This window comes from Methanofastidiosum sp., assembly GCA_020854815.1.
Classification (GTDB): Archaea; Methanobacteriota_B; Thermococci; order Methanofastidiosales; family Methanofastidiosaceae; genus Methanofastidiosum.
Map to the genome: position 1 here is coordinate 1 of JAHKLW010000035.1, position 56,162 is coordinate 56,162.

General features: G+C 36.0%; 68 protein-coding genes and 4 tRNA genes (1 of these 72 running past the window's edge). 28 read left to right on the forward strand and 44 right to left on the reverse strand.

What is annotated here, in order from left to right; genetic code table 11:
• The 3 genes from KO464_04555 to KO464_04565 all read left to right on the forward strand — a co-directional run.
• Positions 1 to 1,752 (forward strand): bifunctional DNA primase/polymerase (locus KO464_04555; GenBank protein ID MCC7572644.1); only part of this gene is annotated, 1,752 nt, incomplete at its 5' end.
• The gene (locus tag KO464_04560) at positions 1,749 to 2,114 is read left to right on the forward strand and encodes a hypothetical protein (GenBank protein ID MCC7572645.1); all 366 of its coding nucleotides are present in this window, start codon (positions 1,749 to 1,751) and stop codon (positions 2,112 to 2,114) included. The genes KO464_04555 and KO464_04560, both read left to right, overlap by 4 nt.
• Before the next feature lie 213 nt (positions 2,115 to 2,327).
• Positions 2,328 to 2,612 (forward strand): hypothetical protein, encoded by a 285-nt coding sequence (locus tag KO464_04565; GenBank protein MCC7572646.1) that lies wholly within the window; start codon positions 2,328 to 2,330, stop codon positions 2,610 to 2,612.
• A 27-nt stretch (positions 2,613 to 2,639) separates the two neighbouring features.
• On the opposite strand, the gene KO464_04570 is transcribed toward KO464_04565, so the two are convergent.
• The 6 genes from KO464_04570 to KO464_04595 form a co-directional block, all read right to left on the reverse strand.
• A complete protein-coding gene (locus KO464_04570; protein ID MCC7572647.1) occupies positions 2,640 to 3,107 on the reverse strand; it encodes a hypothetical protein in 468 nt (155 codons plus the stop codon).
• A gap of 323 nt (positions 3,108 to 3,430) precedes the next feature.
• Positions 3,431 to 3,515: transfer RNA gene (locus tag KO464_04575), tRNA-Leu, on the reverse strand.
• 33 nt (positions 3,516 to 3,548) lie between these two features.
• Positions 3,549 to 4,142: a hypothetical protein gene (locus KO464_04580; protein ID MCC7572648.1), complete on the reverse strand. Its 594-nt coding sequence runs from the start codon at positions 4,140 to 4,142 to the stop codon at positions 3,549 to 3,551.
• A 33-nt stretch (positions 4,143 to 4,175) separates the two neighbouring features.
• Entirely contained in the window at positions 4,176 to 4,601 is a 426-nt protein-coding gene (locus tag KO464_04585; GenBank protein ID MCC7572649.1) for an NUDIX domain-containing protein, read from the reverse strand.
• Between the two features lie 180 nt (positions 4,602 to 4,781).
• Entirely contained in the window at positions 4,782 to 5,027 is a 246-nt protein-coding gene (gene albA, locus KO464_04590) for a DNA-binding protein Alba (protein ID MCC7572650.1), read from the reverse strand.
• Positions 5,028 to 5,182: 155 nt separating this feature from the next.
• Positions 5,183 to 6,016 carry a hypothetical protein gene (locus KO464_04595; GenBank protein ID MCC7572651.1) on the reverse strand — a complete coding sequence of 278 codons (834 nt, stop codon included), beginning with the start codon at positions 6,014 to 6,016 and terminating at the stop codon, positions 5,183 to 5,185.
• A 152-nt stretch (positions 6,017 to 6,168) separates the two neighbouring features.
• Here KO464_04595 and KO464_04600 point away from each other — a divergent pair, with 152 nt between their 5' ends.
• The 4 genes from KO464_04600 to KO464_04615 all read left to right on the forward strand — a co-directional run bounded on the left by KO464_04600 (position 6,169) and on the right by KO464_04615 (position 9,854).
• Positions 6,169 to 7,875, forward strand: coding sequence for a DUF3127 domain-containing protein (locus KO464_04600; GenBank protein MCC7572652.1), 1,707 nt, complete (start codon positions 6,169 to 6,171; stop codon positions 7,873 to 7,875).
• Complete coding sequence (radA, locus tag KO464_04605; GenBank protein ID MCC7572653.1) at positions 7,875 to 8,822, forward strand: DNA repair and recombination protein RadA; 948 nt, start codon at positions 7,875 to 7,877, stop codon at positions 8,820 to 8,822. Before KO464_04600 ends, radA begins: the two co-directional genes overlap by 1 nt.
• 8 nt (positions 8,823 to 8,830) lie before the next feature.
• Positions 8,831 to 9,496 (forward strand): peptidylprolyl isomerase, encoded by a 666-nt coding sequence (locus KO464_04610; GenBank protein MCC7572654.1) that lies wholly within the window; start codon positions 8,831 to 8,833, stop codon positions 9,494 to 9,496.
• Positions 9,497 to 9,563: 67 nt separating this feature from the next.
• Positions 9,564 to 9,854 (forward strand): hypothetical protein, encoded by a 291-nt coding sequence (locus KO464_04615; protein ID MCC7572655.1) that lies wholly within the window; start codon positions 9,564 to 9,566, stop codon positions 9,852 to 9,854.
• 1 nt (position 9,855) lies between these two features.
• Here the strand turns inward: KO464_04615 and KO464_04620 are convergent, their stop codons facing one another.
• Both KO464_04620 and KO464_04625 read right to left on the reverse strand, forming a co-directional pair.
• Positions 9,856 to 10,659, reverse strand: coding sequence for a hypothetical protein (locus KO464_04620; GenBank protein MCC7572656.1), 804 nt, complete (start codon positions 10,657 to 10,659; stop codon positions 9,856 to 9,858).
• Positions 10,659 to 11,531, reverse strand: coding sequence for a hypothetical protein (locus KO464_04625; GenBank protein MCC7572657.1), 873 nt, complete (start codon positions 11,529 to 11,531; stop codon positions 10,659 to 10,661). Before KO464_04625 ends, KO464_04620 begins: the two co-directional genes overlap by 1 nt.
• A 118-nt stretch (positions 11,532 to 11,649) precedes the next feature.
• On the opposite strand from KO464_04625, the gene KO464_04630 reads away from it, so the two are divergent.
• Positions 11,650 to 13,356, forward strand: a complete 1,707-nt coding sequence (locus tag KO464_04630; GenBank protein ID MCC7572658.1) for a tRNA uridine(34) 5-carboxymethylaminomethyl modification radical SAM/GNAT enzyme Elp3 — start codon at positions 11,650 to 11,652, stop codon at positions 13,354 to 13,356.
• Here the strand turns inward: KO464_04630 and proS are convergent.
• Both proS and KO464_04640 read right to left on the reverse strand, forming a co-directional pair.
• Positions 13,353 to 14,792, reverse strand: a complete 1,440-nt coding sequence (proS, locus tag KO464_04635; protein ID MCC7572659.1) for a proline--tRNA ligase — start codon at positions 14,790 to 14,792, stop codon at positions 13,353 to 13,355. The two genes, KO464_04630 and proS, sit on opposite strands and share 4 nt — an antisense overlap.
• A 46-nt stretch (positions 14,793 to 14,838) precedes the next feature.
• On the reverse strand, positions 14,839 to 15,492 hold the full coding sequence (locus KO464_04640; GenBank protein MCC7572660.1) for an ArsR family transcriptional regulator: 654 nt from the start codon (positions 15,490 to 15,492) through the stop codon (positions 14,839 to 14,841).
• A 116-nt stretch (positions 15,493 to 15,608) separates the two neighbouring features.
• On the opposite strand from KO464_04640, the gene KO464_04645 reads away from it, so the two are divergent.
• On the forward strand, positions 15,609 to 16,361 hold the full coding sequence (locus tag KO464_04645; GenBank protein ID MCC7572661.1) for an SAM-dependent chlorinase/fluorinase: 753 nt from the start codon (positions 15,609 to 15,611) through the stop codon (positions 16,359 to 16,361).
• Here KO464_04645 and KO464_04650 read toward each other — a convergent pair.
• From KO464_04650 to KO464_04675, 6 genes are read right to left on the reverse strand one after another with little or no spacing between them, the layout of a single operon-like run.
• Positions 16,351 to 17,118, reverse strand: coding sequence for an undecaprenyl-diphosphate phosphatase (locus KO464_04650; GenBank protein ID MCC7572662.1), 768 nt, complete (start codon positions 17,116 to 17,118; stop codon positions 16,351 to 16,353). The two genes, KO464_04645 and KO464_04650, sit on opposite strands and share 11 nt — an antisense overlap.
• A complete protein-coding gene (locus KO464_04655) occupies positions 17,115 to 19,193 on the reverse strand; it encodes a 4Fe-4S binding protein (protein MCC7572663.1) in 2,079 nt (692 codons plus the stop codon). The genes KO464_04650 and KO464_04655 overlap by 4 nt, the downstream gene beginning before the upstream one ends.
• Positions 19,193 to 19,708 carry a thioredoxin family protein gene (locus tag KO464_04660; GenBank protein MCC7572664.1) on the reverse strand — a complete coding sequence of 172 codons (516 nt, stop codon included), beginning with the start codon at positions 19,706 to 19,708 and terminating at the stop codon, positions 19,193 to 19,195. Before KO464_04660 ends, KO464_04655 begins: the two co-directional genes overlap by 1 nt.
• Positions 19,709 to 19,761: 53 nt before the next feature.
• Positions 19,762 to 20,409 (reverse strand): thioredoxin family protein, encoded by a 648-nt coding sequence (locus KO464_04665; GenBank protein ID MCC7572665.1) that lies wholly within the window; start codon positions 20,407 to 20,409, stop codon positions 19,762 to 19,764.
• 12 nt (positions 20,410 to 20,421) lie between these two features.
• The gene (locus KO464_04670) at positions 20,422 to 21,144 is read right to left on the reverse strand and encodes a thioredoxin family protein (protein MCC7572666.1); all 723 of its coding nucleotides are present in this window, start codon (positions 21,142 to 21,144) and stop codon (positions 20,422 to 20,424) included.
• Positions 21,129 to 22,058 carry an FAD-dependent oxidoreductase gene (locus KO464_04675; protein ID MCC7572667.1) on the reverse strand — a complete coding sequence of 310 codons (930 nt, stop codon included), beginning with the start codon at positions 22,056 to 22,058 and terminating at the stop codon, positions 21,129 to 21,131. The genes KO464_04670 and KO464_04675 overlap by 16 nt, the downstream gene beginning before the upstream one ends.
• Before the next feature lie 91 nt (positions 22,059 to 22,149).
• Here KO464_04675 and KO464_04680 point away from each other — a divergent pair, with 91 nt between their 5' ends.
• Positions 22,150 to 23,346 (forward strand): TIGR00375 family protein, encoded by a 1,197-nt coding sequence (locus tag KO464_04680; GenBank protein MCC7572668.1) that lies wholly within the window; start codon positions 22,150 to 22,152, stop codon positions 23,344 to 23,346.
• Here the strand turns inward: KO464_04680 and KO464_04685 are convergent, their stop codons facing one another.
• Complete coding sequence (locus KO464_04685; protein ID MCC7572669.1) at positions 23,347 to 23,571, reverse strand: hypothetical protein; 225 nt, start codon at positions 23,569 to 23,571, stop codon at positions 23,347 to 23,349.
• Positions 23,572 to 23,696: 125 nt separating this feature from the next.
• Between KO464_04685 and KO464_04690 the strand changes: the two genes are divergently transcribed.
• From KO464_04690 to citG, 12 genes are all read left to right on the forward strand, one after another.
• A complete protein-coding gene (locus tag KO464_04690; GenBank protein MCC7572670.1) occupies positions 23,697 to 23,843 on the forward strand; it encodes a hypothetical protein in 147 nt (48 codons plus the stop codon).
• Between the two features lies 1 nt (position 23,844).
• Entirely contained in the window at positions 23,845 to 24,336 is a 492-nt protein-coding gene (locus KO464_04695; GenBank protein MCC7572671.1) for an NAD(P)H-dependent oxidoreductase, read from the forward strand.
• Positions 24,337 to 24,338: 2 nt separating this feature from the next.
• The gene (speB, locus tag KO464_04700; GenBank protein ID MCC7572672.1) at positions 24,339 to 25,205 is read left to right on the forward strand and encodes an agmatinase; all 867 of its coding nucleotides are present in this window, start codon (positions 24,339 to 24,341) and stop codon (positions 25,203 to 25,205) included.
• Between the two features lie 203 nt (positions 25,206 to 25,408).
• Positions 25,409 to 25,891, forward strand: coding sequence for a hypothetical protein (locus tag KO464_04705; protein MCC7572673.1), 483 nt, complete (start codon positions 25,409 to 25,411; stop codon positions 25,889 to 25,891).
• Positions 25,892 to 25,920: 29 nt separating this feature from the next.
• Positions 25,921 to 27,666 (forward strand): malonate decarboxylase subunit alpha, encoded by a 1,746-nt coding sequence (gene mdcA / locus KO464_04710; GenBank protein MCC7572674.1) that lies wholly within the window; start codon positions 25,921 to 25,923, stop codon positions 27,664 to 27,666.
• Between the two features lie 11 nt (positions 27,667 to 27,677).
• Positions 27,678 to 29,039 (forward strand): acetyl-CoA carboxylase biotin carboxylase subunit, encoded by a 1,362-nt coding sequence (accC, locus tag KO464_04715; GenBank protein MCC7572675.1) that lies wholly within the window; start codon positions 27,678 to 27,680, stop codon positions 29,037 to 29,039.
• Positions 29,040 to 29,363 carry a malonate decarboxylase acyl carrier protein gene (gene mdcC, locus KO464_04720; protein ID MCC7572676.1) on the forward strand — a complete coding sequence of 108 codons (324 nt, stop codon included), beginning with the start codon at positions 29,040 to 29,042 and terminating at the stop codon, positions 29,361 to 29,363.
• Between the two features lie 9 nt (positions 29,364 to 29,372).
• Positions 29,373 to 30,338, forward strand: a complete 966-nt coding sequence (locus tag KO464_04725) for a biotin-independent malonate decarboxylase subunit beta (GenBank protein MCC7572677.1) — start codon at positions 29,373 to 29,375, stop codon at positions 30,336 to 30,338.
• Positions 30,339 to 31,214, forward strand: a complete 876-nt coding sequence (gene mdcE, locus KO464_04730; GenBank protein ID MCC7572678.1) for a biotin-independent malonate decarboxylase subunit gamma — start codon at positions 30,339 to 30,341, stop codon at positions 31,212 to 31,214.
• A 39-nt stretch (positions 31,215 to 31,253) separates the two neighbouring features.
• Positions 31,254 to 32,372: an acyl carrier protein gene (locus tag KO464_04735; GenBank protein ID MCC7572679.1), complete on the forward strand. Its 1,119-nt coding sequence runs from the start codon at positions 31,254 to 31,256 to the stop codon at positions 32,370 to 32,372.
• An 8-nt stretch (positions 32,373 to 32,380) separates the two neighbouring features.
• Positions 32,381 to 33,028, forward strand: a complete 648-nt coding sequence (locus tag KO464_04740; GenBank protein MCC7572680.1) for a malonate decarboxylase holo-[acyl-carrier-protein] synthase — start codon at positions 32,381 to 32,383, stop codon at positions 33,026 to 33,028.
• Positions 33,025 to 33,876 (forward strand): triphosphoribosyl-dephospho-CoA synthase CitG, encoded by an 852-nt coding sequence (citG, locus tag KO464_04745; protein ID MCC7572681.1) that lies wholly within the window; start codon positions 33,025 to 33,027, stop codon positions 33,874 to 33,876. Before KO464_04740 ends, citG begins: the two co-directional genes overlap by 4 nt.
• A gap of 129 nt (positions 33,877 to 34,005) precedes the next feature.
• Here the strand turns inward: citG and KO464_04750 are convergent, their stop codons facing one another.
• Positions 34,006 to 34,314 (reverse strand): hypothetical protein, encoded by a 309-nt coding sequence (locus KO464_04750; GenBank protein ID MCC7572682.1) that lies wholly within the window; start codon positions 34,312 to 34,314, stop codon positions 34,006 to 34,008.
• 99 nt (positions 34,315 to 34,413) lie between these two features.
• Between KO464_04750 and KO464_04755 the strand changes: the two genes are divergently transcribed.
• Positions 34,414 to 35,109, forward strand: coding sequence for a DUF2927 domain-containing protein (locus tag KO464_04755; protein ID MCC7572683.1), 696 nt, complete (start codon positions 34,414 to 34,416; stop codon positions 35,107 to 35,109).
• A 63-nt stretch (positions 35,110 to 35,172) separates the two neighbouring features.
• A complete protein-coding gene (locus KO464_04760; GenBank protein ID MCC7572684.1) occupies positions 35,173 to 35,355 on the forward strand; it encodes a hypothetical protein in 183 nt (60 codons plus the stop codon).
• A 49-nt stretch (positions 35,356 to 35,404) separates the two neighbouring features.
• Here KO464_04760 and KO464_04765 read toward each other — a convergent pair whose 3' ends face one another.
• The 17 genes from KO464_04765 to KO464_04845 form a co-directional block, all read right to left on the reverse strand.
• A complete protein-coding gene (locus KO464_04765) occupies positions 35,405 to 35,647 on the reverse strand; it encodes a hypothetical protein (GenBank protein MCC7572685.1) in 243 nt (80 codons plus the stop codon).
• Positions 35,648 to 35,801: 154 nt separating this feature from the next.
• A tRNA-Leu gene (locus tag KO464_04770) sits at positions 35,802 to 35,886 on the reverse strand.
• Between the two features lie 10 nt (positions 35,887 to 35,896).
• Positions 35,897 to 36,349, reverse strand: a complete 453-nt coding sequence (locus KO464_04775) for an acyl-CoA thioesterase (GenBank protein MCC7572686.1) — start codon at positions 36,347 to 36,349, stop codon at positions 35,897 to 35,899.
• A 16-nt stretch (positions 36,350 to 36,365) separates the two neighbouring features.
• A tRNA-Trp gene (locus KO464_04780) sits at positions 36,366 to 36,509 on the reverse strand.
• Between the two features lie 7 nt (positions 36,510 to 36,516).
• Positions 36,517 to 36,587 (reverse strand) — tRNA-Cys (locus KO464_04785).
• A 25-nt stretch (positions 36,588 to 36,612) separates the two neighbouring features.
• Entirely contained in the window at positions 36,613 to 37,917 is a 1,305-nt protein-coding gene (gene hisS / locus KO464_04790) for a histidine--tRNA ligase (GenBank protein MCC7572687.1), read from the reverse strand.
• A gap of 21 nt (positions 37,918 to 37,938) precedes the next feature.
• Complete coding sequence (locus KO464_04795; GenBank protein ID MCC7572688.1) at positions 37,939 to 38,514, reverse strand: RraA family protein; 576 nt, start codon at positions 38,512 to 38,514, stop codon at positions 37,939 to 37,941.
• 33 nt (positions 38,515 to 38,547) lie between these two features.
• Complete coding sequence (locus KO464_04800; protein MCC7572689.1) at positions 38,548 to 39,744, reverse strand: CoA transferase; 1,197 nt, start codon at positions 39,742 to 39,744, stop codon at positions 38,548 to 38,550.
• The gene (locus tag KO464_04805; GenBank protein ID MCC7572690.1) at positions 39,741 to 39,878 is read right to left on the reverse strand and encodes a hypothetical protein; all 138 of its coding nucleotides are present in this window, start codon (positions 39,876 to 39,878) and stop codon (positions 39,741 to 39,743) included. The genes KO464_04800 and KO464_04805 overlap by 4 nt, the downstream gene beginning before the upstream one ends.
• A gap of 19 nt (positions 39,879 to 39,897) precedes the next feature.
• Positions 39,898 to 40,236: an acetyl-CoA carboxylase biotin carboxyl carrier protein subunit gene (locus tag KO464_04810; protein ID MCC7572691.1), complete on the reverse strand. Its 339-nt coding sequence runs from the start codon at positions 40,234 to 40,236 to the stop codon at positions 39,898 to 39,900.
• A 53-nt stretch (positions 40,237 to 40,289) separates the two neighbouring features.
• Positions 40,290 to 41,345, reverse strand: coding sequence for a sodium ion-translocating decarboxylase subunit beta (locus tag KO464_04815; GenBank protein MCC7572692.1), 1,056 nt, complete (start codon positions 41,343 to 41,345; stop codon positions 40,290 to 40,292).
• A gap of 92 nt (positions 41,346 to 41,437) precedes the next feature.
• The gene (locus KO464_04820; GenBank protein ID MCC7572693.1) at positions 41,438 to 41,875 is read right to left on the reverse strand and encodes a hypothetical protein; all 438 of its coding nucleotides are present in this window, start codon (positions 41,873 to 41,875) and stop codon (positions 41,438 to 41,440) included.
• Positions 41,875 to 42,204 (reverse strand): OadG family protein, encoded by a 330-nt coding sequence (locus tag KO464_04825; GenBank protein ID MCC7572694.1) that lies wholly within the window; start codon positions 42,202 to 42,204, stop codon positions 41,875 to 41,877. Before KO464_04825 ends, KO464_04820 begins: the two co-directional genes overlap by 1 nt.
• A 9-nt stretch (positions 42,205 to 42,213) precedes the next feature.
• Entirely contained in the window at positions 42,214 to 43,764 is a 1,551-nt protein-coding gene (locus tag KO464_04830) for a methylmalonyl-CoA carboxyltransferase (protein ID MCC7572695.1), read from the reverse strand.
• Positions 43,765 to 43,882: 118 nt separating this feature from the next.
• Positions 43,883 to 44,875 carry an AmmeMemoRadiSam system radical SAM enzyme gene (amrS, locus tag KO464_04835; GenBank protein MCC7572696.1) on the reverse strand — a complete coding sequence of 331 codons (993 nt, stop codon included), beginning with the start codon at positions 44,873 to 44,875 and terminating at the stop codon, positions 43,883 to 43,885.
• 48 nt (positions 44,876 to 44,923) lie between these two features.
• Positions 44,924 to 47,008 carry a CDC48 family AAA ATPase gene (locus KO464_04840; GenBank protein ID MCC7572697.1) on the reverse strand — a complete coding sequence of 695 codons (2,085 nt, stop codon included), beginning with the start codon at positions 47,006 to 47,008 and terminating at the stop codon, positions 44,924 to 44,926.
• Between the two features lie 128 nt (positions 47,009 to 47,136).
• Positions 47,137 to 47,451 carry a hypothetical protein gene (locus tag KO464_04845; protein ID MCC7572698.1) on the reverse strand — a complete coding sequence of 105 codons (315 nt, stop codon included), beginning with the start codon at positions 47,449 to 47,451 and terminating at the stop codon, positions 47,137 to 47,139.
• Between the two features lie 195 nt (positions 47,452 to 47,646).
• On the opposite strand from KO464_04845, the gene KO464_04850 reads away from it, so the two are divergent.
• A complete protein-coding gene (locus KO464_04850) occupies positions 47,647 to 47,820 on the forward strand; it encodes a hypothetical protein (GenBank protein MCC7572699.1) in 174 nt (57 codons plus the stop codon).
• Positions 47,821 to 47,840: 20 nt separating this feature from the next.
• On the opposite strand, the gene corA is transcribed toward KO464_04850, so the two are convergent.
• Entirely contained in the window at positions 47,841 to 48,797 is a 957-nt protein-coding gene (corA, locus tag KO464_04855; protein ID MCC7572700.1) for a magnesium/cobalt transporter CorA, read from the reverse strand.
• 40 nt (positions 48,798 to 48,837) lie between these two features.
• Positions 48,838 to 49,530, reverse strand: a complete 693-nt coding sequence (locus KO464_04860) for an RNA methyltransferase (GenBank protein MCC7572701.1) — start codon at positions 49,528 to 49,530, stop codon at positions 48,838 to 48,840.
• 45 nt (positions 49,531 to 49,575) lie between these two features.
• Here KO464_04860 and KO464_04865 point away from each other — a divergent pair, with 45 nt between their 5' ends.
• Genes KO464_04865 through KO464_04875 form a run of 3 tightly spaced genes read left to right on the forward strand, consistent with a single transcriptional unit; the run spans position 49,576 to position 53,476 of the window.
• Positions 49,576 to 51,552 carry a DUF460 domain-containing protein gene (locus KO464_04865; protein ID MCC7572702.1) on the forward strand — a complete coding sequence of 659 codons (1,977 nt, stop codon included), beginning with the start codon at positions 49,576 to 49,578 and terminating at the stop codon, positions 51,550 to 51,552.
• Between the two features lie 56 nt (positions 51,553 to 51,608).
• Positions 51,609 to 52,535 carry a transcription initiation factor IIB gene (locus tag KO464_04870; protein MCC7572703.1) on the forward strand — a complete coding sequence of 309 codons (927 nt, stop codon included), beginning with the start codon at positions 51,609 to 51,611 and terminating at the stop codon, positions 52,533 to 52,535.
• A 56-nt stretch (positions 52,536 to 52,591) separates the two neighbouring features.
• Positions 52,592 to 53,476 carry a hypothetical protein gene (locus KO464_04875; GenBank protein ID MCC7572704.1) on the forward strand — a complete coding sequence of 295 codons (885 nt, stop codon included), beginning with the start codon at positions 52,592 to 52,594 and terminating at the stop codon, positions 53,474 to 53,476.
• Here KO464_04875 and KO464_04880 read toward each other — a convergent pair.
• The 7 genes from KO464_04880 to KO464_04910 form a co-directional block, all read right to left on the reverse strand.
• Entirely contained in the window at positions 53,473 to 54,057 is a 585-nt protein-coding gene (locus KO464_04880) for a ZPR1 zinc finger domain-containing protein (protein MCC7572705.1), read from the reverse strand. The genes KO464_04875 and KO464_04880 overlap by 4 nt on opposite strands.
• A complete protein-coding gene (gene sepF / locus KO464_04885) occupies positions 54,050 to 54,523 on the reverse strand; it encodes a cell division protein SepF (GenBank protein MCC7572706.1) in 474 nt (157 codons plus the stop codon). The genes KO464_04880 and sepF overlap by 8 nt, the downstream gene beginning before the upstream one ends.
• A gap of 136 nt (positions 54,524 to 54,659) precedes the next feature.
• A complete protein-coding gene (locus KO464_04890) occupies positions 54,660 to 54,815 on the reverse strand; it encodes a 30S ribosomal protein S27ae (protein ID MCC7572707.1) in 156 nt (51 codons plus the stop codon).
• Complete coding sequence (gene rps24e / locus KO464_04895; protein MCC7572708.1) at positions 54,815 to 55,111, reverse strand: 30S ribosomal protein S24e; 297 nt, start codon at positions 55,109 to 55,111, stop codon at positions 54,815 to 54,817. The genes KO464_04890 and rps24e overlap by 1 nt, the downstream gene beginning before the upstream one ends.
• Complete coding sequence (locus tag KO464_04900; GenBank protein ID MCC7572709.1) at positions 55,102 to 55,620, reverse strand: DUF359 domain-containing protein; 519 nt, start codon at positions 55,618 to 55,620, stop codon at positions 55,102 to 55,104. The genes rps24e and KO464_04900 overlap by 10 nt, the downstream gene beginning before the upstream one ends.
• 9 nt (positions 55,621 to 55,629) lie before the next feature.
• Entirely contained in the window at positions 55,630 to 55,815 is a 186-nt protein-coding gene (locus tag KO464_04905; GenBank protein MCC7572710.1) for a DNA-directed RNA polymerase, subunit E'', read from the reverse strand.
• A 1-nt stretch (position 55,816) separates the two neighbouring features.
• A protein-coding gene (locus KO464_04910) for a DNA-directed RNA polymerase (protein ID MCC7572711.1) crosses the window boundary here: on the reverse strand, positions 55,817 to 56,162 show its 3' portion. Its footprint extends 197 nt past the window's final position; the window shows 346 of its 543 coding nt (coding positions 198–543); its start codon lies beyond the right edge, outside the window; it ends in the stop codon at positions 55,817 to 55,819.

Below are 56,162 nucleotides of genomic sequence, written 5' to 3' on the forward strand. Positions count from 1 at the left end.
AGGGCATACGATGATGTACCTGAGCGCGTATGGATCAATCCCCTTTTTGACCAGGCCATAAAGTATTTTTATCTAGGCCTAAATATAATCCCCCTTAGAGAAAGGGACAAGATATCAATTATCCCCTGGAGAAGGTACCAAATTGAGAAGGTAGATATAAGGGATATAGACGGTTGGTGGAGCCAGTGGCCTAATGCAAACATTGGCATTGTCACAGGTTCAATCAGCAGGCTCTTGGTGTTGGATATTGACGGGGAAGAGGGGCGCCAATCACTAAAGATCGCTTCCAAGGATGCCACGATAAACACGCCAGTTGCAAGATCTAGCAGGGGTAAGCACTATTACTTTAGGGCCAATAGGATCTTTCGCACATGCGCCGGTATTCTTCCAGGCGTTGATGTAAGATGCGAGGGAGGAATTATCGTTGCGCCTCCAAGCGTCCATCCCTCTGGCAGGGTCTACGAGTGGGAAAAGTCAATCTTTGGTAATGATTTAGAGGACACGCCTACCTGGCTATCCGAAATACTTTCTGAGAGAGAGGGTAAAGATAAGGCCAAAGAAGCTACAATCCCCTTGGGGAAAAGGAATTCCGAGCTTACAAGGATATCTGGCATATTACGAAACAAGGGCCTTTCGCCAGAGGCCGTAAGGGACACGATATCAAGGATCAATCAAATACAGTGTGAGGAGCCTCTCGGCCAGGGGGAAGTGGACAGGATAACGACAGACTTCCCGAAGAACACTTTTGCCATGACTGACCTTGGCAATTCTGAAAGATTGATCTACCACTATGGGGACGTCATAAGGTACTGCCACCTCTGGAAGAAGTGGATAGTCTGGGATGGAAAAAGGTGGCTAAAGGATGATAGCGGGGCCATATACAGACTTGCCAAGGACACTGTGCGGAGCATTAATGCAGAAGCTGCCATAGAGCAAGATTATTCCAGGAAGGGAGAGCTATCAAAGTGGGCCTTTCTCTCAGAAAGCTCCTACCGCATTGAAGCGCTTGTTAAGCTTACAACAAATGAGCTACCAATATCCCCAGATGATCTTGACAAGGACGTGTGGTTTCTGAATGTTGAAAACGGCATAATAGATCTTAGGACCGGCGAGTTCTCAGAAGACCACCTGAAAGAGAAGTTCATCACAAAGCTTGCCAATGTCAAATATGATCCAGATGCAAAATGCCCTATGTGGGAGAATTTCCTTCGTGAGATCTTCGAGGGAAACGAGGAGCTAATCGATTACATCCAGAAGGCCATCGGGTACAGCATGACATCTGATGACCGTGAGCAGGTCCTTTTCTTTCTCCACGGCCTGGGCCAGAACGGGAAGACCACATTTCTCAATATAATCATGACGATGCTGGGCGAGTATGCCAAGGATGCTGACCCATCCACCTTCATGGACAAGAAGTTTGACGGAGGCCCTAAGAATGATGTTGCAAGACTAAAGGGCGCCAGGTTTGTAAGATCATCAGAGATAGCCGAAGGCAAATACTTAGACGAGGACTTCATAAAGAGGGTGACTGGGCACGAAGGCCTCACCGCCAGATTTCTATACGGAGAGATATTTGACTTTGCCCCTAAGTTCAAACTATGGATGATCTCAAACAACAAGCCAACTATCAGGGGGAGCGACTTTGCCATCTGGCGCAGGCTTATGACCATACCCTTCAACTACCGCATTCCAAACGACAAGAGGGATAAGACCCTAGAGGCAAAGCTTGACGAGGAGCTTCCAGGCATTTGAACTGGGCCATCGCTGGCTGCATGAAGTGGCTCTCAGAAGGATTGAATCCTCCAGAGATTGTTGTCCTCGCAAACACTGAATACAAGGACGAGATGGACCCATTGAAGGACTTTCTTGATGATGTCTGCAACGTAGGCGTTATAGCAAAGACTCCTGCAGGGGAGCTTTACGGCGCATACAGGACCTACTGCTACTGCATGAGGACTGAGACCATCTCTCAGCAGTCCTTTGGCAGGAGATTGTCCCAGCTTGGCCTTAAGAAATCAAGGGAGTTTGACGGCAGGTACTGGGAAGGCATAGAGATCAACAAGGCTAGGTTTGAGCTTTTGCAGAAGAGCTACAAGGGTGAGTTTCCTGCTTAGTTTTTATGACGCTATGACGGTTATGACGCTTTTTTCCTTTAAAACTTATAATAAGGAAATTTACTTTAAAAGTTTAGTAAATTGGCATAATACCGTCATAAGCGTCATGGAAGAGGGAAAGGTGAGAGAATAACAAGAAATCTCATCGAGTACAGGGCGTATGTAGGGGATGATGAGCTGCCATGCGTTAGATTAGTCTATGGATACACACTCATGGAGGCTGACAAAGGAGAAACTATAGAGAATATTCTAGGTGAGAAGGGGGGGTATGCGATCTTAGAATACGGCGAAGATCCATGCTGGAACTATGAGTTCGTGCTGTATGTCTCCGACAGCCTCTCAATTCTAAGGCCAATATTTGATCTGCTCTGTATTGAATGTGATAAGGATCTAACTAGATCAATGGCATATACCAACTTCCTGATTCTATATTTGTGGAAGAGCAAGGAGATTAATGATATTGACAATAAAGGCGAGCATAAATTCAGAAATCAATAAGAAAAGAATAGAAAAGAAAAAAAATGATTATTTGTTTTTGTTCTTTTCAAGTATCTTCAAGAACTGGTGCATTGGGTATTCCTTTGGTATTACTGTCAAATTAAGTTTATTCCCATTGCAATCAAAAGTTGCACCTACTGTTCCTGGTCTTAAGGCCCTAAGCGTATATACAATAGTTATTGTACAATCTGAGACCTCTATATGTTCAAAATCAAAATCTAAAAGTTCAAAGTAATCACAATCAATATTAGCAATATTAAAAAAGCCACACACTTGGTTTTCTACTTTTACTGTTATTATGTCTCCCGCCTGTACTGCTGTAGGGCCATAAATCTTACAGGATTCTGGATCTGAACAAGAGTCAAGACAGGCAATCATAATGTTAATTTCTTCCCCCGGTCCACATATAGGTAACGGTGGCGCCATGATGGCCCCAATTCCAAAAGTGCTTCCAACAAATAACAAGCTTATCAGAACAGCTATTATCTTTTTCATAATGTCACCATTATAATTATATAATATGAATTTTTATTCTTTTTAAGTTTTTGTCTAACTCGATTAAGGCGTTTGCCCTAAATTCAGAATTCTGGGCATGCCTTTTGATTTTATCCTATCACTAACCCTAATTATAAGGCCAGATTCGTTAAGTATTTATCTCAAATGGTGTATTTTCCTTAAGGCACTTATACAAACATCCGGTGACTTAAGGCCTAAAAATAATAAAAAACTAAAAATTAAATAAATATCTAAAAACCAATCAATAAATATAAAATAACAATATATTTAAATTAAAATATGTAACAAATAAATAGAAATGATGCGGGGGAAGGGATTCGAACCCTCGAAGACCTGCGTCACCGGATCTTAAGTCCGGCGCCTTAGACCATGCTCGGCAACCCCCGCCTAGAAAAATATCCAAGCCTATCTCTTATAAAATTACCTGATAATATAAATCTTTAGGCAGTTTGTGTTGACACACTTGTAGCCGTCTCTTATTTTACCATCTTTGTCATTGACCGTAACTCTTCTTATCACAGATCCACAAATTTTGCAATTTCTTTCTCCAAAGGTTATATAATCGTATTCCTCGTCCTCTTCTTTATCCTCGAACTCGATATCTGCATCTGATATTTCTCTGTTTATTATATCCAACTCTCTTTCTAACTTTGTATCCTTGATTTCAGGTAAATGTTTTACACCCATTTCATCCTCTGGTTTCAAACTAAAAATTTTGGCAAGTGATGAAAAAGTTGCATAGTTATTGTATTCTATGACCATATAAGATCCATCTGGGGCGCTATCAAATGACAGTATTGCATAATCCGCTTCAATCTCATTTCTAAAGTAATCCTTGATTTTTTTAATAAATGATCCATCATTTCCTTTTAAATCCTCATTTAACAGAAGATCTTCATTGATGTATATTTCCCTACCGGCAGTATAATACTCAATATCTGCCTTATTTAAGGCTGTGACTATCTTCTTTATTCCTTCTTCAACTGTATAAGGCAGAGCTTCAACTTTTCTCATAATGATACTACCATTTATTAGAATTTAAGGTTTTCAATCATTTTGTTCTACATCGGAATTTTCAATAAGATCAAATAAGGTCTTTTTAAGATTTTTAACAGTGTCATAATTTTCTATTTCTTTTGGATATATCCATGCAAACGTGTCATGTTCCCAATCTATTTTTATTTCATCCCCTTTGAATAAGAAAAGGAATGGGTTAATTGACCATATGGTGTTGTTTGTACTATCGATTACATCAAAAGGTATCCCGATTTTAAGAAGTTCCAAATAGGTACTACCAACACCTGTTTCCTCTTGTATTTCTCTCAAAGCAGCTTCAAGGCTATTTTCATCTTCAATAAAACCAGAAATACCTGCCCATTTACCCCTAAAAGTGCCAACTTTGTCACTTCTTTTTAGAATAAGGATTTTGTTATCTTTAAATAAAAATGAAGTAACAATTTCTTTTCTCTTCATAAAAGAAATAAATAAAGTATATTAAAAAAAGTATCTAAATAACTGGGGCAAAAGAATGAATTTATTGCTTTCTAGCCTTTCTTTTCATTCTTCTCATTTTCTTCTTAACGTGTCTCCAGCGCATTCTGCCTTTCTTTTTCCATTTTCGTGGCCTTTTGCCCATTATATCCCTCAAGGAATTTATTTTTTCATTGTTATTTCGATAGTACTTACTGCTCTCTGTTCGACTTGCTCAGTCCCAATCTTTATATCGGTAATTTTTGCATCAGGAATGAATCTGCTTTTTACTATTTCTGCAGTGTCTACAGCAGTAGATATACTTCTTCCCCTAGCTTTTATGGTTATCTCATTCTCACCGGCATTAAACCCGGTGACTATAGCAAGAACATACGCCATTGCTTTTTTCTTTCCTACGAGTACATCCATAATATCCCTCAAATCATTGTTCAATGTAAAACGCTAGAGAACTAGCATGAAAAAGTTTCGTTGCCTATTTATATACTTTTTGGTTAATTTCGCAATTACCTTAAAAATAAGTATTTCTAAAGTAATTATAAATTATTTATCAAATATGCATATCTTTATATTTCCGATACGACTACATTGATATTTTCCTGATCAAGTAATATACCTCTCCAAAATACTTTAGTGTTTATAGAAAATCTGGTCTGATAACTGCCAGGTGAAACTTTTGATTTAAGTAAAAAAGATTTTGATATTCTTTTATTTGCTGGAAGCGGGTCTTGAAAAATGAATTTGTAACCACCATATATCCTCTCAGAAGGATACTTATCGACAGATTCGATTTCTAAATCGGGATAATCGCATACGAATTCTATCCAGTAATCTCCTTCTTTGAAAATTTGATCAGATTCAATCTCTATCATTAAAAGTCCATTTTGACCATCCTTTAGTGATAACTCTGTCTTTAGAATTCCCCCAAGATCTATTCTCTTAATATCAAATTTTGGCCTGTATACCTGAACAGTTGTTTTCACTGTTACTTCATTCATTTGAGTGCCTTCATAATTCTTGTATTTAATCTTAAATTCAAGTGGTATATTTTTTCTTGTTTCAGATAATTTTAGGACTTCTTTTTCTGCAACAACTTTAAACTTTATAACAGAAGTTTTGCCTTTCTCCAATAATAATGGTGGCTCAGCCTCTAGAATAACAGTAAAAGGTGATACCTCTTCAACTTCTATTTCTATAGCATTGCTCTTCCCTTTATTTTGTAAAGTTAGAATACCTATTTCTTCGTTTGTTATGAGCATATTAGATGTTAAAACATCAACACTTCCTGATATTTTAGGATTTTCTTTGAAATTAAAGATAGTGTCTTGGCCCAAATATAGTATCCCAACTATCAAAACTACTGCAATTACTATGAATATCCACTTTTTATTGATATTCATAAACATCGTAACCCATTATAGTTTAAAAGTTTATCTTATAAAATTGTTTATTTATAATTTCCAGTTTTCGGTATTTGAAATTATATTCTTAGTTATCTATAAACGTACCCCAAATTTTATAAACACTAAAAAATTAATCTCTCTGGTGTCTTATGACAGCGGAAGCGCTTTATGAAAGATTATTAGAAACAATTTCTGAAGATGAACTAAAAGAAAGAATTGATAAAAAAATTCAATCTGTCGGTGGACTTTTATCAGAAGAAGGGGCGTTACTCTTAATAGCCGGTGAATTAGGGGTAACTTATGAAGAAATTCCTAAAGAAAAAAAACACTTTTTTATCTCAGATATTAATGAAGGGATGCAACACGTAGATATCAGTGGCAGAATAATGAGAATTTTTGATGTCAATACTTTCCAGAGAAAGACTGGTACAGAAGGAAGAGTTCAGAATATTGTAATTGCAGATAAAACTGGGAGCATTAGGATTGTTTTTTGGGATGATCAGATAGATAAGCTTAAGCAATTTAAGAGAGGCGACGTTGTTACAGTTAGAAATGGTTATTTAAGAAAAGGACTTAACAATGAGTTTGAGATTAGCCTTGGAAAAGACGGAGTTATTTCTAGCGGTCAAGATAGTCCAGATTACCCTCCCATAAATTATGTTAAAATTAAAATCAGAGACATTGAAGACAAGATGAGTAACATAGATGTTACTGGCAGAGTTTCTGCAATCTTTGGCATAAAGGAATTTGCTAAAAAAGATGGGTCTGTTGGAAAAGTTGGTAACTTCATGATCATGGACGACACAGGAGAAATAAGAGTTACTCTATGGGATAAAAAAGCAGAATTACTAAATACTCTTTTCAAAAATGATATTATTACTATTGAAAATGCATATTCCAAGATGGGATTAAATTCTGTTGAAATTAATCTTGGTTTTTCATCTAATGTTGTGCATGAAAAGACTGAAAGAGAAGATATCCCAAAATCAGAATCTTCGACAGTTTCTATATCTGATCTTAAAGAAAATATGAGAGGTATCACTATAGAGGGATACGTAAAAGAGGTATATGATACAAGAACATTTACGAGAGAAAGTGGAACAGGAAAAGTTGGTAGATTTTTATTAAGTGACAATTCTCATGAACTTAAAGTAGTGTTATGGGACGATAAAGCGGAATTATTGACAACTTTAGTGCCCGGTATTAAAATAAGAATTGAATCTTGTAACATAAGATTTAATAATGGTCTTGAAGCCCATCTTGGACTCGGTTCAAGAATACAATCTTTTGATAATGAAGAGAAAATAGATGAAAAGAAAATAGCCGATCACAGTTTATCCGACGATGTTAATGTTTTAGCAAGAGTCGATGGCATTGAAGGTGATTTCTTAGTCATTATCGATGAGTCTGGTAGCGTCCCTCTTTCTTTGGGCCAAATAACAAATAAGAATTTTAATATTGGCGATTCTGTCAAAGTGATTGGAAAACTTGAAAAAGATTCAGATGTCTTGTTTATTAAAGCAACTTCTATTGAAAAGGGAGAATATAGTATTCCAAGCCTTGAATCTATTAAAAATCCCCCTTCCAAAACAATAGATGAATTATCAAATAATGATTATTGTATAATTACTCCTTTGATAAAACATATTGTTAGTGAAGAAAATAACTATATTGTTATTTGTGATGACGGTTATGGCAGTATTAGAGGTAAGATTAAAAAGGAAGTACAACCTTGGAAGGAATACGATATTAAAGCTAGAATTTATGAGAATAATAACTTGAAAGAGTTTTATGGGTATGATATTAAAGAGATAAACCCTGTTTCCAAGGCTAAAGATATCTTTGTGGTGATTTAATGGAAAAAATAAAAGATCTGGAAGACCTTCCAGGTATAGGGCCTAAAACTGCAGAAAAGTTAAAAGAGGCCGGATTTAGAACTGTAGAATCAATAGCTGTAGCTTCACCAAAAGAATTATTTGAAATTGCAGAAATTGGTGAAAGCTCTGCATCCAAGATAATCGAAGCTGCCAGAGAAGCCGCCGATGTAGGTGGATTTTTTACAGCAAATGAACTTTTAGAAAAACGTAAATTTATTGGAAGAATAACTTCAGGTAGTAAAAGATTAGATGAACTCATAGCCGGTGGATTTGAGTCACAATCAATAATCGAAGCTTTTGGAGAATTTGGCTCAGGTAAAAGTCAGATTGGACACCAACTTTGTGTAAATGTACAATTACCAATTGAAAAAGGCGGTCTTGACGCCGGTGCTATATTCATAGATACAGAAAGTACATTTAGACCTGAAAGGATTATACAGATGGCAAAAGGAGTTGGGCTTGACCCTACTGAAGTTCTGAATAAGATTAGGGTGGCTAGAGCATTTAATTCAGATCATCAAATGTTACTTACTGAAAAAACAGTAGAATTGATAGAAGCAGAAAAAATAAAGTTGTTAGTTATAGATTCTCTAACTTCTTCATTTAGGTCAGAGTATGTTGGAAGAGGAACTCTGGCTGAAAGACAGCAGAAACTCGCAAGACATTTGAGAACTTTACACAATATCGCATCTAACCAAGATGTTTGTGTTTTTGTTACAAATCAAGTTTCTGCAAAACCTGATGCTTTTTTTGGAGACCCAACAAGACCTATTGGAGGGCATATACTTGGGCACTCATCTACAATTAGACTATATCTAAGAAAAGCAAAAGGTGGGCAAAGGATAGCAAGACTCGTAGATTCTCCAAATTTGCCGGAGGGCGAAGCAATATTCTTTGTAACTGAAAATGGAATCGAAGACAAATAGGTGATTCATTGAAAAACGGAGATTTTGTTGAAATACAATATGTTGGAAAAATCAAAGAAACAGGAAAAATCTTTGATGTAACTGATGAAACAAAAGCAAAACAAGCCAACGTATATAAAGAGGGAACTAAATACGAACCCATACAGGTAATAGTCGGCGCCGGTCATGTAATTAAAGGATTGGATGAGTCCCTCTTGGATATAGAAGTTGGAGAAACAAAAACTTTTGATATAAATCCTGAAAAAGGATTCGGAAAAAGAGATTCATCTCTATTGCAGATAATACACTTGAACGATTTTAAAAAACACGGTATTTTTCCAAGAGCGGGATTAAAAATAGAAATTAATGGTCATTGGGCGACCGTGAGAAGTGTTTCAAGTGGTAGAGTAAAACTTGATTTTAATCATCCATTATCGGGCAAAACACTCTTATACGAAGTAACAATTCTTAAAAAAATTGATGATTTGACTGAAAAGATTCATGCTATCTTAAAAGTTAGGGCTCCAGGGATAGATGTTTCATCCCAAAAAATTACTTTTGAAGAAGAAAAAGTAAACATAGATCTTAAAGGGATTAATCCACCATATAAAACCTCTCTTGAAGAGTTTATTAAATCAGATATTTCTACTTACATCCCAGAAATAAAAGAATCATCAATTAGTTTCATTGATTAAGCATATATTTTTTTTATTTTATTACCTCAATGTTTATATTTATAAAAGTTAAATTATGTTAGATATAATGGATAAAATAAAAGCCCTAATGATTTCAATTGAAATTCCCACTTTTACATATCTTGTTTCTTTTATTGCAGTGTATGTCAGAGAAATTATTAATGGTGAGTATCCTGAAATAATGATAGAACTCCTTATAATAAACTCTATTCTATTTATTCTTTTTTTTGTTTTAGTCTACACAATAGGGCACGTTGGTTATTCTAAAAGATTAGAGGCAAAAGAAAAAGAAATGGAAAAGTACCCTATTTTTTATGGTAAAAAAATAAGTGAAAAAAGAGATAAATATATTAGATGATTTAGTTGCAACACCAGTTTCCTGATGAAGCCTGAAGTCCAAAAGTGTCAGTATTCGTTCCCGATGTGTTGAAATCGTAGTTTAGTGTTATTGGTATTTCAATCCTTCTTCCACATCCATATCCTGCAAAATTGACATACATAGTATAGCTTAAAGAATGGTCTGAGCCTGTAGAAGCAGTTCTTGATGTTGGTGTTATACTAACAGTAAAACATCTGTTACGATATTCACACTCTGCAAGATTATTCTGTAAAGATGCTATCGATATATCTTTTGCCTTTATGTCTGCCTCAAGTCTTGATACTTTCGATGTTAATGACAAAACTTCTCTTTGGAGAAGTCTGATAGTTGCATCACTATCTCCCTTGACCTTTTCTAGTTCTCTTTCTATGTCCGTTACTTCGCTTTGGTAGCTACTTTTCTCTGCTTCAAGTACACTTTTTTCGTATTGAAGCTTTGATATTTGGCCTTTTAAGGAAGATGTTTCCGTAATAAGGTCTGAGTTTGTCGAAGTTAAAGCTAAATTTGAATTATATAGAAATGCCATACCTGCAACAGACCCTGCAAAAAGAATACCGAGAATTAAGATGATCGCTATGGCAACTGTACCAAATTCACTTTTTTTCTCAGATTCTTTAACTTTATCTCTTTCTTCTCTTGTAGAAACTAATTCTTTTTTGAGATTTTCATTTTCCTGATTGATGGTATTAAATTTGGATTCTAGTTCGTCCTTTTTTTGTTTGTATTCTCTAGCCTTCTTTTCCCATCTTCTGGAATATTTTTTCCATCTAGCTTCTTCTGCCATTAAAGTCCCCCCTCCTCAATAGCATTAATAAACTCTGTATAAGACATAGCTTGAAACTTAATGTATTCAGTTATGACATTTGCAAAATCTTCGTTTCCTTGACCTCTATAAGTAATTGCTTTTCTTTGAAGCTCTTTTAGAGAATCAGGACTAAAAGGTGAACCTTTGTACACATCAGAACCAAAGAAAGAGTTCCATTCATTCTCAAATCTTGTTAAAATAACTTCTAAAGATTCGTCGAATATTTGATCATCATTTTTAGCATATATTGAGAATAGAGTTGTTGCAAGATATCTATGTTCATCATAAGATATTAACGCCATTTCTTTATATAAATTTGAATAATTTGAGGATTGGCCCATATAGGTTTCCGATATTATTTTTAGTTTTGCCTGTGTTTCATCTAACCCATTTCCTTTAACTTCATTAAGATCTTCATTTGCTTGTTTTATATATTCGCCTGAATTTGCAATATATCTAAGATTTGAAGTCTCTGCTGCATCCTCGATATATTTTTGTGAACGCGTTAGATTGTATTCAAGGATAAGAACGTTAAACATGTCCTTTCTATCTTCAGGTATCAGTTTAAGAGAGTTCATTATCTCTAGAGCCTTATTCAAATTTTCTTCTTTATTTCCTCTGTCACTTTCTATGATGCCTTTTAATGCAAAATTAATAGACATCTTAGGATTAGTAACTGCGGTATCCTTTGCAAGAAGGAGATATGGATTTTCTGGATCAATCCTTTCTAGATATGAAATCGCAGAAGTTGTGGCAGATTCGTAGTCCTCAGAAAGTATTCCAATAGGTAATGATAGTATTAGCAACGTTGGTATTAAGATTAGCAAAGATATTTTGATTGTTTTATTCATTTTTACCACATATTTAATAGTTTGAAACGATATAAAAGCATTATCTTGAAACGGTTTTATCGAAAGTTTCAGAAAATGAAACAGTCAATTTTAATAATCTAAATAGAAATTATGTATTATGGGCTATAAAGGGGCATGTAGAAAGCTATCTGAAGAGTTCTTGGAAGGAAAGATAAAAAATTCCAGAGAACTTGAGTTAAAGAAATCAGAAATTTCGAGTGCCTTTAATTTGGACAGGACCCCTAGAAATTCAGATATTTTGGAGTATCTTAAAGATAGGCAAGAAGAGTTTCTGAGGATTCTAATTAAAAGACCAATAAGGACTATGTCTGGGGTAGCTGTCATTGCAGTAATGCCTTTACCCAGTAAATGTCCACATGGGAGGTGCATATACTGCCCGGGAGATGCAGTAAATACTCCTCAAAGTTATACTGGAAAAGAACCTGCAACAATGAGGGCTATTAATTTTAGATTTCATCCTTTTCTTCAAACATTTCATAGATTAAAACAGCTTTATAACACAGGTCATGAAATTGATAAAGTTGAACTAATTATAATGGGAGGAACATTCCCCTCACAATCTTTTGATTACCAAGAATATTTCATTAGAGAATGTCTAAACGCAATGAATTATTTTGACCCTGAGGCGGATGAAACAACTTTAGACAATATGTTTGATCTTAATTACGTTAATACTTCTCTAGAGAATAGGTTTAGCCATAAAAGTAATTCTAATGATTTTGCATCTTATATCTTAGCAGATGAACCACTGACTTTAGACAAAGCTCAAAAAATAAATGAAAAATCAAAAATAAGATGTATTGGGATGACCTTTGAAACAAGACCTGACTGGGCAAAAGAAGTTCACTGTGATAGAATGCTTTCTTATGGGGGCACTAGAGTTGAACTGGGCGTTCAAATTATTTCTGATGAAATATACCAAAAAGTTAATCGAGGACACACAGTTAACGATGTCGTTCAAGCTACAAGGATCCTAAAGGACGCAGGATTTAAGATAAACTATCACATGATGCCAGGATTGCCTGGATCTTCATTTGAAAAAGACATAGATACTTTTAGAACAATATTTTCTAACAAATTATTCATGCCCGATATGGTGAAGTTCTATTCATGCCTTGTCCTAGAAGGAACAGAATTATACGACATGTGGGAAAAAGGTGAATATGTACCTTACACCACTGAAGAAGCAATGGAACTTATACTGAAGATCAAGGAGTTCATGCCTAAATGGGTAAGGACCATGAGGATACAGAGAGATATACCATCTACACTTGTCCAAGCCGGAGTGAAACGATCTAATCTCGGGCAGATGATTGAAGAAGAGCTGAAAATACGAAATATACAGTGCAAATGTGTCAGATGCAGGGAAGTCGGAAGAAAAGCACACAAAGAAGGGATTTACCCAGAGCTTCAAGACATTAAGTTACTGACTGAAAGCTATGAGGCTTCAGAAGGATTAGAGTATTTTATTAGTTTTGAAGATGTCAAGAGAGATATCTTGATTGGGTATGCTAGACTAAGAAAACCTTCAGAGTATGCACATAGAAAAGAGATCTCCAAAGTTCCAACTGGATTAATAAGAGAGCTTCACGTATATGGTGGCCTTATCGGTATAGGCGATAAAAAGGAATCTGGTTGGCAGCATCAGGGGTACGGAAGAAAATTATTGCTTGAATCAGAAAGAATTGCTAAAGAAGAACTAGATTTAAAAAAGATGGTGATTATTTCTGGAATTGGAGCAAGAGAATACTATAGAAAATTTAAATATAAAAAAGAAGGGCCTTATATGTCAAAATTTATCTAGTAATGTTTGGCAAAAAGGATAACTTTTTTTGCTTCTTGACCACACACAATACATTTTTTATCTAATCCATTTTGGTCTAGAGGTATACAACACGAAGTTGCACCTGTTTCTTCTTTTATTTTTTCTTCGCAGTATCCTCTTTCACACCAGCTAATCTTTGCCATTCCTTTTTGATTGTTTAGGATATCTGATAATTCATTGTAGTCTTTAGGTAAAAATGTATTTTTTTCCAAAAACTCTTTGGCTTTTGAGAAAAGATTATTCTGTATATATTCAAGTATCTTGTCTACTTCTTGGCTGAGAATATCCATTGGCACAAAGATTTTTTCAGAATTGTCCCGTCTTACAATAACGACTTTGTTCTCCTTTACGTCTCGTGGCCCTATTTCTATTCTAATTGGTATTCCTTTTAATTCCCATTCATTGAATTTGAAGCCTGCAGTATATCCTTCTCTTTCATCTAATTTTACTTTGTATTTCTTTGCAAGTAAATCTTGAACTTCCTTACATCTCTTAATGACTTCTTCTTTACCATCTTTGAAGATAATTGGAATAATAACAATCTTTATTGGAGCTGCTCTTGGAGGTAAAATAAGTCCTTTATTATCACTGTGGACCATTACTAAGGTACCTACTGTTCTAGTTGTCATCCCCCATGAAGTCTGCCAGACATATTTCTTTTCTTTATCCTTATCTTCAAACATTATATCAAAGGCTTTAGAGAAATGCTGGCCTAAAAGGTGAGATGTTCCGGCTTGCATTGCCTTTTTATCTGCCATCAAACATTCAATTGTCATAGTATAGACTGCACCAGCAAACTTTTCATTATCTGTTTTGTATCCGGAGATTGTTGGAATTGCAAGTAAATTTTCCATTACTTCCCTGTATACATCAAGCATTTTTTTTACTTCTTCCTCGGCCTCTTCCTTTGTAGCATGGGCGGTGTGGCCCTCTTGCCATAAAAACTCTCTAGTTCTTATGAAAAGTTTTGTCATTTTTGTTTCCCATCTAACTACATTAGCCCATTGATTTATCAATAAAGGTAGATCACGCCAGCTTCTTATCCACTTGGCATACATTGAGTACATAATAGTCTCAGAAGTTGGCCTTATAGCAAGCTTTCTTTCAAGAGGCGTGTCTCCGCCATGAGTTACCCATGCAACTTCAGGCGTGAATCCCTCAACATGCTCTTTTTCCATCTCAAAAAATTCTTCAGGAATAAATAAGGGAAAATATGCATTTTCATGACCTGTATCCTTTATTCTCTTGTCAAGAAAATCCTTAATACTTTCCCATATTGCATAACCGTATGGTTTTATTACCATACACCCCTTGATGGGAGAATAATCAGCAAGACCTGCTTTTACAACAATTTGATTGTACCACTCAGAAAAATCCTCATCTCTAGAAATGGTAACTCCAAGATCTTCGGCCATTCATAGCACCTGCTGGAGTTATATTAAGATAATATAAAAAATTATCCTATAAAACTCCCTTTTCTCTAAGTATTTTAATAGAACCAACTACTTCTTCTAATCCTAAGTTGAGACTATTAGCAATATCTTGGGGGGAATAGGATTCTTTTAATATGACCTCAATAAGAACTTTTTTCTCTATTTCTCTAAGATTAAGTTCTTCTATAGCTCTCAGTATATTCTCTTTCACTTCAGAGATGGATCTTTCTAAGAAAGCCTTTGCATTATCAATTTCAACTAATTCATTTTTGAAATAATCAAGATTCTCTTTTAGTCTACCGATTATTCTAATCTCTGAATCAAATTTTATTTCTTCATAGAATGATTTGTATTCTGGATATCTTTCAAAAATTGACTCCAAATCAATTTCTTCAGTTTTAATGGAAGCATCAAAAATTCTTGGCGTAACAAAAATCTCCATTCTTATATTGTCTTTTATCTTGAAATATTTTCTTGGGCTTCCTCTTTTCTGTTTTAATATAAACAGATCTATAAGTCCTAGCTCTTGCATTATTCTAAGGTGCTCATTTATCGCTTTTTGACCAATTTCTAGTCTTTCAGATATCTCTGTTGTGTAACAAGGAGACGTAGCTAACATTTCAAGTATCATTCTCCTTGTATGATTTCCTAAAATGTCAAAGATTTCTTCAGTCGTCGCCATAAATTCACTATAACTTAACTATTAGTTAACTTATTTAAATGTTTCGCAATTATTCTATTAGTATTACTCAAATTTTATATAGGTAAATTTAATAGATACTTAGATGAATTTTATTCATGATTTCAATGACGACTGATTTTGACAGTTTTTATGCTGGTCAAATGAAAGGTCCTATTTACATAATTAATCCTGATGCCAAGATAGTCGATATTACCCACAAGATAAAAAGACAGTCTATATATGAAGCTGCATTTGTAATATCCACCACATATTCTTATTTCCCTAAGGGAACAGTACATTTAGTTGTAGTTGATCCTGGCGTAGGTAGTGAAAGAGAACTAATAGCATTGAATTATGATGCCCATATATTTGTTGGGCCAGATAATGGAGTTTTCTCTCTTTTAAAAGGCAAAGTTTTCAGAATTAATATTGAAAAACTTAAGCAAAAACTATCTAAATACAGATTGAATAATACTTCCGCCACTTTTCACGGAAGAGACATATTAGCTCCAGCCGCTGCATTTTTAGATATTGGTGATACGGATTTTCTGGAAATGAAAGATCAAATAATACGTCTTCCTTTTAAGAAGGAAATTAGCAAAAACAGTGCATTACTCTCTATTTTACATGTGGATTCATTTGGAAATATAATCCTAAATATACAAAAAGAGGACCTTAATATTAAAGAAATTGAGCTATCAAACATTAGAATTCCAATACTGACTCATTACGAAGAAGGAAAAAATCTGAGTTTAATTGCTTTATACTCTTCATCAGGGCATCTTGAAATATCAAAATATCTTGGAAATGCAAATTCCACCTTTAATCTAAAACCAGGTGATGTTGTAAAAATAATATTTAAAGAATAAGTAATGATATTAATACTGTCACAGTTCCTAGACCAATACAAAAATATGAAAAATTTAACTTTTTTGCAAACTCCAATAATAACTTAATTATTATAATTGATGTTATAAAAGCGCTAATTAATGCAGGAAAATTATTTGCTATAAAAGTGGTGTCTTTTGCTTCCAAAATAATTCCTCCAATAATAGCAGGTATTGACATTAAAAAGGATATTCTTAAAGCCTCTTCTTTATCAAAACTCCTCCCTAACAGAACTGCAAGCGTTGAACCAGACCTGGATATGCCCGGTATTATCGCTATACCTTGAGCTACTCCTGCAATTATCATATCCCATATATTTGAATCTTCAACTTTTTTAAAACCTGATTTTAATTTATATCTCAAAACAATTCCAGTTGCAATAAGAAATAGGCCTATAATAACATTTGCAATATCTATTTGAATGTCTTCAAAGACTGATTTCAATATAATGTATATTGGTACACCCAATATACCGGTGAGAATGGTTGATACTATCAAGAAATGTGATGTTTTATCAGTCTTGATGTTTTTTAAAATAGCTATTAAGTCATTTCTGAAATAAACTAATACTGCAAAAAGTGTCCCTAGGTGAAGAAAAAGGGACAAAGAAAAACTTTCAGAAGGTGTAATTTTTAAAAAATTCATAAGTATTAAAGACACATTACCTGAACTTGAAATAGGCAAAAATTCCAATAATCCTTGTATAGCCCCAATTATGAATAGCTCAATTAGATTCATCCTTTCCACTTTGAAATTTTTCGTATAAATGCTAAAATTGAGGCTTCAGAAAGCATACCTGAAATCTGCATATTATCTGATACCCAAAAGCACGGTATGGCACCAATTTTTCGCCTTAAAACTGCTTCCTGATTTTTAGCAACATCAATTAATTGATATGATAATTTACCATGGGATAGGTATGACAAGGCTATTGTATAATTAAGTGCTCTGTTGGAGTGTTTCTTATTTCTCTCAAGGAAGAGCATAACAGTTTCAGGATAAATTGTTGAAATTATTTCACTATTCTTCTTAATTGTTTCAATGCTGAAATTGGAATCTGTAATAAGTTTTTCTCCAAATATAAATGAAACACCACCTCTGTCACACTCTATTATACACTTTCCACAAAGAGAGCAATTGATATTTGTTAAAGGATATATGCCGTATCCTTCGTCCAATATTGGAATTTTTTTGAAAACTTCACATATTTTCTTACAACTCTGTGCATTACATCCAATACATTTTCTGTAATCTATTATTAAACTGACATTTTCAATTATATATTTTTCAGTTTTTATGGTATAGATTAATTCATCCTCTGAAAATGATTTATTATAGTATTTTCCGTTGATATAAACTGAAGGTAGATTCTCTTTGTAATACCATTCAGCTCTTTGATCTCTTGAATTTATATACTCAAAATTAATTTGATCAGATGCATCAATAATTGCAAGTAATACCGCTGGAACTTCATTACTATTATTGGCTATAGCTTTGATATCCATGGGAACATTAAGTTCTTTTAGATACTTTAGATGTTCTAGATGGAGCTCCGTCCTCTTTGGGATTCTAAACTTTTCAAAATGTTTTCTATCTAACTCTTCCTTTGGAATCGACTTAGGAACATCTTTGATTTTTTCCTCAATCTTTTCTTCTACAAAGGCTTCAGAAGCATTATAATCATCGGAGAGATTCCCTTCAGAATATTGCTTTAAAAGAACAGAAAGTGAAGTTTTTGGAGGTCTAATACCTATCTTCTTTACTTCCTCGTAAGGTAGATAAACTCTTTCTCCTTTCTTGAATCCCATATAAGTAGGCCTTTCAACAAGTGTTCCCTTTTCTCTATATTTGAATTCATCTAATACATCACTCTCTTCAGGTGGAATAGATTCTGATTCTAGCGATTTTTCCTTTTCTGGTATTCCTCCGGAAGTAGGGATTACAAGTTTTTTTTCTGATACTTTTGGTTTTTTCTTTTTAAACGGAGAAATAGCTACAAGACCAAATATGTCTAATCCAAAAGCCAGATGGCCTTTTGGACATTTATCAACGCAATCAGCACATCTTGTGCATCTTGTAGAGTTTTGGTCTTCCATGACATCTATATCTAGGGGGCATACATCTTTACAAATGTTACATCCATTACAATTATCGCCGTTGTGATATAATTTTAGAAGACTTATCTTGTTAGAAGGCCCGGCCAGTGCACCTATAGGGCATAGATATCTGCACCAGAATCTACTAATAACAAAGAACATAATTATTAAGAATATTAATATACCAATCCTTGCACCCAACCATATATTATATGAAAACCCGTTGGCTATCTGGTATGGAAAAGTGGCTTCTATTGTTCCTATTGGGCATAATTTACAGAATATTGTATCCACATACCTTATAGCAAGAACTAATGTAGTTACGAGAACTATAAATTTAGTTATTAGAGAAAAATCCTTTGATTTTTTCTTCACTGGAGTTTTTTGCCAAGGTTTTTTGTTATTCTTTTTAAAGAAATTTTTAACATAGTCTATTGCATCTTGGAAAAATCCAAAAGGACACACCCACCCACAAAATGCACTTCCAACAAAGACAAATACAGTACCCATTGCACCTAAAACGTATGTTGGAACTTGACCGTTCATAACAAAGTTTTGCAATAATCCAATTGGGCAACTTATTGTAGCCCATGGACATGCATAGCAATTGAAAACTGGAACTGTAAGGTGCTTTAAGAATATACCAAGAAAGCCAAGATTTATCAGGACTAATGAAGCAGTTTGTGAAAGAGTCCTTAAACGTTTTATCTTACCCATCAACTCACCATTTCAATTGCTTCTATTATTTTTGCCTGCAAATTATCTATACCCACTATCTTGTGAACAAAATTATTTCTTCTTAGAACAACGCCATCTTTGTTAAATAAAATGATCGTTGGAAGTTCTGATACCGCATAAGTATCAAAAAATTGACCTTGAGTTTCAAGTTTGATCTCTTCATAAGATATGTTGGGATTTTCAACAGTGAAATTAAGTATTATTGCCTTTGCGTCAGGACAAGTTGGACAATCGTTTGACGTAAAAACCCATATTTTAACAGGGTAATCGATTTTTTTTAATCTATTAATAGTATCATCAGTCAATGCATGGCTAACCGTGCTGCCTGTCAGACCAATACAGGATAGACAAATATAAGACCCAATTTGATTTGCTTGTTGATACTGGCGGCCTTCAATAGAAACTGGCCCAATATTCAGTCCATAAATTCCTGAAATGAGAAGTACAAACGCCATTATAAAGGCGATAATACTAACTACCTTCATCTTTATCACATCCTATTAACAATAGTGATATTTAAAAGTATTTGGGTATCAACCATTGTTGCTCATTTCTTTTTATCTAATGTAAAATCTAGTAACGAACTTATTCCATCAACAGTGATATTATTAAAAGGGATCTCATTTAATCTGTCTTTACCATCAAAGAAGATTATACTTGGAATTCTATCAACAACAAAGTAGTCAAATATTACTCCGTCATTTATTCTATCAAATTCGTAGATATCTATTTCTCCTTTGTATTTTTCCTTTATCTCGTTTAGAACCGGTTCTTTCTCGTGACATATTTCACAAAGTGAAGATTTGAAGTAAAGTAATATTAAATGATTTTCATCCTGTGATTTCCTAAATTCATTTAATTTACCTTCGATTATTCCAGTATTGTACTGATCAACAGCTTTTAATATTTGGTCTTTTGTTTTGCCTTCAGAAATCATAGTATTAATAGTTGCATCAACAATAGGCGTATATTGACAATCAGGGAAGTATTTTTTACAGTCTTTTAAATTAAAGAGAGTGCTACAAGGACAAATAGCTTCTTCTTCTATCTGTTCATAAAGAGTTTTTGTTGAAGTTACATTATCTCCATTAGCTTGATTATTATCGTTATTTGTATTATTATTAGTGTTCGGCTGAGAAGTACACCCAGCAAACAAGATTAATACAACTATACTAAAAATTAATATTTTTTTCATTTTTCATTCCTCCTATGAAGATACTACAAGATAATTGACAAATGTTTCTTCAGCCATCTGTCCTTCTCTGCTGAATTTTTCATTGAAGATTACTGTAGGAACAGCTGATATTTTATATTTGTTGCTGTATTCTTCAAATTCATTGGACATAATTGTTACTGTAGATACTTTATCTGAAACTAAAGAGTAGTAATAGGCTCCCCTTACCATATCTGGGCAAGAAGGACAAGTCGGGGTAACGAATATCTTTACTTCGACGTTGTTAGGTATGGTATCTAATTTTTTTGTAATTTCTTCGGAAACGACAGGCCTGTCCATAGAAGAGCTTATCATAACTTCGAGTAGTGGACTAAATTCTTTTCCCCCTGGAAATCCATAGTGCTTTATTCCATAATCTTCTTTTCCAATTACAACTATTGCAGGAACTAACTCAATATTATAATTTGTAGCCACATCCTTATTCTTATTTATATCGTAGACTTTAAGATTGATTTTATCCGAAAGTTGGTCAATCTCCCTTATTAGAGTTTCAGTTTTAGAGCAACTAAAACAACCAGTTTCTGAAGTAAATAATATGACATCTATTTGGCCACCCATATTAGATAAGATTTTCGTAATCTCAGTTTTGTCTGTTTCTGAAAGTACTTTGTCTGGATTAGATTCGTTACATCCAGCCATTAACAAAGTACTAATTATCATCAAACTAATAACAATAAACTTTATTCGTTTTTCCATAAAGTCACCTTTGATCTTTCCATGTCATCGAAAATACTTTTTATTGCAATTACACCTTCACTTGCTGCAGTCACAATTTGTTGAAATCCATTGGATCCTGAGGTCACATCACCTGCAGCATAAACTTTATCTACACTAGTTTTTTGAGATGAATCAACTTCAATGTATCCTTTCTGAGTAATCGCAATTCCAAGATCATTAGCACAACAACATTCGGGGATTGAACCAATCTCAACAAAAACACCGTCTACAGGAATATCTCTACCATCTTCTAGCTTTACTCCTTCCACAAACTCTTTACCTATTACTTCAATTACATTAGAATTGTACAAAACTTCAATCTTTGGGTTTGTTATAACTCTCTCAATCCAGACTAACTCTCCCCTTAATTTTTCTTTTCTGTAAATAACATAAACTTTTTTTGCCATAGATGAGAGCAATATTGCGGCCATATTCGCTGCATCACTTCCTCCAATAACAGCCACGGTCTTATCTCTGTAAAAAAAGGCATCGCAAGTTACACAGTAGCTTACACCTTTTCCATAAAACTGAGCTTCTCCAGGAACTCCCAATTTTCTTCTTTTAGTACCTGTGGCAATAAGAATGTATTTTGCTTTTACTTCTTCATCTGTTAATTTTATTGTGAATATGCCATTTTCGATGCTAGCAGAATGGACATATGTTTCTATTACTGGAATCTCAAAACTTTTGAGATGATCTTTAAATTTTTGCATCAATTCAAAACCGGATATTACTCCAAATCCAGGATAATTTTCTATAAGATGTGCAGTCTGTGCAGTACCCCCCAAGGAATTTGATATAACAACAGCATTCAATTTAAATCGTGCTGCATAAATACCAGCAGAAATTCCGGCGGGACCGCCTCCAAGTATAGCAACATCAAAAACGTCCATATAAATCTAGATTTGGAGATTCTTTTAAAACTATCTGTGATATATTATAAACATAAATAAACGTTATAAGATTAATTATTATAATTATATCATGATTAATGTTGATTTTCATATTCATTCAAGGTATTCCGGCGGAACCTCTAATAATATGGAAATTCCCATCATTGCAGAGCAATCAAAATTTAAAGGTTTAAACACAATAGGGTCAGGCGACTGTCTCAATAAAAACTGGCTTAATCATTTTGTTTCATCTGTCACTAAAATAGACGAAGGCACATTTGAGCATAAAAATGGTATAAGATTTATCCTGACTACTGAGGTTGAAGATCAAAGACGAGTTCATCATGTAATTATTTTTCCTTCTCTGTCTTCCGTAGAAGAGTTTCGCTATCTTATAAAAGATAAATCTCCAAATCTAGATACCGATGGCAGATGCAATATTAATTTGGCAGGTGATGAGCTCTTTGATATAATCAATAAAATAGATGGATTAATAGGGCCTTCTCATGCTTTTACTCCGTGGACTTCATTATACAAAGAATATGATACCCTCGAGGATTGCTATAAAACAAAAAATATTCCTTTTCTTGAACTTGGACTTTCTGCCGATACTCATATGGCAGACTGCATATCAGAATTGAAAGACGTTACATTCATGACCAATTCTGATGCTCATTCTCCATGGCCGCATAGAATAGGAAGAGAATTCAACAGATTGAAGGTGAAGGATAATACCTATGATGAAATAATCAACGCCATAAGAAGACGTGGCGGAAATCAATTTGTTCTGAACGTTGGCATAGATCCTGATTTAGGTAAATACCACCTTACTGCTTGCACTAGATGCTACAAAAAATACTCAATGGAAAAGGCAATTGAAATTAAAAATAGATGTACCTGTGGCGGCCTGATAAAAAAAGGAGTTGTAGAAAGAATAATGGAACTATGCGATCAAGAAGTTACTCATCCTCCCTACAGACCAAAATATGTCAAAACAATACCATTGGCTGAAATTTTAGTTCAGACATTTGGGCTTGCCTCTGTAAACTCTAAAAAAGTCCAAGATATGTGGAAATTATTAGTTCAATCATTCAAAAATGAAATCAATGTTCTTATTGTTACGCCTAGGGAAGAAATAGAAAAAGTTGCTGGAGAAAAAGTCGCACAGGCAATAATAGATTTTAGAGAAGGCAGAATTTACATTGAACCAGGCGGGGGGGGAATGTACGGCAAAGTACATCTGAACAAAAAGAATAATAATCAATCTAGTTTGGACGGATTCCTATAATTAATCATCAAAAAGAGTTTTGACGACCATTATAACTTTTTCTGTATCCCCAGAAAATCTTGCTAGAAAACCTTGTTTTAATTTCTTAATATCAAGGCGTACTCCAGAGGGCAGGCTAATATGTCTTAGATTATCTACTTCTTCTCTAGAGATAAAAATATCTCTAACAAAAGTTTCTTTATTATGATGTTGTTTTGCCCGTTCTAAGATTTTTTCTGTAACCAAAGTATCCCCAAATACAATTATTGATTTATTAATATATAAAATTAATCAATAAAAAAGTTTTTTATACACACTGAATTAATGCAGAAACTTATAAATAATCAAGACTAATAAAGAAAGGGATAAAAATGTCTAAAGTAAAAGTTAGTATAAACGGTAAAGAAATAGAGCTGAATCCTTTTGTTGAAGAATTCATAAATAATACTGTAAAAGGTATGATGTCTTCTTTAAGAGGTTATGAGAAAGGAAAAATAAAGATTGAAATAGAGGATTAAAATGGTATCTGTATTAATAGTTTATTATACAAAATCTGGGAATACCAAAGAAATGGCAAATATGTTGGCAACATACTTGAGAGACGAACAAATAGATGTTGAAGTAAGAGATGTCTTTGAAACAACTCCAGAGTATTTATTAGATTATGATGGAATCATCCTTGGCTCTCCGACTTATTACGGTGATATGGCCGCTGAAATGAAAGAACTAATAGATAAGAGCGTAAAATATCATGGCGAGTTATCAGGAAAGCTTGGCGGAGCATTTACTTCAAGTGCTTATATTGGAGGCGGTAATGAAACTACGCTTCTGTCAATTCTTAAAGCCATGATGATTCACGGGATGGTTGTTGTAGGAGTTCACAATGCCGACCATTATGGGCCAGTGGCAATAGGCGCACCCGATGAAAGAGCAGAAAAACAATGCAGAATTTTTGCTAGGAAATATGCGGACACTTTAAAAAGTCTTAAAGGCTTTGATATAGTTGATTGAATATGAATGTGCCAGATAATTATGGTGGACTTGAAGAGGATTTCTCAAACTATGAGAACTCATATTTCGTTGTATTGCCTGTACCCCTAGAAAAAACAGTTTCCTATAACGGTGGAACTTCTCTAGGGCCAAAAGCAATTATTAACGCCAGTCAAAATATGGAACTTTTTGATGAAGAATTTTTTGTTTCTGCCTGCACATTAGGCATTAATACAAAAAATGAAATTGACTGTAATCAAGAAATGGAAAAAATAATGTTAGACATTGAAGAAGAATCATTTAAGATATTAAATGATAACAAATTTCTTTGTGTTCTTGGAGGAGAGCACTCTATTTCCCAAGCTCCAGTTAAAGCCGCCAAGAGAATTTACAAAGATATCTCCGTCCTACAGTTTGATGCACATTTAGACCTTAGAGATGCTTACCTCGGGGATAAATACAGTCACGCTTCTGTAATGTCAAGAGTTGAAGAAGTCGCATCATCTGTTCAAGTTGGTATACGAAGTTTCTCAGAAGAAGAATATGATAAAATCAAAAATGGCAACTATAATATCTTCTATGCAAAGGACATACATGACAATAAAAGTTGGTTTAACAGGGCTATTGAGAATTTATCAGATAATGTCTACATTACTTTCGATATTGATGCATTTGATCCCTCAATTATTCCCGGAACGGGGACGCCTGAGCCTGGAGGTCTCGGGTGGTATAAAACATGTGACTTCTTAAAAGAAGTATTCTTCAACAGAAACGTTATCGGTGTAGACATCGTCGAAGTGGCACCTCAAGAATCATCTTCTGTTTCAGAATTTGTTGCAAGTAAACTTCTATACAAAATGATGACTTACAAGTACATAAAAATGAAGTAATAATTAGGCCTAAATTTAGAAATCATAGGTTGAATTTGGCAATAAAATGCAAAATCATATATTTAATTTATTATTTTATATTTATTTTCATATTATTTTTTGTAGTTTGCACTGAAAACAAACAAAAGATTTTTAAATCAGTTTTTAATCTCTTAAAACAACTACCCTATAGAGGTAAGAGAAATAATTTTGGAGGAAAATAAATGTTGAACTTAGAGTCTTTAATATCAATTCTTGAAGCTTGTAAAAAAAATAATATAGCAGAGTTGGTAGTGAGAAAGGATTCCGTTGAGATTAGAACTGTTGTTGCCGGTGGAAGTGCTGCTGTTCATGCTGCTCAGCCTCAAATTTCTATCCCTGCAATGACGTCTGCAGGAATAGTTGAAGAAACATCAGCACCTGAAGTAAAGGAAGCACCAAAGGCAGCTGCATCATCAAACATGATTGAATTAACTGCACCAACACCTGGAGTATCTTACGTATTTCCTGGAACTACAATTGATAAGAAGCCACTTCCAAAGGAAGGGGACATAGTAGAAGCAGGTCAAGTCGTAGCACTTGTCGAAGCTATGAAGATGTTTAATGAAGTAACAGCACCAAGAAAAGCAAGAATTGCAGAGATTAAGGTAACAAATGAAACTCTTGTCAAAGTTGGACAGGTACTAATGCTTCTCGAGCCTCTCTAAGCTGGGTACTCCCTAATAAGGTGATACTTATGGAAGATGTAAACTACCTAAGGGATATATTTCAAACACCCGGCAAAGTGTCAGGAATACCCCGTGACGATAGAATAGAGAGAGCAAAAAAAGGATGGGACAAAAAAGGAGAAGATACAGAAAAAAGGCTTGCAGAAGCAAAAAAATTTGTTAAATCAGGCACAAAAATTATTGACCCAGCCGATGCTGTAGCTCTTTTGGAAACTATCATTAAACCAGGAGACAGAGTTTCAATTGAAGGAGATAATCAGAAGCAGGCAAACTTTTTAGCAAAGGCTTTTGCAAAAGTAAGCCCTTCAAAAGTAAATAACATTCACATGGTGCAATCTGTTCTTGCTTTACCTGAACATTTAGATGTTTTTGAAAAAGGTATAGCCTCAAAAGTTGATTTTTGTTATTCAGGCCCTGTGGCAACAAGACTTGCAAACATGGTTATGAGTGGAAAGATAACAATCGGTGCAATTCACACATACATGGAATTGTTCGCTAGAACTTACCTTGACCTCACACCAAAAGTATGTCTACTTGCTGCAAATGCGGCAGACAAAGAAGGAAATCTTTATACAGGATTTAACACAGAAGAAACTGCCTCAATAGTTGAAGCTACAAAATTTAGAAAAGGTATTGTTGTAGTACAAGTCAATGAAATTGTTAACAAAGTACCTCGTGTAGATATACCCGGCGGTTGGGTTGACTTTATTATACCCACTGAGGATCCATATTATATCGAGCCTCTCTTTACAAGAGATCCAAGATTAATTACAGAATCCCAGATATTCATAGCTATGATGGCTTTAGTTGGTGTCTACGCTAAATATGAAGTTAAAACATTAAACCACGGTATAGGTTTTAACACCGCAGCAGTAGAACTTTTATTACCAACATTTGGAGAAGAGATGGGATTAAAAGGAAAGATTTGTACACACTGGGCATTAAACCCACATCCAACAATGATACCTGCCATAGAATCAGGATGGGCTGAAACCTTCATGCCTTTCGGCAGTGAAGTTGGAATGGAAAAATATATTATGGCAAGACCTGATATATTCCCAATTGGTCCTGACGGAACAATGAGGTCAAACAGAGTAATGTCACAGGCAGCTGGTCACTATGCTGTCGATGCATTCTTTGGCTCAACTCTTCAAATTGACCAATTTGGTAACAGCGCCGCTGCAACAGCTGGAAGAATACCAGGTTTTGGTGGGGCTCCCAATATGGCATGCAATGCACCAGGAAGAAGACATCCATCAAAAGGTTGGCTCTTGGCTTCAAAAGAAGACGGTATGAGAGAATCATTAATAGGGCCAATAAACAGAGGAAGAAAACTTGTAGTCCAAATGGTAGAAACATTTGGAGAAGGAATGGCTCCTGTATTCATCGAAAAATTAGACGCATTCAAGTTACAAGCCCAAGCTAAGTTTGAGATACCTCCTATAATGATTTACGGTGACGATATAACACACATAGTTACTGAAGAAGGAATTGCATACATTCACAAATGCAAATCATTAAAGGAAAGAATGGACGCAATAAAAGCAGTAGCAGGCTATACACCTCTAGGACTTGCAGCTGACGACGCTCAGACTAAAAAATTAAGAAAAGCCGGAGTTGTTGCACTTCCTGAAGATTTAGACCTATCATTTAATGATGCTAAAAGATCAAAACTTGCTGCAAAGAGCATGAGTGAACTTGTAGAATGGTCTGGGGGTTTGTACGAACCACCAGTCAGATTTAGAAATTGGTAAGGAGGATTAATATGTTTAAAAAAGTTCTTGTTGCAAATAGAGGAGAAATTGCTGTAAGAATAATCAGGGCATGTAAGGAAATGGGAATAAAAACAGTCGCTGTTTACTCTGACGCTGATGAAGATGCACTTCATGTTACACTCGCTGATGAAGCGGTTAATATTGGACCTGCTCCATCAATTAAGAGTTATTTGAACATGATGAATATTATTAACGCCGCAATTGTAACGGGCGCAGAAGGTATTCACCCAGGTTATGGATTTCTTGCAGAAAACTCTAGATTTTCTAAGCTTTGTAAAGCCAATGGAATCAAATTCATAGGTCCCAGTGCAGAATCAATTGACGCAATGGGAGACAAAGCAACAGCTAAAGATACCATGAAGAAAGGCGGTGTTCCAGTAACACCCGGGTCTGATGGAATTATAAAAACAATCGAGGAAGCCGATAAACTCGTAAAGAAGATCGGGATTCCTGTAATCTGCAAAGCCTCAGCGGGCGGCGGCGGAAAAGGTATGAGACTTGTCAAGTCAGAAAAAGAGCTAGAATCAGCTTTGAGATCTTGTCAAGCCGAAGCACAAGCAGCCTTTGGAAACCCAGATGTATATATAGAAAAATACATAGAACAGCCAAGACATGTTGAAATTCAGATTATTGCCGACCAGCATGGAAACGCAATATATCTTGGAGAAAGGGACTGCTCTATCCAGAGAAGACACCAGAAACTTGTCGAAGAAGGACCTTCACCTGCAGTATCTCCTGAGATCAGAAAGAAAATGGGAGAAGCTGCGGTAAAGGCAGCCATTGCTGCAAATTATGAGGGTGCCGGAACAGTAGAATTTTTGTTCAACGACAAAGAAAACGATTTCTACTTTATGGAGATGAACACAAGGGTCCAAGTAGAACACTGTGTAACTGAAATGATTTCAAATATAGACATAGTAAAGACCGGTATAAGAGTTGCAGCTGGAGAAAAATTACCATATGCCCAAAAAGATGTTGAACTTAGAGGTCATGCAATTGAATGCAGAATCAATGCAGAAGATCCAAATACATTCGTTCCATCACCTGGAGAGATTTCGAAACTCATATTGCCAGGAGGGCCTTTTGTTAGAGTAGACACAGCATGTTACCAAGGATACCATATTCCGCCATTTTATGACTCCCTTATAGCAAAATTGATTGTATGGGGAGAGGACAGAAACGAGGCAATTGACAGAATGTACAGAGCACTTGATGAATTTATTGTAGAAGGAATTAACACTACAATTCCATTCCACAAAAAAGTCATGAAAAATCAGATATTTAGGGGAGGAGTTTTCCACACAGACTTCATTGAAAAACACATGGACAAATCAAAAAATGGAGGGGAATAAATGGCATTAACTGAATTGAACTATGAATTTAAGCCTGAAACTCCTAAAACAATAAAGGACGAATGGTCACACATTGGTGTTGTTTCCAGTGGGGATCTTGAAGTCTTAATTGAGAAGGAAAATGCCCTAAAAGGAAAAATTAAAATCCATATTTTAACAACAGTCGTTGGATTCGATGACGTCTGGATGACAGTCGTTAAGAAATTCGTCGATAAAACGGGACTCTCAGGGGTCAAAGTTAGCATAAATGACAACGCAGCCACCCCCGCAGTAGTTATCAGAAGACTTCAGCAGGCAGTAGACAATGGAGGAGGTCTCCAATAAGGTGATTTTATGAAAATAAATTGGGAAGATCTTCAAGGTAAGAGCTTTTACCAGGCAACTGCTAGGGAAAGAGCTTACGGAATGGTAGATAAAGACACATTCAAAGAATTTCTAGGTCCAAGAGACAAAATGACAAGTCCACACTTATTGATTCTTGGAGAGGCAGTAGAATTTGACGATGGAATTACTGTAGGTGTTGGTAAGATAAAGAAACACCCAGTATTCGTAATATCTCAGGAAGGAAAGTTTGTAGGTGGGGCGCTTGGTGAAGTCAATGGAGCTAAGATGGCCTACACACTGAAACTAGCCCTTAAAACTTATGAAAAGATGAAAGAGAAATACGGTACAGTTCCTGACGACAGAAAACCACTATGTATAGTCTCTTTTGATTCTGGTGGAGTCAGACTTCACGAGGCAAATGCTGGACTGCTAATGCATTCTGAATCAATGGAAACTATTTGGGAGCTCCAAAATAAGGTCCCGTACATTGCAATTACAGGCAGTACAATAGGCGCATACGGCGCACAGGGATTTGTTTGTTTAAGTGCAGATGTTGTCATTGCTAACGACTTTGGAAGGATAGGACTTACTGGCCCTGAAGTTATACAGCAGGAAGTAGGCAAAGATGAATTTGACGCATCTGATAGAGCCCTTATATGGAGGACAATGGGTGCAAGGTCAAAATACATCCTAGGAGACGTTGACTACTTAATAAAGGATACAATTGGTACATTTAGGGACACAATTGCTAATATCGCCGATGAACCTATGAGCAAAATTTCAAAGACAAGAAAAGTTGGTTCGCCACAACTTGTTGAAGAAAATCTTGAGGTAGTAAAACTTGCCGCTGAAAAGAATATAACTGATTCAAAGGACCTCTGGGAAATTTATGGAAATGAAAACGTTGACCAGATACCAGAGATGCCACAGGAAAAGTTTCTTTCAGTTGTAAAAAGAAGGCCAAGGAGGATTTAAATGGTAACAACACTAATCGGAAAGACAGAAGAAGCCATCCAGATGATATTTGACAAAGACACCTTCCAGGAGAATGTTATTGGAACTACTCATCTTGATTCCGCGCTTGCACCTCCAGTTATGGTAGGCCAGGCAATGCTTGATGGAGAAATATGTACAGTACTTGCCAATAACTCAAGGAGGCCAAATCCAAGATTTAGAGTTGTTTACAGCGGAATCTTGGGAATGGAAGAAGCCTACAAGTTCTCTCAAGCAATGTACGCTACAATTGACGCTGACAAAGACAGACCAAAAGACAAGAAGAGACCAATTATCTTACTAATCGATACACCAGGAAACAGCCCAGGAAAGATCGAGGAAATAGTTGGAATGACTAAAGGTACTGCATCATACCAGTTCGCAATTGAAGATGCAAGATTGGCAGGGCATCCTGTAATTGGAATGATTATAGGAAGAGCTGTAAGTGGTGGATTCTTATGCCACGGACTTCTTTCAGACAGAATTCTTGCACTTCCAAAAGAATATGGAACAATTGTTCACGTCATGCCTACAACAAGTATAGCAGTTATTACAAAGATACCTCTAGAGAGACTAAACGAGCTTGTCAAGACAAATCCAGTATTTGCTTCAGGAGCCGAATTTTTCTATGACCTTGGTGGAATAGACGATATGGTAAAGAAGCCTGAAGATATGAGATCATCGATCATAAAGACAGTAAAGGAAGTAAGAGAACTTAGAAAGCAAGGTAAGGAAGATCAACTTGGAATTTGGCACAGAGGCGAAGTTGGCGCAGAACGAGGTGGCAGAAAGAAGAGAATGGAAGCCATCAAAAAGATGCAAGAAGAATACGAAAAACTACTACCTGAACTTTTATAATATTTCCTTTATTTTAATTTTTTTATTTGAGGAATAAAAATGGAAAAAAAATCAAATCCCTATTTTGAAGATTTAAGAGAGAGTGTTGGAACTTTTTCTACCGTTCCATCTTTCAAAGAAATGAAAAGAAGAACACTCGCCGACAAGGGAATAAACGGCCCGACTGCAGCACATGTTATAGAAGAGATACACACACCATTAAATTATGCGTATGTCACTTTCACAACAGGCACAACTGCATGGCAAAACCTTGTTGGGATAACACCTAATGAAAAAGAATATAGAAAAAATGTAGGTAAAAATGCATTGAAAATGGCTGGAGCCAAAGAAGGTCAAAAAGCCATGTTCTGTTATCCTCCACTATTAAACGCAATAACAAGAAATGCCTTGGAAGAGATGGGCTTATCTTGGACATTTCTCACAAAATCTTCTAGAGATTCTTTTCTAATGGATTTATATTACAAGGAACCAAACATAATATTTGGTGAATCAGCATTCCTTAAGGCTTCATTACAAGATGCCAAAAAATTGAATGTCGCAGAAGACCTGCCAAAAGTCGATATAGTAAACTGCATAGGCACTCCCTTGGATTTAGAGGCTGTTGATATAATACATGACATTCTAGGGGCCAGGGTCAACGACATATATGGCACTCAGGAATTCGGCTGGATAGCAATGAATGGCAATCCTGTAAGGGAAGACATTGAATTCGCGAGGTCAGATGTTGGGCATGATTTCAAAGAAGCTGTCGTAGGCGGCCTTCCAACAGGAGATAGTTTTCCCATAGTTGAATCAGGGCATGCGCTTGACAAGAATGGTAAAATAATTACGTATATGAGGGCAAGAACTCAACCTGATTATGAAATTTATGTCAGAGAAACAACATTAAACGCGAAACAAACAATTGAAAGGGCATGCAGAAGTATTTTGAGAATTAAGTCCAAGGTAGCTAAGGTCCCTGATGACGTTGTACTAAACTCTGATAGAACAGTCCTAGAACTTAAACCTTCGATAATTCCAAAAGGTTACGAGGAGGATAATGAGCATATTCTAATAGAAGGGCCTATTAAGACAAAGATGTTTGATCTACTTGTTCAAGCACAACTTGACTATCAAACTTTAAGCGTCAAGGATCCATGCTGGGTCAAGGATAGGTAAAAGAAAGCATGATTTTTCAGAGACATGACTTAGTGTTTTCTGATTGGAAACACATAGATATATCACCGATAAAGAACGAAGATTTTAGAAATCTTATAGTCCAGAATATTCTGCCGGGAATAGTAAGACGGGAAGAAATCGATGTGGTAAAAGGAGCTAACTATTACTCGGAAAATGAAAAAGTCTTTATAGGCTTTGTTCATCCTTACACAGAAAATGGAAGAAGGCTTAGATTTGGAACTTTTGTTCCCGGCGATAGAATCACTAAACTGATAACACCTTATGAAGTTTCAAATTTTTCATTTAAATCTAGAACGCCTGCATTGTCAGCATTATCCCAAATAATAGCTCAATTTAAGGTTGGTGTATGGGGCTCAACTGCACTTGAAATCATCACAGGATTAACTTACACCCACGATATGTCAGATTTGGATATTATAGTAAAGAACTATACCTCCGAAGAGCTTATTAATCTCTTATCTTTCTGTAATGAGCTAGAGTCTAGCATGGGGATAAAGATTGATATTGAAATCAATCTTAAGTCAGGTTATGGCATAAACCTTAAAGAATATGCTTCTGAAAGTGAGGCATTGCTTGGTAAAGGATTAAGAGATGTTGTATTGATAGAAAGAAAGAGCATTGAGGCGTATCTATGAAAAAAGTAGACATAATGGGGGAACTTGCAACTAGAAGTATTCTTTTAGAAGTATCAACTCACCCCAAACCGGGTCTTGTAACACCATTTTCAGCAGGAGCCCACAGAGATATGGATTTCACGCTTTTCTTGAAAAGCACAGCAGTTTTAAGTCAAGGGTTTAAAGAGGTGTCCCACTTCGGTTATAACTATAAAGGCGACCTTAAAAAAATGTTGCCTCCTTTAAGAAAACTTGGATTAGATGTTGAGCAGAGAATGTTTGAAGTAACTAACGGAGTCAACACACAAAAAGGCCTCATTTTTCTTTTTTATCTTATACTTGGCGCATCAGGCTATTTATTGAACAAAAGAAGATTATCGCCAAAAAATATTTCCTCCTCAGTTTCAAAGATAACTGCAGGTATAACTGAAAATGAGCTTGGATCTATTAAAAAAGCGAAAAAATCTCTTTCAAAAGGAGAAAATACATTTGTTAAATACGGCATAACTGGGATTAGAGGGGAAGTGGAAAAAGGACTCCCCACTGTGATGGAACTTGGATTACCGGAATTTAAAAAAGCATATGAAAAAACTCAAGATCTAAATAAGTCTTCACTTCACGCACTTATTGCTATAATGTCAAGGGCCGAAGACACTAATATTATTTCAAGAAACGGCATTGACGCTTACTACGATGTCCAAAAAAAAGCCGATGAAATAATCAAAGCCGGCGGAGTTTTAACGACAACGGGGATGTCAAAGATATTAGATATTGAAATGGATTTTCTTAAAAGAAACATTAGCCCAGGAGGCGCAGCAGACCTTTTGAGTGCAACATTATTCTTTTATTTTCTTGATAGGGAGGTGTGAGGGATTTGATGGAATTAACACCTATTCAGACCTTTATTATTGCACTTTTATTCAGAATATCTATTCCAATATTATTATTTGTTGCAGTACTCTACTTTTATAAAAAGAAGGCTAAAAAGCAGAAATAATTTATTCCCAAAACTCTTCAATTATAAGGGAAGCCAGAAAACATAGCCCTGAATTCTTCATGCCCCAATATTTTTCTATCTGTGGCCTTGCAACGTCCAAGAGTTTTTTCAATTTTTCATTTATCAATCCATACTCGTTACTTGTAAGTTGCACAGTGCATATACGTTTTCCCAGAAATTCCATAATTTTTCCTTTTTCTATTTGGTCTTCTACCTCCTCAATAGAAATCTGGTATTCTGATGAATCTATAGCACATATAATCTCAAAAAGCAGGTTCTTAATTGCGTCACGCGGTATAGTATTGGCCATACTAGTCAAAATAAATAAAAGAAAATAGTTTATTAAGTTTATGTCTTTTGCTAGAGTCATTATGGATATTATTATAAATCCTGAAAAGTATAATTAATCGTGAATAAAAAAATTTCCATCCTTTCAATAGTTTTTACTTTTTTGTTATCTCTAGTCGGCTGTTTGTATATCGAAGAAAATAACTCTGCCCCAACCCAAACTGAAAACTCACAGCCTAAATATACCGATAAGGAGATTGAATACTTTGCTGAAATAGCCCTCGGAACTGAGTATGGCAACAATACGCAAGTCGTAAGAAAATGGAATTCAGATATAAGAATAAAAATTAATGGAAATCCAAATGAGAGAGACCTTCAGGCGCTGAATATGGTACTCTCAGAAATTAATGCGATTATTGGTGACAAGATTAATTTATCTATTGTAACAATAAATCAAAATATTGATATCAATTTTGTCCCTTTATCTGAGTTTTCTGTATGTAATGCAGCTCCTGGTAACTACGGATACTTCAACTGCAAATGGAGAAACGATGTTATTTATGAATGCGATATATGTATCGCTACTAACGATTTTCTTCTACAGGAAGAACGGTCTCATATGATAAGGGAGGAAATAACTCAGTCTCTTGGGCTTATGAAAGACTCTTTGAAATATCGTGACAGTATATTCTATGAGGGGTGGACCCAAACTCAGAAATTTTCTGAGATTGATAGAAAAATGATAGAGATTCTATATTCTGATTCAATTAGACCGGGAATGAGAAAAGAACAGGTGGAAACTATTTTAAATAAGTGATTTTCATCTACCTGTCAAGAGATTAATCGAAACTATTTTAAATGTTTTATATATAGTGTGGATATGAACTACAGATTACTCTTAGGCTGTATTAGCGTCGGATCAGGTTTATCCTTACTTTATTATAGATTTACAAATGCAATTTATTTCACCTTTTTTGAGATAGTCCTACTAGCCATGTCTCTATTTATAGGAGTATTTTTAATAGTAAAAGGGCGACAGGAATCAAGGCAGATCAAAGAATAAAGACTAGACAATTGTAAGTTGAAATATAAAAAAGTTTTAATAAAAAAATTTATTTTTCCTTGTAGAGGCCAAGCATCTTCATGAACTTTAGCATTGGTAGAGATTTTGGCAATATTGTGACTTTAGTTTCTTCGTTAGAACAATTAGTGTTTTTAAAAACTATTGTCCCTAGGCTAACTGCCCTGAAAGTTATTATATAATTTCCTCCTCCAAGGTTTTCTACATCTACCGTCTCAATAGGAGACCCCGATGGATATGGATATTTTGGGGGCCCTTTATTATAGTAGACCATACAATCATTACATCACAAGGATTTTCAAAACCTGCCCCTCCAAACAGAATAAACACTGATATTGTACCTTAAGTACAAATGTTTCCCCTACACGAACTGAAGTTTTGAATTATTATCTTATTTAAGCCTTTGTCTATCCATTTCAAAAAAGAAGTGGAGGGAGGGGGATTCGAACCCCCGAACACCTACGTGACAGGACTCTGAATCCTGCGCCTTTGGCCAAGCTCGGCAATCCCTCCTTTGAATATACTACATATTTGTTTGTGAATCAGAGTGTTTCAATCTCTCAACTTCATTCCAGAGTTTTAATCCTTCCTCGCTGCTTGGTTTTTGATAGTTAATACCATGTGGCGTAGATCTTCCTTTTTCATCAAGAGTGACGAATGTTACAAATCCATCAACAAGTTGCTCTTTTGTGAGTCTTTTGTATATCTTTGTGTATATTGTTAAGCTTGTTTTTCCAACATGTGCTAAAACCGATTCAATCTGGATGATATCTCCATTGTTTCCAGGTCTAATAAATTTCATACCATGAATTTTTATACAGACAATTCTAGAAGGATCCCCATAGACTCTTGATGCTTCAATAAAAGCCCCCTCAACAAACCACATTGAAGTCACACCAGCAAAAAGTGTACCATGATGGTTCAAATTCTCAGGTCTAACAAGTTTTGATATTGTAGTAAAATTTGAAGTATCCATAAAATCAACCTTAAAGTGGGGACACAGGGATTTGAACCCTGATCCATGGATTTCCCCATCAAACTCCAGAATTTCTTCATCGGCATACGCCATCAGTATTCTCTTTCATCTGGAAAGGATTCTGGAGTCCATGATGATGGCCTGGTTACACCATGTCCCCTTTGCGAAGCCGGGGGAGGGAGTTGAACCCTCGTAATCGGATCTGCAGTCCGAGGCCGAGCCTCTCGACAACCCCGGCGTAATCAAGATAGACTTTAAGTATTTTATAAAACTTTCGTTAAATAATTTGAAGATGAAGAAAAAAAATCATTCAAGGAAATCTTACTCTCTTTTCCTGATTCAAGGTCACGCAAGGTGACATTGCCCTCTTTTAGATCCCTTTCACCGACAATCAGAAGTGATTTTGCGCCCAATTTGTTTGCAAATTTAATCTGATTTGAAAGATTTCTGCCCATAATATCAAAATCAACTTTAAAGCCGCTATTTCTCAAGCTGGTCAATAACTTTGAAACTTCCTTTTCAACATCCCCAATAGTTGCAATGAAGAGATCAATCTCAACCTTTTCTTCAGGCCATATGTTTTTTCTTCTCATCATGAGCTCTAGTACGGCATCGCCCATACCAAATCCAACAGCAGGTATATGCTCTCCTCCGAAAAGCTCTGCGAGATTGTCATATCGCCCTCCACCAAAAAGGGCCCTAAACTCTCTTTTTCTATCATGGACTTCAAAAACCATGCCTGTATAATAGTCAAGACCTCTTACAATCGATGGGTCGAAAGTGATAAATTTATCGTAACTTCTATCACTTAGATTTTGCGCAATTTTCTTCAGGGACTCGATAACTTTTGATATACCATCCCCAGTGTAGGATTTTGATAATTTTTCAATCGATTTTAAGAAGTCACCCTTTGAACTGAGAAAAGTCTCTATTTGTTCAATTTGTTCGCTGTCTAACTTAAGGGCCATTAACATTTCTTTAAAGTCCCTTTCGCTCACCTTCTCTCTCTTATCAATAATTTTAAGGATATCCTGGTAATTTTTTATTCCAATATTTAATAGGAACTCCTGGAGCATGCGCCTGTCAGATATCCTGACTTCAATGTCTGATTCGTCAAAACCTAAATCACAAAGTAGTTTTATTGCACAGGATATAACTTCAGTGTCAGCTCTAGGGTCTTCTGAGCCAAATATATCAATATTTAACTGATAGAACTCTCTTAACCTCCCACTCTGTGGCCTTTCATATCTCCATAACCTTGGTATAGAATACCACTTGACTGGGAATGAAAGCTCTTTTGCCCTAGATACTAAAACTCTGACTACTGAAGGTGTAAGTTCTGGGCGCAAAGAGATCATTCTTCCGCCTTTGTCTTCGAAAGCATAAAGTTCTTCAATGATCTCTTCACCGCTTTTTATAGAATAAAGTTCAAATAGTTCGATTGCCGGTGTATCTGTTTCAAAAAATCCAAATTCCTCTACACTTTTTTGTATAGATGAAAATACTTTCTTTCTTGCAGCCATTTCATTTGGAAGAAAATCCCTAGTTCCTCTCAAGCGTTCGAACATCTTTGCACCCAGGTTAAAAATTTAAAGCAATTTGCTGATTGATTTACCTTGCTCTATAGCCTCTCTGATTATTGCCTCCCTTTTAAGAGTTTCTTCAGCAATATGAATGATATCTTCAACTTTCTCCTTTGGAATGACAACGAGGCCATCATCATCGCCTACTACCCAGTCCCCTGGATTTACAATGACCCCCCCACAGACTACCGGGACATTTATCTCTCCAAGTCTTGTTGCAGTACCTGCTCTTGTTACTATACCTCGGCAGAATACAGAGAGCCCCTCTCCCTTTATGCTCTTGACATCCCTTATGGCTCCATCAACAACTACTCCACTAACCCCTTTTAGTTTAGCCTGCATTGCCATAAGGTCCCCGAATAGAGAATATTTTGTAATTCCGCCGCCGTCAATCACTAAAACTTGTCCTTGAGAAATCTCTTCAAGAGCTTTTAGTGCTGTAAGCATATCACCTGGACAGCATTTTGCAGTGAATGCTGGGCCACAGAGAAAGTCGCCTTCCTTGATAGATTTTATAGATTCATCAACTGAACCTCTTTTCCGTAGGGCATCATTGATAGAAGCTGCGTCAAGAGATCTCAATTTCTTCTCTATCTCTTCCCTTTTCGTATCTATCTACCCCCTCACATATATTATTTTATCCTTCTTCAATTCCTCTATCTTTTCTTTAGAGTACCCCAATACGTTGGATAATACTTCTTCAGTATTTTCCCCCAATGCAGGTGGGCGTACGTGATCTTTACACGGCGTAAGTGGTAAATTTAGAGGACTGTTTGCAGTTACCATCTTTCCTGCAATAGGGTGATCAAATTCAAAGAGCATCTTCCTATATTTTGTGTTTGGGTCATTTATTACTTTATCAATTGTATTTACAGGGCCACATGGAACGCCGGCATCAGTTATTATTTTGACTAGCTCTTCAGTAGTATGCTTTTCTGTCCAGCCTTCAATGATCTTCTTCAGCTCGGCCTGATTTTTTGTTCGTGAATCGTTATTTTTGAATCTTTCAGCCATTAACAATAAATTAAACTCAGGGATACTCTTACAAAACATCTCCCATAAATGGTCATTTCCTATACCTATAACCATGTGCCCATCACTGGTCTTAAAGACATCAAAAGGGGTAAGGCTTGGGTGTCTTGAGCCAATCCTCTGAGGTATTTCTCCTGAAACTGTATACCTAACTGCAGCATTTTCTAAAATTGCAATAATGCAGTCAACCATTGCTGTGTCTATGTACTGGCCTTGGCCATTTTTATCCCTTGTTCTCAAAGCCCCAAGTATGGCAATAGCAGAAAACATGCCTGAAATTATATCTGCAAGTGATGACCCAACTCTTGTTGGAGGCTTATCAGGGTAACCTGTTATACTCATTAACCCACCATAGGCTTGTGCAATAATATCATATCCGGGCCTTCCAGGATATACTGAGTCATTTCCGAATTGTGATATTGTGGCGTATATTATTCCGGGATTTATCTTTTTGACATTTTCATATGAAAATCCAAGCTTATCCATTGTTCCAGGTCTAAAGTTTTCCGTGATTACATCACATATTTTTATAAATTCCCTAACGATTTCTTTTCCCTTTTCTTCTTTTAGATTAATAACAATGCTTTTTTTGTTCCTGTTAATGCTCATAAAGTAAGCACTTTCTCCGTTTTTGTAGGGTCCGAATTTTCTAGAGTCATCGCCGTCACTCTTTTCAATTTTTATAACCTCAGCCCCGAGATCACTTAGTATCATGGTACAGTATGGCATCGCAAGTACATGGCTTAGATCCAATATCCTTACTCCTTCTAATGGCCTCATTTATCCACCTCGCTAAAATTAAATAATGAAAGGATCACAACAATTTCCTCAACAGATGGATTACCATCTATTTCAATTGAGCGACATTTGTCCTTTTTTTCATCTTTTTTGTCTATTATCTCATCCATTGACATATTAATAAACTTTTCCCATTTATTTTGTGTCTATTACAAAGAGAAGTTCGCCCTTTTCGACAATCATTCCTTCGTGAACCGATATCGTTGATAATAAACCTGATTCCGGAGCATGTATTTCTGTTTCCATCTTCATTGCGATTAATGTCATTATGGAATCTCCCCTAACTACTCGCTCTCCAGCTTTCTTTCCTAACTTAAGGACAATACCGCCGACCAAAGAATCAACATAAACAATATCGTTCTCTTTTCTATATTGATTTTCACTCTTCTTTTTTTGCACCTTTTTTAAAACAGAAACTTCATAGATTAATTCATCATAGATTACCTGGTACTCGCCATCAGCTACCTTATTCAATTTAATAAGATGTTCTTTATCGTCAATTTTTATTTTAAATTCATCCATTTAAATCAAGCTAGAGCGGCTATTAAGACTCCAGCCGCAACAGCTGTACCTATAACCCCTGCAACATTAGGCCCCATGGCATGCATTAAAAGGTGATTTTGTGGGTCTTCCTTAAGTCCCATCTTCTGGACCACTCTTGCAGCCATTGGAACAGCTGAAACACCTGCAGCACCTATCATTGGATTTATCTTTTCCTTTAGGAATAGATTCATTATTTTGGCAGCAATTACTCCTCCGCAAGCAGCAGCAAAGAAAGCCACAATGCCAATTAGAAATATTTTAATCGTCTGTATGTTAAGAAAGCTTTCAGCACTCATTACACTTCCTACTGAAAGCCCCAATATAATAGTCACAATATTTAGAAGTTCTTCACTAGCGCCTTTTGCAAGCCTCTGAGTAACACCACTTTCTCTAAACAGATTTCCAACAAACAACATTCCTACTAATGGAATAGCCTTAGGAACTAAAAGCCCAGTTACAATCGCACCAACAATTGGAAACAGTACTTTTTCCTTCTTGCTAACACTTCTCATCTGGACCATTCTAATCATTCTTTCCTTCTTAGTAGTTGTCAATCTGATTGCTGGCGGTATTATCAAAGGAACTAAAGACATGTATGAGTATGCCGCAACAGCTGTTGCACCCAGAAGTTCAGGCGCAAGGACTGTTGTAACATAGATTGTTGTTGGCCCATCAGCACCGCCTATAATCCCAATTGAGGCAGCTTGGTCTGAAGTAAAACCTAGAATAATAGATCCAACAAGTGCAATAAAGACCCCTATCTGTGCAGCAGCACCCAAAAGAAAAGTCTTAGGATTTGAAAGAAGCGGCCCAAAATCAGTCAGAGCTCCTATCCCCATGAATATGATACTTGGAACTATTTCATTTGCAATTAGATATTTGACAAACAGCCCAAAAACCCCACCTATTGCATTGGGATCAGATATCCCTGTTAGAGGTAAATTAGACAAGATTGCACCAAATCCTATTGGCACAAGTAACAACGGTTCAAATCCCTTATTGATACCAAGGTAGACAAGTATGCAGCCTACTATAATCATAGCTACGTTTCCAGGCGTTAAAGCAAAAATCCCGCTTGTGGTCTGAAATACTTCAATAAATGTTCCTACAACGTCAATCAATCAAATCACCTTTAACCTATAATAAATAGGACATCACCTGAATTAATGGACTGACCAGGATTTACATGTATATTCAAAATTTTGCCTGCAGTAGGAGAAGATATTTCATTTTCCATCTTCATTGATTCAACTATCATTACCACATCCCCTATACTCACTGTGTCGCCAACCTTTTTCTTAAGTGAAAGAACGGTTCCCGCCATTACAGCCTTAACTTCTTCGCCTTTTCCCTTTGAAACAGGGGTAGAAGGTTTGGGGGCTTCTGGGGGTGGAGAATAAACTTCAGTTTTAGGTTTTGGTGTAGGGGCTGGACTCTTAATCCCAAGTACTTCTTCAATTGATAAGTTCAGAGTTTTATCGCCCAATTTCATCTCTAAATTTCCTCCGCCTAAATCCTCTATATCAACCTGATAATCCTTGCCATTAATCTTAACATTGTATTTTGCCATTATATCCCCTCTATCATTTCTCTTCTACCTAAAACTTTCCAGTTTTCATTAGGTTTTGAAAGAGATATTACTGGAACTTCACTCTTAAAACAATGCATATAGGCTACAGCAATCATAGCCATAACCTCTTCATAATCGTTTTCCGCTTTGGATATATCCTCAACTTTTATTTCTTCTTCAGAAGAGTTATTCTTTTTTTCATCATTTTTAGTAATAGACCTACCGATTATAGTAATAATCGAGGATAAAATAATAAGAACCAAAAACGTGATCCCCATTCCAACAATTACGAGTTCCAATCCAAGAAACAGTTCGATCATATCTACCATTACTTTCACCTAGAACGGAATTATTCCGTGTTTTTTCTTGGGGAGTACTTCCTTCTTTGACTGGTATACTCTAAGAGAATTTATTAGTACAGTTCTTAGATTCTTTGGATCAACAACATCGTCGATATAGCCACGTGCGGCTGCCATGTAAGGATTTGCAAATTTCTTTTTGTAGTCTTCACTTAATTCATCAGTTTTCTTAATAGGGTCCTTAGCCTCAGATATTTCTTTTCTAAAGATTATTTCGCACGCTCCTTTTGGCCCCATAACTGCAATCTCTGCAGTAGGGAGAGCATAAACTGCATCAGCCCTTAAATGTTTTGAAGCCATAGCTATATATGCCCCGCCGTAGGCCTTTCTCACAATCACTGTGATTAATGGGACTGTGGCTTCAGAGTATGAATATAACAACTTCGCACCGTGTCTAATAATTCCTCCGTGCTCCTGGTCCAATCCGGGCATATAACCTGGCGTGTCAACAAAAGTTAATATAGGAATGTTAAAGGCATCGCAGAATCTGACAAATCTTGAAGCCTTGTCAGAAGAATTAATATCCAGAACACCTGCAATATGGCTTGGATTGTTAGCTACTATACCAACGACCTTTCCGTCAAGCCTCCCAAATCCAACTATAATATTTGGTGCATAAAGTGGATGAATTTCGTAAAATTCATTATTATCCAAAACTGCTTTTACAACTTGGCTCGCATGATATCCTTTGTTCGAATCTTCTGGTATTATTGAATAGAGTTCAGGAGTTTGTCTCAATGGGTCATCATTTGGCTCAATCGATGGGGGGTCTTCCATATTGTTTGAAGGCAAATAACTGAAAAGATTTCTTATGAGATTCAAAGTATCCTCATCATTTTTACCAACTCTATGGGCCAAACCACTCTTACTTTCGTGGACATGGGGACCACCAAGCTCCTCAAAAGTAACATCCTGGTGCAACACAGTCTTTACAACTTGAGGCCCAGTTATGAACATATAACTTGTATTATCAGTCATGAAAACAAAATCTCCTATAGAAGGAGAATAAACAGCTCCCCCGGCACAAGGTCCCATGATGGCTGTTATTTGGGGAATCACTCCAGATGCAATAGTATTTCTGTAGAAAATATCTCCATATCCTTTGAGCGAATCAACACCTTCTTGGATCCTTGCCCCACCAGAATCGTTTATTCCTATCACAGGCGCGCCAACTTTCATTGCTTGGTCCAAGAGATAGCTTATCTTGAAGGCATGAGCTTCTCCCAAGGATCCACCCATTACTGTGAAGTCTTGAGAAAAAACATAGACAAGCCTCCCTTCGATTGTACCGAAGCCTGTGATGACTGCATCTCCAGGTAGCTCCGTTTTGTCGAGACCAAAATCAATTGCTCTGTGTTTCATCAATCCATTTATTTCAACAAAGCTTCCCTTGTCAAGGAGTATGTCTAGCCTTTCTCTTGCAGATAGTTTCCCCTTTGCATGTTGGGATTCAAGTTTTTCTTTTCCGCCACCCATCTTTAACTTGTCTTTCTTTTCTTTTAGATCTTTTATCATGCCTTCAATGGCCATAAAAACCCTCATTTGTCTTTAATTTCCCCATAGTCCGTTGATTCATCAATACTTTCTCTGTTTCATTACTTATCTCAATTTGTTTAAAAACTTTCGGGTAATTGTAATCATCGTTTTACTAGTTGGTATTTATTGATATTTTTGTATTGCAGATTGGACATTTTTCATCAACTAGATTAATTTCTACTTTATAATTTCTTTTGACAACAATACTCTTGCATTTTGGACAAAACGTATCACTGTTCGCAGCCACATTTCCGAGGTATACATATTTTAGTTTCTTTTCTGCTATTTCCTTTGCCCTATATAGAGTATCTGTAGGGGTAGGTTTTATCTCCATTTTATACATTGGCCTATAAGCAGAAAAATGCAATGGGATATCGTCACTTAAATTTGAAACAAAATCTACAAGTTTTCCAATATCTTCATCAGAATCATTTAGAGTTGGGATCAATAGATTTGTTATCTCTATATGGGTTATTTTAAAAGAAGTCTTAATAGTTTCAAGAACTGGGTTAAGTCTTCCTCCACAAATGTTTTGGTAAAATTCATCTGAAAATGCTTTAAGATCTATATTCATTGCATCAATGTACGGCAAAGCTTCCTTCAAAGGCTTTGGATTTATGAATCCATTTGTAACCCAGATATTTTTGATGTCATTTTCTTTTGCTATCTTTGAAGTGTCCATTAAATATTCGTAGAATATCGTTGGCTCTGTGTAGGTATAAGATATAGACTTACAATCATAGGTTTTTGCTAGTTCAACTATCTTGTTAGGTTTTAGAAAATGATCACCTATGTCAGATGGCGTTGATTGAGAAAGATTATAATTCTGACAGTTCTGACAGAATAAATTACATCCAGGTGTTCCAAATGAAAGTGAATATGATCCAGGATAAAAATGATAAAGAGGCTTTTTTTCTACAGGGTCCACATGGAAATAAAGCTTTTCTGAATCACTCTCTCCATAAACAAGGGTATTTAGTTTCCCATACAGATTTATCCTTGTTCTGCATTTACCTCGCTCATTTGGAGGTATCAAACAGACATGTGGGCACAATAAGCACCTCGTGTTCTCATCTTCTTTCTGGTAAAAGAGTGCCTCTCTCATGCTTGAAATATTGAGTTAATACTATTTTAATTTATCTAAAAAAGAAAATTATTTTTTAGAGGATTTTACTTTTTCAAGTGCTTCTTTAAAGTCTTCATTAGTTACGTATTCGGTCTTATCGAGTCCTTTTCTTATGGCATTGAGTCCTGCTTCCCTAGCAAGGGACTTTATATCTGCACCTGTAAATCCTTCAGTTTGATCCACTAGGCCATTTATGTCGACATCTTTTAGTGGCATCCCTTTGGTATGAATCTTCAGAATATCATGTCGTGATTCTTCATCTGGCAAAGGTATTTCGACTATAACGTCAAATCTTCCAGGTCTAAGTAGGGCCTCATCCAGAATATCTGGCCTGTTTGTAGCTGCTATTACTATCACTCTTTCCAAGGATTCAACACCATCCATCTCCGTCAACAGCTGATTTACCATTCTTTCAGTCACCTTTGCTCCTGTTTCCTGACCTCTTTTAGGTGCAATTGAATCGATTTCATCGAAAAATATTATAGAGGGTGCTACTTGCCTTGCCTTGCTGAAAATCTTCCTAATTCCTTTCTCACTTTCACCGACCCATTTTGATATCAGCTCAGGACCTCTAATTGCTATAAAGTTAGCCTCACTTTCAGTGGCAACAGCCTTTGCAAGAAGAGTCTTTCCACACCCTGGCGGTCCAAAGAGAAGAATTCCTTTTGGCCCTTCAACATTTATTTTTTTGAATACGTCGGGATATTTTAGTGGCCACTCCACAGCTTCCTGTAATCTCTGTTTTACTTCTTTTAAGCCTCCGACATCACTCCATTTTATTGTTGGCACTTCAACTAAAGCTTCCCTCATTGCAGATGGCTCAACTTCTAAAAAAGCTAGATCGAAATCATTCTTTGTCACTTCAAGCCTGTTTAGAATTTCAGGAGAAATTTCAATGTCACCCCCACTGAGATCTGGGAGCACTCTTCTAATAGCCTTCATACCTGCTTCTTTACACAAGGCTTCAAGATCTGCGCCACTGTAACCATGGGTTTTTGACGCATAATATGATATATTTACATCTTGAGTTATTGGCATACCTCTAGTATGAACCTGGAGAATTTCCTTTCGGTCATTTATATCTGGAACACCAATTTCGATTTCCCTGTCAAATCTCCCTGGTCTCCTCAATGCCGGGTCAATAGTATCTGGCAAGTTTGTCGCTGCGATTACCACTACCTTGCCTCTTGTCTTAAGTCCATCCATTAATGTCAGAAGCTGAGAAACTACCCTTCTTTCAACTTCCCCTTTAGATTCTTCTCTTTTTGGGGCAATTGCATCGATCTCATCTATGAATATTATGGCCGGCGAATTTTCACTAGCATCTTCAAAGACCTTCCTAAGATTCTCTTCAGATTCGCCATAGTATTTACTCATTATTTCCGGACCATTAATAGAGGTGAAGTAAGCGTTGATCTCATTTGCAAGTGCCTTTGCTAGGAGAGTTTTACCTGTTCCAGGAGGGCCGTAAAGTAAAACTCCTTTTGGGGGGTCGATACCTAGTTTCGAAAAAACCTCTGGATGCTTCATGGGCATCTCAATCATTTCTCTAACTTTTTGGATTTCATCCCTAAGACCGCCTATGTCCTCATATGTGACATCAGGCATTTTTGATATCTCAGATTCTGACACAGGTTTAGAGGATATTATTATTTTTGTTGAAGGAATTACCTTTAGAATACCACGAGGATTTGTTTTTGTAACAACAAATGGAAGGCTTCTGTTAAAGATTTCAAATACAAAAACATTATTTTGAACAATCGGGATATCTGAGAACTTTTCTTTGAAATATGGTGTAAGGTCACCTGAAAATTGCATATCAGCCTGCATTGGGGCAAGAGTAATCGCTTTTGCATCCTTAACTTCTGCTCTTGAAATACTAACTCTATCTCCGAGTAATGCCCCAGAGTTCTTCCTGAGTATGCTGTCCATTCTAATTATTCCAGAACCCTCTTGGGTATCAGGCAGGGCCTTTGCAGCTGTTATTTTTTCTCCTTTAATTTTAACAATCTCGCCGTAATTAAGATACATCTTTCTCATTGCATCGGGGTCAATTCGTACAATACCCTTACCCACATCAAGCTTTTCTGCGCTCCCTACAACAAGATCCATTTCATTATTTTCTTTCATTTTACATACCTCATTAATATATTAACATTAAGTTAACCTAATATTAAGTGAAAGTAACTATTTATAAATTTAACGGTTAAGAAAATAAAAACTATTTATCAGGAAAACAGCTATTCATCGTAGTCTTCAATCTTTTTGGCAAAATCATTAGTATTGTAGGATCGTGGACTATCATCTGCTTCAAATGATGAGCTATCTATATCTACGTGTGAAGGTCTTTTTCTATTAATTCTATTTTTAAAAAAATCGTCACTGTCGTTTCGTCTTATTTCGAAAAGATCACTTTCATTAAATACTTTTTTTTCGATCTCTTCTATCTCTGCATAGATAATATCAAGATTATGTTTGATTCGTCTGATTGACTCCTTTAGAGTTTCAACTTCATAGACGCCTTTCTTCTTGTCTTCATCGAAAAGGAAGTTCATAAAGTCACCAATAGAGCTTCTAAACTTGAATTTAAATATATATTGCTAAGAACTAAAACTTTTTAATTCATATGGGCATATAACTTAAATGAAAAAAGATATTTCAGCTCTTGATATTCTAGCTATGCCTGTAATTCTATTTCATACTATTCTTCTCATATTGAACGTTTCCCACCTTCCTGCAGATCAGAAAGATTGGTCATATCGCCTGATGAAAAAGGAAAGAAGATACTTGAGAGTTCATCTATAATCTTGAGAAATAAATCCCAGAATATTTACTATGTCGAAGGCCAAGAAATGGCAAGAGTTAAAGAAAAACTATTGGCGTTGGCCCAATTATACGAGAGGGGGATATTGGAGGGGCTCTAATAATTCTAGAGGGCATATGATCACATCCAACCTTTTCTTTTAAAGTAGTAAATCATTGACAATCCAATTGTAAACATTATTAGAAGTACAGAATAATATCCATAAGGCGACTTTAATTCAGGCATAAAATCAAAGTTCATCCCATATATACCTGTTATTAGGGTCAAGGGCATCATTATTGTTGCAATTATCGTCAAGACTTTCATTATCTCATTTAATTTGTTTGAGGTATAGGATAGATAAGTGTCCTGTATTCCTATTAGTGAGTCTCTCATTGAATCAAGCGAATCAAAGATACTTATGATGCTATCGTAATTGTCTCGGAAATAGATTTTAGTTTCATCCGAAACAAACATGGATTCTTTTCTTAATAGGCCCAATAGCTCTTCTCTCTCTGAAACAACTATCCTTTTGAAAAGAGAAACATCCCTCTTAAGTTCAATGACCTTCATTATGCACTCCTTGTCTCCTTCATTGAATAGTTTATCTTCAGTTTCCTCTAAAGTCAAATCAAGCTTATCAAGAATTAAAAAATAGGAATCTATAATCCTGTCCATTATAACGTGTAATAGAAAGTCCGGCCCTTTGTTCAGTATTTTTAATAAAGCTTTCTCGTCATTTTTTATTTTTTCTAGGATTTTAATCTCTTTTCTTAAGTCCTTTGTTATTATGTAATTATTGCCGATGACAATGTCATATTCATATTTGTTAATCCGTATATCCATGAATAGATTATAGAGGACAATGAAATTATAGTTTTCAAAAACTTCTATCTTTACCCTTGTCCCTTCATCCCTTAAGTCTTCTAAAGTAACGGGGTGCAAGTCAAATATATCCCCTAGATATGAGATTTCTTCATTAGTTGAATCAACTAGGTCGATCCATAATCCTATACCCTTGCCAACTAAATCTTTTAGTTTATCTGCAGATACTATTTCTCTTTGTATGCCCTCTTCAAGATAAAACACTTCAAACATTACTCTGTATTACGGGCAAGATGTTTAAATTAGTTATTATTCAAAACTCACCTTCAAGCTTCAAAATAACTCTCCTAAAAATACCTTTTAGAGTATAAACTTCCCTCTGGGTATTAAATCCTCTTGCTAAAACATGCTTAAAGACCGTCAAAGCATTGTCTCTTCTATATTCCCGCTCCTCTACACGAGTTAGTATCTTTTTGAAATCTTCAATCAATAGATCTTTTTCTATTATCTCTTTTCCTTGAAGCGGGTCTGTTTTTATAGAGCATTTCACTTTGAATATTTCATAGAGTATTATGCCAAGTGCGTGAGAAACGTTCATTGTTGGATATCTTTTATCTGTCGGGATTGTAGTCATTGTATCACACATTTCAACTTCTTCATTTCTAAGACCACTACTTTCCCTACCTATGACTATACCTATTCTAAACTCGTCTGCTATTTTCTTGGCAAGGCTTTCAACAGGAGTATAATTTCTTAGCACGCCTCCACTTGTATTTGCACTTGTCGCAACTGACACATCAACAAATTTTAAGGCCTCCTCTAAACTTCCCGTAATCGTTGCAGATTTTAATATATCTTCAGCATGGACCGCTAATTTGTATGCCTCTCCATCTATCTCAACCGGATTGACTAAAATAAGATGGTAAAAACCAAAATTTTTCATAACCCTTGCAACGCTCCCGATGTTACCTGAAGACTCGGGCTCTACAAAAATTATATAAAACATCAAGTGAAGAGATATTAACGGAAAGATAAAGTTTTGGGTGCATGCATGGAAACATCCCTGGGAGTCGACATAATCTCCCGCGACCCAAGAATTTATGCTATGGTCATAATTTCTAGGGAAGGAAATAGATTCACAACTGTTTTGAAGGAAAGTGGGTCAAGGCTTAAACTTTTGAAACTGATAAAAAACTACTCGCCCCTCTACATGGGAATCGATTCTACCGAAGAATTCACTAAAAATGACCTGGAAAAACTTTCAAAATATGTTCCAATAGTACAAGTTACTGGTAAGTTTGGAGATTTTACATCTTTACCCATACTTGCAAAAAGGCACAGGATTACCCTAAATCCAAAAAATCCCTTTGATGAAGCATATGCACTTTCTAGATTGCCATTTGAAGGGGTCGGTTACAAATTAAAGATGTATGAAGATGAAACTGAAATATTAGTATCAAGTGGCAGAAGCCTTGGGAGGGGGGGATATTCTCAAGGCAGATACCAGAGAAGAACCTTTGCCCTTATTAAATATAAAGTGAGAGACATCGAAAAGGAACTTTCAAACGAAGGATTTAACTTTGATGTTGATATAGTGGAACGAGAAGGAGGTTTTTCAAAAGGCACCTTCAAAGTCTACTCAAACTTCGAAAATATTCCAATCAAGAGCAGCAGGGGCGATATAAGGATAGAGGTAAGACCACTTAAAAAGAGCTCTATTGAGTATGAAGCACTTGAAAAAAAAGTTGAAGGTTCCAATATTAAAGACAAGTATGTAATTGTGGGGGTAGACCCTGGAACAACAGTTGGCTTGTCTGTCCTTGACCTAGAAGGAAATGTTATTGCAATCACATCAAAGAGAAGTTTTTCAATGTCAAATGTCAAGGAAGAAATAAGAAAGTACGGTTATCCTTTGATATTTGCATCTGATGTAAATCCGCCTTCGGGATTTATTGAAAAAATGAGTACCTCTTTTGATTCTATTCTTTATGTCCCATCAATATCAATTCCTATCAAAGAAAAAAATGAGCTATCAAAGGGTCATGAAGCAACAAATGCCCACGAAAGGGACGCCCTTTCAGGGGCTCTAAAAGCCTATTTGCACTACAAGAACAAATTTACTCAGATAAAATCTAAGATACCTCCTGAACTTTCGCCATATAGCTCAAGGATAATAGGTGAAGTCATTAAAGGCATGCCAATAAAAGATGCATTTGAAAAAGTCAAAGACGATATGGCAGAAAAGCAAGACGAAGTGAAGATTGAGCAAAGAAATCCAGAAGAAGTAATACTCGAGCAGTCAAAAATAATTGATAATTACAAAGAAAAACAGAGCACCCTACGAAAAGATTTTGAAAAATTAGAAGCTGAGAACATTGATCTAAAGAATAAACTTCAAGAAAAAGACTCAGCAATAATATCTCTTGAAAGAAAACTTTTTGATATACTAGGCAGCCAAAAAAAAGAAGCGTTGAAGGATAACGTCATAAAAACTAAGAATTTTGAGATTACTTCATTAAGAAAAGCTGTTGAAGTATTAAAAAGTAGGGTAAATATTTTGACTGAGGAAAACAAGAGATTGAAGGAATTAAAACCTCTAATGGAGTCAGAGGACATAATTATCGGTAAAGTCTTGTCTATTTTTTCTATTGACGGTATTAGAAATCTTGTGAAAAATCAAGATCTTATGGAAGAGGATGTCGTTTACCTAAAGGATGCCACAGGAGGAGGCGCTGAAGCTGCAAAGATGTTATCAGAGATTAAAATCAAAGCTGTTTTGATCTCAGGTAAGATATCTCACCAGGCCCAGGAGGAGTTTATCGTTGGTGAAATTCCAATAATAGATTCGAAAGATATAAAAATGGAGGCAATTTCGAAGTTCGTTATACTCGATAAAGAAAGCTTTGATTTAGTCTATAAAAGGGAAAAAGAAATATTAATGGCCTTTAAAAAAGAAAGAGAGTCAAATAAACTTCTTAAAGTTATTGAAGACTACAAAGAACAAAGAAAATCAGATTATAAGGCTTAATTTGAATTATTACTTATACCAAAAGCTATATAAATGTTACGGTTGCTTTAAATAATATGGAAAAAACTGAGACACAGAAAGTTCATGCTTGCCCAGAGTGCGGGAGTCATAAACTTATCCGGGACTATTCTAGAGCAGAAGTTACATGCGACGAATGCGGTCTTGTAATTTCAGAGGATATTATTGATACGGGTCCTGAATGGAGAGCTTTTGACCATGAACAAGGAGAGAAAAGAGGTAGGGTAGGAGCACCAATGACCTACACTATCCATGATAAGGGTCTTTCCACCATGATTGACTGGAAAAACAAAGATATCCACGGTAGGGATATCAGTGCCGGCAGGAGAGCCCAGATATATAGAATGAGAAAATGGCATAAACGAATTAAAGTTGCAGATGCCAAAGATAGAAATTTAGCTTTCGCTTTAACTGAACTTGATAGACTCTCTTCTCACTTGCACCTACCAAGAAATATTAGAGAAGGTGCAGCAATGGTTTACCGAAAAGCAGTTGATAAGAGACTTATTAGAGGTAGATCAATAGAGTCAGTGACATCCGCATGTATTTACATTGCTTGCAGGGAATATAAAGTACCTAGAACTTTGGATGAAATTGTAGAGCATTCTAGAGTAGACAAAAAAGAGATAGGCAGAAGCTACAGATTTATAACAAGAGAACTTGAGATAAAACTTTATCCAACAAGCCCGGTGGACTATATCCCAAGATTTGCCACCGAGTTAGGACTTTCAGGAAAGGTCCAGAGAAAAGCCCAGGATATCTTAGAAGGCGCAATAAAAGTCGGTCTTACATCAGGAAGAGGCCCAACAGGCGTCTGTGCAGCAGCGATATACCTTGCAGCCATAATGGAGGGTGAAAGAAGGACCCAAAAGGCTGTTTCAGAGGTTGCAAAGGTCACAGAAGTAACTGTTAGGAATAGATATAAAGAAATTATAGAGAAATTGGGTATTGATGTTAAGATTTAAAACATAAATCTTTATATAGTGGTAAGGCCACTGTATGTATGCGCTGGCGATAACCTATGAATGATGAAGAAATGGATATTTTTTGGAGGCTGAAGCGTTTAGAGGAAAAGAAAAAGCTAATTCAAGAGCGATTTACAAACAATAGTGAACCTGTAAAGCATTCTGCACCCAGAAAATCAGCAAGTAATGATAGAACATCAAGTTATTCTATACCAGAGATTCGTTCTAATACTTTTTATCAAGCTTATAAAGAAAAACATGACCGAGTTTTAAGGAGACGTCCAGATCCTGACCCGGTCAATGAAGTATCTCAGAAAGTACCTGTAACTGAGAAACAAAGAACGACGAACATTGATAATAAAAATAGAAAAAACTTTACTTTGAAACCTGATATAAACTGGTTTAAAGTTTCTGTTGTTCTCTCTCTTCTTCTCTCAGTTGTTGTAGTGACTTCTTTTTCACTTTATGGTGCTAATAGGCAAATAGACACAAATCTAGGCACAAAAGAATCTTACATATTTGAACTTGAAAAGCAGAATCAGACGCTTTTAAAGGAAAATTTAACGCTAAAGGAATTAAACGACAGCCTTAACCTGAGAAATGATATGTTAAGAGACCAGTTAGTAGAAGCAAGAAACTCTATGTATAAACTTCAGAGCACTTACCAAAACCAATTGATTAATGAAGAGTATGCCATGTTCCTGGCCCTAGAATTTGTAAATAATCAGGCAAGTAAGAACCTACCTGTAGAGTGTGGAACAACAACTCCTCAAGTTGTAAGGGTATACTACGAAAAGGCAACTATTAACAAAATCAATAAAACTTTTGAAATAACTATGCCATGTGACCTAAAATATCAATCTGTTACAAGATACAATTGCTACATAGAAATGGATGAGTCAGGGAATATAATCCACTGGAACTGGCAAAAACCTTCTTAACAAGAATCCGATATTATCTCAAAATCTGATTCTCCATATTTCAGATTTTTTAATTCTTCCTCTGTGAGTGATTCCTTTATGGCCTTATCAGATGCAATCGCACTGTAACCCAGAGGATCTTCTAATATTATACAGACAGTTTCTTCGCCTTCAATTAGCTTATTTATTCTATCAATTAGTTCTTGGCCGTTCTTTTTTTCTTCATCTTGCCCCATCTTCATGCCCATACTGATAACCTTTGATATTCTGGAAAGAAGTCCCTCCACGTTACTTATATAGCCCTCAGATAAAGGTCCAGGTTCAACGATTACACCAAGTTCAGGGATCTTGATGGTGCAGGTGCTAGATTTGACAATTCTTATACTCACATCACATGCAGATTCAACATTTAAAGAATATCTTGATGGTTCTTTCAACTCTATGGGCATAATGTCTGCTCTTCTGTAACCACAGTTACTACAAAGAATAGTAAAATCTAGAACTTCTCCAAAATAGGGGATAGAAATAACAGTATTGTTAACCCTAAGAGTCTTCTTATTGCACGACGGACAATAATCGCATTCTACGTTCTCATTATTCATGTGATCTTACAATCTTGACAGATGCAGGGGCTATTAAAATCTTTCGCTCACTAATGCCAGCTATATCCCCGCCAATACCTCTTAGGATTCCTTTGATCTGATCAACGGCCCTCTTAAGTTCAAGCGGTTCCCTTTCTGCCAAAAGACCGATATCAACTATTAGAATATGTCCCTCTGAGAGTTGTTTAGAAATATCCCTTATATCCCCAAGGCCTCTTAGCTTCAAAGATTTTACATAAACGACTCCATAATCCATGAAATCGTTTCTCTTAAGTACCTCTTCTTCGTAAGGAATTGATTCTACTTCTCTAATAGCCCTAGGTGACTCTGACTTTTCGCCTTCAGCCCATGATTCGTCTTCCGCATACTCATCGTCTTGATAATATTCTTCAGGATAGTAGTTTTCATCGTACTCGCCGTAGTCCTGACTATCGTCCCTACCAAACAGTTTATTGAGTCTTCTCATAACACCATCTCCTTCTGGAGCCCATATTAATCATTAATATTAACGCTAGCTATTAATATGTAACTAACCCTTTTTATAGTTTTCGCTTACAACAGCAGTTAAAAAAGTTTAACTATTGTTAAACAATAGTTATTATCTATTTTTTTTCTAATTTTTTTGATTGTGTGTATGCACATTTCCCACATACAAATCTGTCCTTGTGGTCGGCCATAAATGTGCCAGGACCGCATCTGGGGCAGTAAGGGTTCTTCTTAATTACTTTGTCTCCTTCAACAGTGTACATTGATGGCATTAATTTTCCTCCTTCTCCACAATCAAGCCGTTTCTTTTCAATATATGTTTCTGTTCGACCTTCATCAGAGTTTTCGTGTCACTGTATACGAATATCTTAGCAACGGATTCTTCCTTACCATATCCAGTTTCAATGGATCTTACTACAAAGGAATCCATTTTGAAGCTCTTTAAAGCAGACAACTTATCTCTAACTTCTGATACCTTAGGAGTTCCACCATCATGAATTACCTTAACTTCTAATTCTTTTCTGTTGAATAGTGGGTTTTCTCTCTCGTTTACGATCGTTAATTCCATAGATCTCCCTCCATCTCATTCAAATATCCTGATATCTCCTTTTTTTTATTTTCTGTTACTTCAATAATCACAACTCCCCTCTCGGGCTGACCATAAAGTACTACAGTATCCCCATCTCCGTGGAGAACTGCAGGCATAACTGCCAAATCTTCTTCTCCCTCTACCAATATTTTTTTAAACCTTTTGGTCCTGTCCTTAAAAAATCTCTCAATAGCCACCCAAAGCTCTCCTGTAATCTCTGATTGAGGATTTTCAACTGTAACTGTGTTATCACACTCAATACAATCGTCTATTTCGGCTCTTAAGTTCCTTCCATCAACAATTACAAGCTCTGGAATAAATCCGTGATCAATAAGATTGTGAGAAATAACGTCCCCGACGGATATTACTCTCTTATCTTGTATCAAGGGCAAGACTTTATCTATAACAGATTCAGTATCGCCTTCAATAAGAAGTCCCATAGGAGATTTTAGTTTCAATCTCAATTCTTCTGTGAGAACAAGAGCCATCTCTATGCTTCATCCCCTAACCTTTAGGGCATAGGCACCAGGAACATTGACTCCAATGGTCTTGGCTATCTTTGATTTTTCTGGATCAATTATTACGACAATGCCGCTCCAGTTGTCAGTAGTTTTGTCATCCTTGCACACTGGGCACATGCTTTCATTTAGAATTCTCTGGCATTTCTGACACGCTACTCTCATTTTATCCCTCTTTCTTTTCCTCTGCTATCCATTCAAACTTTCCTAGGTAAGGCTGTCTCATTGTAAGCCCAATCTTTGCAGAACCCCTCTTTAGGGAAAGTGTTACAATCCTTCCCCGTATCTTGTCGCCTGTCTTTAGGATCCTTCCACTTTCTTTACCTGAAAGAGTATTATTTTTCTTATCGTAATTTATGAAATCGTTTGTAAGCTGAGATACGTGGACAAGCCCATCTATGGGCCCAAGCCTTACAAAAGCTCCAAACTCAGTTACTTCTTCAACTTCTCCTTCAATAACTTCGTAAAGTTTTGGAAGATAGACTAGCGCCTCAAACACTGTGTCATAATAG

Coding starts and splice junctions, on each gene's coding strand:
- KO464_04640 (MCC7572660.1), bottom strand. CDS start 15,492: ATGGCGACGACTGAAGAAATCTTTGACATTTTAGGAAATCATACAAGG.
- KO464_04820 (MCC7572693.1), bottom strand. CDS start 41,875: ATGGCAAAATACAATGTTAAGATTAATGGCAAGGATTATCAGGTTGAT.
- albA (MCC7572650.1), bottom strand. CDS start 5,027: ATGGATGTACTCGTAGGAAAGAAAAAAGCAATGGCGTATGTTCTTGCT.
- mdcA (MCC7572674.1), top strand. CDS start 25,921: ATGGAAGATGTAAACTACCTAAGGGATATATTTCAAACACCCGGCAAA.
- speB (MCC7572672.1), top strand. CDS start 24,339: ATGAATGTGCCAGATAATTATGGTGGACTTGAAGAGGATTTCTCAAAC.
- mdcE (MCC7572678.1), top strand. CDS start 30,339: ATGGTAACAACACTAATCGGAAAGACAGAAGAAGCCATCCAGATGATA.
- KO464_04775 (MCC7572686.1), bottom strand. CDS start 36,349: ATGGATACTTCAAATTTTACTACAATATCAAAACTTGTTAGACCTGAG.
- KO464_04670 (MCC7572666.1), bottom strand. CDS start 21,144: ATGGAAAAACGAATAAAGTTTATTGTTATTAGTTTGATGATAATTAGT.
- KO464_04735 (MCC7572679.1), top strand. CDS start 31,254: ATGGAAAAAAAATCAAATCCCTATTTTGAAGATTTAAGAGAGAGTGTT.
- KO464_04655 (MCC7572663.1), bottom strand. CDS start 19,193: ATGGGTAAGATAAAACGTTTAAGGACTCTTTCACAAACTGCTTCATTA.
- sepF (MCC7572706.1), bottom strand. CDS start 54,523: ATGAGAAGACTCAATAAACTGTTTGGTAGGGACGATAGTCAGGACTAC.
- hisS (MCC7572687.1), bottom strand. CDS start 37,917: ATGTTCGAACGCTTGAGAGGAACTAGGGATTTTCTTCCAAATGAAATG.
- KO464_04905 (MCC7572710.1), bottom strand. CDS start 55,815: ATGAGAGTAGCGTGTCAGAAATGCCAGAGAATTCTAAATGAAAGCATG.
- KO464_04650 (MCC7572662.1), bottom strand. CDS start 17,118: ATGAATCTAATTGAGCTATTCATAATTGGGGCTATACAAGGATTATTG.
- KO464_04580 (MCC7572648.1), bottom strand. CDS start 4,142: ATGAGAAAAGTTGAAGCTCTGCCTTATACAGTTGAAGAAGGAATAAAG.
- KO464_04845 (MCC7572698.1), bottom strand. CDS start 47,451: ATGAACTTCCTTTTCGATGAAGACAAGAAGAAAGGCGTCTATGAAGTT.
- KO464_04585 (MCC7572649.1), bottom strand. CDS start 4,601: ATGAAGAGAAAAGAAATTGTTACTTCATTTTTATTTAAAGATAACAAA.
- KO464_04875 (MCC7572704.1), top strand. CDS start 52,592: ATGAATGATGAAGAAATGGATATTTTTTGGAGGCTGAAGCGTTTAGAG.
- KO464_04805 (MCC7572690.1), bottom strand. CDS start 39,878: ATGTCAATGGATGAGATAATAGACAAAAAAGATGAAAAAAAGGACAAA.
- KO464_04900 (MCC7572709.1), bottom strand. CDS start 55,620: ATGGCTCTTGTTCTCACAGAAGAATTGAGATTGAAACTAAAATCTCCT.
- KO464_04705 (MCC7572673.1), top strand. CDS start 25,409: ATGTTGAACTTAGAGTCTTTAATATCAATTCTTGAAGCTTGTAAAAAA.
- proS (MCC7572659.1), bottom strand. CDS start 14,792: ATGGCCGAAGATCTTGGAGTTACCATTTCTAGAGATGAGGATTTTTCT.
- citG (MCC7572681.1), top strand. CDS start 33,025: ATGAAAAAAGTAGACATAATGGGGGAACTTGCAACTAGAAGTATTCTT.
- KO464_04620 (MCC7572656.1), bottom strand. CDS start 10,659: ATGGCAGAAGAAGCTAGATGGAAAAAATATTCCAGAAGATGGGAAAAG.
- KO464_04645 (MCC7572661.1), top strand. CDS start 15,609: ATGATTTCAATGACGACTGATTTTGACAGTTTTTATGCTGGTCAAATG.
- KO464_04825 (MCC7572694.1), bottom strand. CDS start 42,204: ATGGTAGATATGATCGAACTGTTTCTTGGATTGGAACTCGTAATTGTT.
- KO464_04760 (MCC7572684.1), top strand. CDS start 35,173: ATGAACTACAGATTACTCTTAGGCTGTATTAGCGTCGGATCAGGTTTA.
- accC (MCC7572675.1), top strand. CDS start 27,678: ATGTTTAAAAAAGTTCTTGTTGCAAATAGAGGAGAAATTGCTGTAAGA.
- KO464_04630 (MCC7572658.1), top strand. CDS start 11,650: ATGGGCTATAAAGGGGCATGTAGAAAGCTATCTGAAGAGTTCTTGGAA.
- KO464_04695 (MCC7572671.1), top strand. CDS start 23,845: ATGGTATCTGTATTAATAGTTTATTATACAAAATCTGGGAATACCAAA.
- KO464_04725 (MCC7572677.1), top strand. CDS start 29,373: ATGAAAATAAATTGGGAAGATCTTCAAGGTAAGAGCTTTTACCAGGCA.
- KO464_04800 (MCC7572689.1), bottom strand. CDS start 39,744: ATGAGGCCATTAGAAGGAGTAAGGATATTGGATCTAAGCCATGTACTT.
- mdcC (MCC7572676.1), top strand. CDS start 29,040: ATGGCATTAACTGAATTGAACTATGAATTTAAGCCTGAAACTCCTAAA.
- KO464_04615 (MCC7572655.1), top strand. CDS start 9,564: ATGGATAAAATAAAAGCCCTAATGATTTCAATTGAAATTCCCACTTTT.
- KO464_04880 (MCC7572705.1), bottom strand. CDS start 54,057: ATGAATAATGAGAACGTAGAATGCGATTATTGTCCGTCGTGCAATAAG.
- KO464_04600 (MCC7572652.1), top strand. CDS start 6,169: ATGACAGCGGAAGCGCTTTATGAAAGATTATTAGAAACAATTTCTGAA.
- KO464_04675 (MCC7572667.1), bottom strand. CDS start 22,058: ATGGACGTTTTTGATGTTGCTATACTTGGAGGCGGTCCCGCCGGAATT.
- radA (MCC7572653.1), top strand. CDS start 7,875: ATGGAAAAAATAAAAGATCTGGAAGACCTTCCAGGTATAGGGCCTAAA.
- KO464_04865 (MCC7572702.1), top strand. CDS start 49,576: ATGGAAACATCCCTGGGAGTCGACATAATCTCCCGCGACCCAAGAATT.
- KO464_04690 (MCC7572670.1), top strand. CDS start 23,697: ATGTCTAAAGTAAAAGTTAGTATAAACGGTAAAGAAATAGAGCTGAAT.
- KO464_04815 (MCC7572692.1), bottom strand. CDS start 41,345: ATGATTATAGTAGGCTGCATACTTGTCTACCTTGGTATCAATAAGGGA.
- KO464_04665 (MCC7572665.1), bottom strand. CDS start 20,409: ATGAAAAAAATATTAATTTTTAGTATAGTTGTATTAATCTTGTTTGCT.
- KO464_04765 (MCC7572685.1), bottom strand. CDS start 35,647: ATGGTCTACTATAATAAAGGGCCCCCAAAATATCCATATCCATCGGGG.
- KO464_04750 (MCC7572682.1), bottom strand. CDS start 34,314: ATGGCCAATACTATACCGCGTGACGCAATTAAGAACCTGCTTTTTGAG.
- KO464_04595 (MCC7572651.1), bottom strand. CDS start 6,016: ATGAATATCAATAAAAAGTGGATATTCATAGTAATTGCAGTAGTTTTG.
- KO464_04740 (MCC7572680.1), top strand. CDS start 32,381: ATGATTTTTCAGAGACATGACTTAGTGTTTTCTGATTGGAAACACATA.
- rps24e (MCC7572708.1), bottom strand. CDS start 55,111: ATGGAATTAACGATCGTAAACGAGAGAGAAAACCCACTATTCAACAGA.
- KO464_04870 (MCC7572703.1), top strand. CDS start 51,609: ATGGAAAAAACTGAGACACAGAAAGTTCATGCTTGCCCAGAGTGCGGG.
- KO464_04840 (MCC7572697.1), bottom strand. CDS start 47,008: ATGGATCTTGTTGTAGGGAGCGCAGAAAAGCTTGATGTGGGTAAGGGT.
- KO464_04860 (MCC7572701.1), bottom strand. CDS start 49,530: ATGTTTTATATAATTTTTGTAGAGCCCGAGTCTTCAGGTAACATCGGG.
- KO464_04570 (MCC7572647.1), bottom strand. CDS start 3,107: ATGAAAAAGATAATAGCTGTTCTGATAAGCTTGTTATTTGTTGGAAGC.
- KO464_04565 (MCC7572646.1), top strand. CDS start 2,328: ATGGAGGCTGACAAAGGAGAAACTATAGAGAATATTCTAGGTGAGAAG.
- KO464_04625 (MCC7572657.1), bottom strand. CDS start 11,531: ATGAATAAAACAATCAAAATATCTTTGCTAATCTTAATACCAACGTTG.
- KO464_04680 (MCC7572668.1), top strand. CDS start 22,150: ATGATTAATGTTGATTTTCATATTCATTCAAGGTATTCCGGCGGAACC.
- KO464_04890 (MCC7572707.1), bottom strand. CDS start 54,815: ATGCCATCAATGTACACTGTTGAAGGAGACAAAGTAATTAAGAAGAAC.
- KO464_04830 (MCC7572695.1), bottom strand. CDS start 43,764: ATGGCCATTGAAGGCATGATAAAAGATCTAAAAGAAAAGAAAGACAAG.
- corA (MCC7572700.1), bottom strand. CDS start 48,797: ATGTTTGAAGTGTTTTATCTTGAAGAGGGCATACAAAGAGAAATAGTA.
- amrS (MCC7572696.1), bottom strand. CDS start 44,875: ATGAGAGAGGCACTCTTTTACCAGAAAGAAGATGAGAACACGAGGTGC.